This is a genomic window from Candidatus Termitispirillum reticulitermitis, from assembly GCF_054655775.1.
The window spans coordinates 1-49850 of the sequence record NZ_BAAIHG010000002.1 but is presented as its reverse complement, the minus strand read 5'-3'; the positions used below and the strand labels follow the sequence as shown (position 1 = coordinate 49850).

Here is a 49850-nt window from a genome sequence, read left to right as displayed (position 1 = left end):
ACAAGCCTATTTTGCGGTTTTTAATGGCTTTTGTAGGGCATTTTTCCAGACAAACACCGCATTTGACACATTTGGAATGGTCTATGACTGATAGGTTGTTCTCAACTTTAATCGCCCATTGCGGGCAAGCCTTTTCGCACATTTTGCAGCCGATGCAGCCACCGGAGCAAGATTTGCGAACTACCACCCCGCTGTCCTTTGACGAGCAGGCAACGTATAGGTCTTTATTCTTTTGCAGCAGTCTAATCAACCCTCGCGGGCAGATTTTAGCGCATAGCCCGCAACCGATGCATTTATCCTCATCTATCTGTGCTATGCCGTTATCGCCTACGCTGATTGCGCCGTAAATACAGGCAGTTGTGCATGTGCCACCACCAAGGCAACCGTATATGCAAGTTTTCCCGCCGCCAGCCACAACAGACATCAAGCGGCAATCCTTTATATCTTTATAATCAGCCACACGGGGACAAGCTTCTAAATCTCCATTGCAGATAAGTGTCGCTACGCGTCTCTCGGCGAGTGTGATTGTCACGCCCATTATTCTAGCAATTTCAACGATGACTTTACTGCTTGATGAGGCACACATATCGGGGCGGGCAGAGCCTGCTATGATAGCATCTGCCATAGCGGAACATCCGGGCTGCCCGCAAGCACCGCAGTTTATCCCTGGTAGTAGTTCTAAAATCTGTTCCCTCCTGACGTCCCGCTCCACATTAAACTTGCGCGAGGCAAAGCCCAAGCCTAAGCCAGCCAGCAAGCCGAACGCAGATGTTGTCAGAATGGCATATAACATAAACATTACTTCACCAGCCCTGCAAAGCCCATAAAAGCTATTGCGAGGATACCAGCAGAGATAAAAGCAATTGGCATCCCCTTAAACGCTTGCGGCACGTCCGAGAAGGAAACGCGCTCTCTAATGCCCGCAAACAGCACCTGTGCCACGCCCATACCAGCAGCTGAACCAATAGTAAAGACTAACATCTCTAAAAAACCGCGATTGTCCTGTGCATTTATTAGTGCAATACCCAGCACAGCGCAGTTTGTAGCAATGAGTGGCAGATATATACCTAGTGCGACATGCATCTGCGGGCTAGTTTTTTCTATAGCCATCTCTACAAACTGGACTAGCGAGGCGATTATCAGTATAAAAACAACCGTCTGCATGAATTGTATCCCCAGCGGGACTAGCACCAGCCTATACACAAGCCACGTAGCCGATGACGATGCCGTCATAACGAACATTATCGCTAGGCTAATGCTCACAGACACATTTATAGAGCGCGACACCCCCATAAAGGGGCATATACCCAAAAATCTGATGAGGATAAAGTTGTTGACAAGGGACGATGAGATAAAGAGCATTATGTATTCCATAGCTATTTACCCCCTATTTTCTTGTATATGTAGCCGTATCCCGCCACCAAAAAGCCGACTACGAGGAAACCACCCGGTGGCAACAAAAATATTAACGTTTTAGGCATAGTAGTCACAATAGGTGCACCAAGTAGTGTGCCATTGCCGACTATCTCGCGAATAGCCCCCATTAACACAAGTGCAAGGGTAAAGCCAAGCCCGTTGGCAAGTGCATCTACAAACGATATGAACACACCGTTCTTTAGCGCAAAACTCTCTGAACGGAATAACATTATGCAATTGATTACTATCAACGGGATAAATATGCCCAGCATTTTATAAAGCCCATGCCAGTAGGCGTTCATTAGTAGTTGAATGACAGTCACCAGTCCTGAAATCATTACCAAATATACCGGTAGCCTGATTTTGCGCGGAATAGAGTTCTTAAATATTGATACAGACGTGCAGCCCACAACCAGTGCCGCAGTGGTGGCTAGCCCCATGCCGAGCGCATTTGCTACAGATGTGCTGACGGCAAGCGCGGGACACATACCCAAGTATTGTTTTAAGGTGGGATTGTTGTCAAAAATCCCTTCCCGTAACGTCTTTAATGCCTGTTTCAACATATCTATTTTACACTAACCTTTTGTAATATCGTTGCCGCCACATTGACAGCATCACAGACGGCGCGCGGGCTGATAGTTGCACCACTAAACTGGTCAATATCGCCATTATCAGCTTTCACAGCAAATTTTTTAGAGAGTGCCCCCCCTACAAACTGCCCCGTCCAGCTAACCAGCGTAATCTTATCTCCAAGTCCGGGCGTCTCAGCGTGCTGCAACACGACAACGCCAGTTATAGTAGCCTTGATATCGGCACCTACCAGCACCGTGATTGCTCCGCCATAGCCTTTGTTCGTGGTTGTTGAAACACCGTAACCCACCAGCTTACCGCTGTTTTTAGCAATATATACCTTGTAGCCGTTAAGCTCAACGTTTTCTTCATCGGGGCTGTTGTCAAATGGCGGCAACACCGCCTGCAGACCGTGCAGAAACTCCTTGCGAATCTCCTCTGCTATAATATCCCTAGTCAGCATATTTGCTATGGACATCACGCAGGCAGCCACTAGCGAAACGACAAAAAGCACCAACGCATAGTATTTAACGGGGTTTTCTTTAATCCGATTGTTTGCCGTCATTTGCTTACATCCCTCTCAAATATAGATGCTTCGCCGTAGGCACGCGGTCTTAAATATCTATCTAACAGCGGAGTTGCCGCATTCATCACTAGTATAGAGAATGCTACCCCCTCAGGGTAGTTGCCGAATATGCGTATCATTATGGTTATAACGCCACAACCCGCTCCAAATATTAGTTTTCCCGCTGGATATAGCGGGGAGGTCACATAGTCAGTCGCCATAAAAAATGCACCTAGTATCAGTCCGCCACTGAATAGCTGGACAAGCGGTGGCAGTATCGCATCAGGATGTGCCCAATGGTGTGTGCAGACTAGCAAAGCCGCAGTGCATAAGAACGACACTGGTATATGCCACGTGATAACCCGCGCAAGCAGTAGAAACAGTCCGCCTATAAGCAGCGCAATAGCTGATGTCTCCCCAAGTGCCCCTGCCTGAAAGCCTAGAAAGCTCTGATATGCGCTAGGCAACACATATCCATCTAGTCCTCCGTGCGCCTGTGAATATACCTTAGCTGCACTCATCACGGTGGCTGCACTCACGGCATCAACACCACCCATAGACGGCGCAATGTAGGTAGTCATCTGCACGGGGAACGATATTAGCAAAAAGATTCGTGCAACAAGTGCAGGGTTGAATGGATTGCACCCCAGCCCACCAAAAACCATCTTCGCTATGACTATTGCCACAAAGCTACCTACAATGCACATCCACACTGGTGCAGTGGCGGGCAAGTTCATAGCTAGCAATATTGACGTTACAAATGCGCTGAAATCGCCTAGTGTATGCTCTTTGCCCATAATCTTACTACAAACCGCCTCAAAGAGTAGCGCACTTATTATAGTTGCCGCATATACTACGGCTGAGCGGTGGAATAGTAGCACGGACATCACTATTGCTGGGGTGAGAGCCACCACCACCATAAACATCATTCGGTTAGTGTTAGCCCCCGCATGTATATGCGGTGCGATAGATAGAACGAACCTGTTATTTACTTTATTATTGTTATCCATTTACACACTCAAGTTTTTAGCATAGCCCATAACTGCAGGTTTTGCTAGCTTAAATAGATTTTTCAGCGGTCTTTTTGACGGACATGCGTAGCTGCATGCACCGCATTCAATACAGCTTAATAGTCTGTGGGAGTGCAAATCTTCCAGCATAGAGTTTCTAGCATAGCTTTCCAACATCAGTGGCGACAGGTTCTGCGGACACGCCTCAATGCACCGCCCGCAACGCACACACGGCTGTGTTTTAGGCTCAAATAGTGGCTCACGCAGGGCAACTATGCCGTTCATACCTTTATAAGACGGGATATTCAAGCTCTGTGCCGTGCAACCTGTCATAGGACCGCCAATAATAATCTTGCGTCCTCTGCGGCTACTCTTAATGCCGCCACAGGCTTCTACCAGCCGTGATATAGGTGTGCCCAGTGGGACTAATATGTTTTTAGGCTCTCTAACCCCACCAGAAATAGTTATAACCCGTGATATAAGCGGTTTTCTATCAACAATAGCGTCTCGCAAGGCAAGCACGGTTGAAACGTTGTGGAGTATTATGTTTATGTCAGATGGAAGTTTCCCCTCTGGCACCTCTCTACCCGTCACGGTGAATATCTGTTGTTTCTCTCCGCCTTGCGGGTATATCTGGTGTAGTGGCTGGACGCGTGCCTTGTTGCCCGCCATGCTCTCAATAGAACGGATTGCGTCCCGTTTGTTGGTTTCAATGGCGAATATTACCTCTTTTAATTTTAGTGCATCTTTTATCAGTAGCGCGCCTTGCACTAAATCCCACGTCCGCTCTAACATCTGCCTATGGTCGCAGGTGAGGAATGGCTCACATTCAGCACCATTCACTATAAGTGTATCCAGCTGGTTTTTAGGTGATAGTTTTACGTGTGCGGGGAACATTGCCCCACCTAGCCCCACAATACCCGCAACCTTTGCTACGTCAGCAATGTTCGTTATCTCTCTATCTATGCGCATATATTCGCCTGATTGCTCTACAGCTTTAATAACTATGCACGGTGCTTTGCCTGATACTGGATGGTCGGCGGACAGGTCTATTGATTGGACAATTCCATCAACGGGAGAGTGAATGTTTGCACTGATAAAACCACTTGCAGTGGCTATGAGTTCACCAGCGAGAACTGATTGCCCCTTTTTCACTATACACTGGGCGGGTGCGCCTATGTGTTGAGACAGAAATAAGTAGAACTCATCGCCGTCTTTGGTCGTGAGGTGCTCCACAGGCTTGTAGCGGGTGGCTGACTTTTCGTCAGCAGGATGTATGCCATTAAATGGAGCTGCATTGAAAAACGCCATAGCATTTAGGATAGCACAAAATAAATAAGAAGTGAATAACCACCCCCCCCTACGGGAGGGGGTGGCTTAAAAGACTGTTATTACCTGTTTATCAGCTGTAGTGCCATTTGTGGCAGTTGGTTAGCTTGTGCTAGCATTGATGTGGCTGCGTTCATCATTATCTGGTTCTTCGTGAAGTCCGCACTCGCCTTTGCCATATCAATATCCCTTATCCTGCTTGACGCCGCCAGAACATTCTGCTGTCCGATAGATAACGATTTCAACGCATATTCCATCCTGTTGATACGAGAACCTATCTCCGCCCTCTGCTGCACTACATTTTTAATGGCAGCATCTATCTTAAAAAGTGCCCTCTGTGCATCAGGCAAGGTAGTGAGATATGCATCATCTATCTCTAACGCCACAGTATCAACCCTGCCTACGCTTATATCTATATACTGCCCCGCATTCGCACCTATCTGCGAACCCGTCTCCTTGTTCGCTATATGGATATACTGCGGGTTTAAGCCTGCGTCCTGCTCAAATGCTATATTGCCATTAGCATCCATCTTCGCACTGGTAGTTATATTCGGGTTGAGCTTTATATTAACACCCTTTATAACCCCCCTCATCATAAAGTCTATAGACAAATCACTATTGACATACTGCCCCGTATGCGCATCTGTTACTTTCATCTCTATAACATCATCCTTAGACTGCTGTATCTGCTCTATGCTTAACGCCCTAAGAATATCTTCATCCGCTACAAAACGTATCTCTGAACTCCGACCCGTCATCGCCCCCTGCATAACAATAGTGCCCTTAACAGCATCGTTGCCACTACCAGCAGCTGTTACTATGTGAGCCAGCTTGCTAATCTCAACATCGGGGTCGCCCATCTCTAGTGTTATAGCTATCGCATAGGCGAGCTTATCGTTAAACTCCTGCAATGTATCATACTTGCCCAGATATATCTCAGCAGTCCTGTTGTTGCCGAGCAATGTCAGCTTTCTAGTATTATCTAAGAGCATACGACCATCCGAATCTGTGAAATGCGATATGTCCTTTAACATGGTGCCAGGCAGAGGGTCTATCGTATTCCCGAACGTCACAGTGCCTGAAAAAGTTGGATTATTAAAATCTCTATACCAGTTAACAGTTGCTTTAACAAATTCACCATTAACTATATTAACAACCGTCAACGCGCCACTACTAGCATTAGGGTTAATAATTACACGGATACCTTTCTCTATTCTAACTGACGGATTTACAGTCAATGTAGAACTATTTCCTACAGGTTTAACATTAAGTATAAGGTGTTCGTTGGTATTAACATTAGGCTGCAGAGGTGCAACAATCGCTGAACCGAACAGTGCCTTGTTGCCGGCTGTAACATCACTAGTGACAGCACCCCATAACAATGATGCATTGAAATATAATGCATTACCAAGTGAAAGACCATCTGTATGAACTCTTATATTATTGGTGGATACACCGGTAACATATGTATACGTTGTTGTCGCACTAAAGGTTTCGCCCGTTATGGCATCTGTAGCGGTGAAGCCAATTGTGCCACTGTTACCAGCCACATTGGCAACGTCCTCGTTAAATTCCATTGTTATAGAACCATAAAAACCAGTAGCGCCCGTTGCTAAATTCAAACTCGACAAATGGTAATTATAACCAATCATACCTGTGCCATCGCTAGCTAAAAGCCTGGCCAAATAACTGGCCGACGAGCTGCTAGGTGAGCAATAATCTATAGTCGCATTGTTGACTGCGCGCGGATCGCCCGTGCCATTGAAGTTCATATACCCGCTGGTGTTAGAAACAATTGAGAACATATAACCAATATTTGCATCTGCTAATGGCATAATATTCGTCTTATAAACGGCATTCTGTCCCGGCTCTACACTAAACTCCAGCTTATAGTTGCCACCAGCAGGCGCACCTGTCAATATAACATCTATCCCAGCATTACTACTGCTCCATAGCCCTGACGCATCACCCGATAACAGCTTATGTGTATTAAAATCAGTCTCAACTGAAATCCTATCTATATCTGCCTTTAACTGTTCCAACTCCGCCTGCAATGCTCGCCTGTCATTAGCCGTAAACGTGGCATCCCCCGCCTCTACCGCTAACTCCCTCATCCGCTGCAGCATATCGCCTATAACACCCATACTGCTGTCCGCTACCTGCAGAAAACTAATGCCATTCTGCGCACTAGTAGCCGCCTTAGCCATACCCTTTAACTGTATCTGTAATTTCTCAAACACTGCCATCCCAGCTACATCATCACTAGAACGATTGATACGCAAACCGCTAGACAACCCCTCTACACTCTTCTCCAGCGCACGATTGGCAACATTAAGATGCCTGTTGGCAGTAAATGACAACGAATTAGTATAAATCTGCATGGCTCTCCCCTATTACAGCCATACAGCCATACAGCTATACAGCCTTAGTTTTAGCTCTTGCCTCCATGCAATACCCCGCACTATCGGCAGATTGTTAGGAAAAGTTTAATTAATTCTTGCACATTTCTAAAAAATAGCGTATAAATAACTCAACTAAACACGCTTGAGATAACAGCTGTTCGACGAGTGCCCTGTAAATCAATGTGAATCAATATTTTCACTGGTTTGCTGGGTGTCGGTAGCGTCAGGCGGAGGTATAACAAAGGAGATAATATGTCTTATATTTCAATGAAGAGCCTGCTTGAGGCAGGGGTGCACTTCGGTCACCAGACTAGACGCTGGAATCCGAAGATGAGTAAATACGTGTTCGGTGCCCGCAATGGCATCTACATACTAGACTTGCAGAAGACCGTCCAATGTTTCAACAACGCTTATGAATTTGTGCGCGATATGGCGAAAAAGGGTTCTACTTTTCTATTCGTAGGCACTAAAAAACAAGCGCAAGATGCCATTAAACAAGCAGCCGAAAAGAGCAATTGCTTTTACATCAACCACCGCTGGCTAGGTGGCATATTGACAAACTTTCAGACAATTAAGAGCCGTGTAGAACGGCTAAAAGAGCTTGAAACAATGCTCACGTCTGACTACGTGCAACGTTTCACCAAAAAAGAGGTGTCTCTGCTCCGTAAAGAATATGAAAAGCTAGAACGCAATATTGGCGGGATAAGGGAGATGCACAACATCCCCGATGTGCTGTTCATAATTGATATAAAGATGGAAGCAAACGCTATCCACGAGGCACAGCTATTGGAGCTACCGATAGTGGCTATTGTTGATACCAATTGCGACCCCGAACAGGTTGATTTCCCGATACCGGGCAACGACGATGCTATCCGCGCATGCCAGCTTATAGCTGGACGTATAGCCGATGCAATTGTTGAGGGCAGAGTTGGTCGCGATGAAGAACTATTAGGCGAAGTGCGCGCTGCAGCGGCTGATGACGATATCCCCGATGAAGAGATTATCCGTAGCGCAGAAACTGCTAAAGAAATAAAAGAAGACGTTGAGGTTTAACATGGCAGAAATCAGTGCAAGCATAGTAAAGGATTTAAGAGAAAAGACTGGCACCGGAATGATGGACTGCAAGAAAGCGCTGGTTGAAGTGGGTGGCGACTTTGACAAGGCAGTGGAATATCTGCGTAAGAAAGGACTGTCCGATGCTGCCAAAAAGTCATCTAGGGTGGCTGCAGACGGGCGTGTCCATGCATATATTCACGGAGACGGACGCATAGGCGTGCTGGTTGAGGTGAACTGTGAAACTGATTTCGTGGCTAAAACACCTGAGTTTCAAGAACTTTGCAATGATATAGCCCTGCAAATCTGTGGCAATAACCCTATCGCCATTAGTGAAGACGACATAACCCCCGCACTGCTTGTCAAAGAGCAAGAGATATACACTGCTAAAGCAAAGGAGAGCGGCAAACCTGATAATATAATCGCCAAAATTGTTGATGGGCAGATGAACAAATTTAAGGCTGAGTCTGCACTGCTGTCCCAGCCATTCTTGAAGAATCCTGACATAACGGTGAACGAACATCTTGTCAACAAAATCGCTAAGATTGGCGAAAAGATTAGCATCCGCCGTTTTGTCCGCTATCAGCTAGGCGAGGGGATAGAGAAGGTCGCTGGCGACTTTGTGTCAGAGGTTATGGCACAGGTAGGGCAGGCTAACCAAAGGTAGGACACTATGGTGTGTGCTTATGCGTAAAGAAATCAGGCTATCAGGCTCTGGCGGGCAGGGAGTTATCACTGCGGGGATAATTCTAGCCCGTGCAGCATCTATATACGACAATGTGAACTCCATTCAGTCGCAATCCTATGGTCCTGAGGCTCGTGGCGGAGCTAGCAAAGCAGAGGTTATCATCAGCGACTCAGAGATAAACTATCCAAAGGTGGAGTCCCCTAACCTGCTAATGGCTCTGACACAAGAGGCACTGGACAAATATGCAACTGATTTGCAGCCAGATGCCGTTATAATAGTTGACCCGCTCCTAGTACAAAACACACCCGACAAATATAAAGTCTATAATATACCGGTCATGGACTCGGCACAGAGTGTATTCGGCTCATCGCTTGGGGCTAATATCATATCGCTAGGCGCACTCAACCGCATATATAACGCTGTCTCTGATGATGCACTTAAACGTGCAGTAGCAGACAGCATACCAAAAGCAGTTGAAGCTAATATAAAAGCCCTTGAAGTGGGGCGTGAACTTGCAGAACGAGTCCTATAAACAGGCATATTATCACGCCGTTCGCCGCGCAATATTAGAAAATGAAACCATCCTAAAGGGTTTTATGGAGAATGTTGCGGTCAACTACAATAATACCGATATTACCCTGCTTGATGAACTCTTGGTTGCTATCACCGACAACGATTTGATGGATTTGCTGATAAAACGCACCCTGCCTAATAACTACGGGGAACAATACCGCAACGTGTTGGCTGATATATTAAACTACGCAGATATATGTCGTGCGGAGGGCGTGAAAATCTATGCCCGATAAGATTGCAATACCCAGAACGCTATACTGGGACGATAACGCCCTCACCATACTAGACCAAACGGCTCTGCCAGAACGAGTTTCTTATGAAAAACAAACTGGCATAAAACAGGTGTGGGAGTCCATACACGCATTAAAGGTGCGCGGAGCACCTGCAATAGGCGTTGCAGCGGCTTACGGCGCACTTACGGGGCTGTTTGCTAACCTCGCCCTGCCCGTAAATGAATTTAGAGAGTTATTTATAGAGCAGGCAAATTACATCAATACATCGCGCCCCACGGCAGTCAACCTATCGCGTTCAATCAATATAATGGCTACACTTGCGAAGTCCAGCAAAGCCACCAGCGCAAAACAGCTCTACGATGAGTTAGTCGCATGTGCAAAAACTATCCATAATGAAGATATTGAGATGTGCCGCAAGATTGGCGAGGTGGGTGCACCGCTAATAAAAGACAACTGCACTATACACACCCACTGCAATGCCGGTGCACTAGCAACATCGGGCATAGGCACGGCGTTAGCACCTATGTATGTGGCTCACGAAAACGGGATTAAGTTCAAGGTCTATGCTGATGAAACACGCCCACTGCTGCAGGGTGGCAGACTCACCGCATGGGAGCTACACCAGTCGGGCATAGATGTAGCACTTATATGCGACAATATGGTAGCTGATGTGTTCAGCAGGGGCAAAGTCAATCTATCTATTGTCGGCTGTGATAGAGTTGCTGCAAACGGCGACACTGCCAACAAGATAGGCACACTGGGAGTGGCTATCATAGCTAAACGTTATAATGTGCCGTTCTACGTGGCATGTCCGTCATCTACCATAGACTTTAACATCGCAAGCGGAGCAGAGATACCCATAGAAGAGCGAGACGGGCACGAAATTAGCAAGCTATTTAACACTTATAATCCCGCATTTGACGTGACGCCTAACGAGCTAATAACAGGCTTTATCACTGAAAAGGGGACTATAATGCCCCCTTTCGCTGTGAACTTGAAACTATTGAGACACTAGCCGATGAATGAGCTGTCTAGTGCAAAACGAATACTGGTGTTCAATCCATCCTTCATAGGGGATGCAATACTTACAACGCCACTGATAAAGGCAATACGTAAACTGGCACCAAATGCACAGATAGACCTTTGCATCCGCCCAGAGAGTGCACCACTCCTGAAAAAAATCTCTCTATTTAACGTGCTTACTTATGATAAATACGGGACAGATAAAGGGTTAAATGGTTTTATTCGCCTAGCCACGCGCTTGAAAGCTGCTGAATACGATATAGCATTTGTCTTGCATAAATCGTTCCGCTCTACGCTACTGATGAAACTTGCCAAAATACCACTACTAATTGGCTACAAGCAGGCGGCACTATCATTCTTACTAGATAAACGCACTAACCGCGATATGAGCCTACACGAGGTAGAACGCTGCCTGTCGCTACTTGTGCTAATGATGAAAAACTACACTTTATCTGATGCTAAGACGTTGGGGGGGCTACCGCTCACACACCTTGATGAAAGATACTATAACAACTTAAAAGATTATTATAAGGTGATATGCGGTGGCAAGCGGGTGGTAGGGCTATGTCCCGGCAGCACGTGGAACACCAAGATGTGGTGTGCAGACTCCTTTGTGCAGTTAGCGCAAAAGCTCCATACTATCGGGTTTGCTGTGGCTATTATCGGCGGTCCAAGCGATGTATTTGCTACTGACACAGTAAGGACTAAACTTGATTTTGAATATTTTGATTTTGCTAATAAAGTTCCCTTTGAGCTAATCCCTGCGGTAATCAAATCGCTTGACGTGCTTGTCTGCAACGATAGCGCACCGCTGCACATCGCAGTCAGCCAATCTGTGCCAGTCGTAGCAATATTCGGTGCAACCGTGCCTAGTCTCGGTTTTGCCCCCTACGGGAGTAGCAGATACGTCATAGTAGAGGACACTACACTTGACTGCCGCCCGTGCGGACCACACGGAAGCAAAAGCTGCCCACAGAAACACTTCAAATGTATGAATAATATCAGCCCTGAAAAGGTTGTGAACGCAATGCTATATTTACTTGAATAATCAAGTTTTTATTACATTATTTTTAGTGCTATGGTTTGCCGTTTTATACTCCCACGTGCTGGTGCCATCAGCAACTTCATTAGTTTTAGTGAACCCTAGTTCCCCATAAAACTCTTTAACCATAGTGTTTTTATCAGTAGGATAGTAATAGCCTATAATAGTCTCTACATTAGACTGCACCGCCAGCTGGACGAGTTTATCAAACATAGCATATTCTAGCCCGCGTTTCAGAACACGGCAGCTCATCAGCCACAGCTCTACCTCTAGCTTGCCACCGCCTTTGCGCCCAATTATAACCGATACTAGCCCATTGTCGCCAAACTTATCGGTGAGCTTGCCATACAGCGCGATGTAATCAGCAGAGCTTGCAATCGCCGTAATCTGGGCTTCAGTATAGCGTCTAGTGGTCAAGTTAAACTGGTTTGTCTTATTAGCTAGCTGGGCTATGCGGCTGATATAGAGCTGCTCAAATGGGGCGATGGTAGCAACCATACCAAGCGAGCATAAAAAATCATCGTAATTACTAAACTGCCCCTGCTGCTGCTGCCTTCTAGCATTATCAAGATACATCTGCCCCCTGCTTAAATCGTCAGCCGTAAGGGTGGTCACCTCAAAATACCCTGCACCATCTAGCACCTTAATATAATCGTTCGCACTGGCAAGCTCCGGCACGGCTACCGTAGTGACATTCTCCTTAACGAGCATACGCTCTGCAGGGTTATCATCTATAAACACAAGGCTGTCCAGCCCAATATTCAGAGTGCTGGCAATAGCGCGGACGTTAATATCTTTGCTGTCCCAGTTAGCCTTTATCACTGCAAAGTCGTCTGACTTTAACACGCCGTCAGGGTGATTCAAACCGAGCATAGCATTATTTTCATCATTTTTAGAGGCGATGTTTAGAAGTATCCCTAAATCTTTATGCGCCTTTATATACCGCTGGAACTCGCTGTAGCCCTCACCTGCGGCGTTATCTTCCCCCACCAGTATCCCATTCACACCATCATCGCCTATTACTCCACCCCATAAAGTGTCGTCAAGGTCTAAAACAAAGGCTTTCTTGTTTTTGCCATAGATTGATTTAATAATGTTTGCTACGCTGAACGCCAACTCTGGCATTGCAGAGACCGCCATAGCACACTTAAACATATACCAAGCGGAGTTGTCATGCCAGCTGGCAAGCCCAAATGAGGCTGACAAATAGTCTATATCGTTTATATAAAAGTTTTTACCGGCTTGAGCATACTTGTAAAAACACTGGTTTAGCCGCGATACAAAGTTTGATGCGCCGTGAACATCGCTGACATCACTATTGCCCATAAGACGCCAGATAGGACGCTCAAAATTATTCTGAATGATAGGGCAACGACAGGCATTCGCTAGCCTTTCCCACATAGTCTTAAAATGATTGAACTGCTTTTCAAGCTTATTATCAATATCCACACCAGAGTCGCCCATAGCGGGTAGCTCTGTTATGTTCCTAAACGTGGTATGAATAAATATAATATCAGGCTTAAATGCAGGTAAATCCTCGCTAAACATAGCCGTCTGCCAATATTGCGCATATTCTGATTCATAAAAAATCGGCAATATTCCGTTGGTCAGCAGAAAAATCTCAAGTAGCTCCTTGATGCTCGCCGTAGTGGAGCCACCTAGTATGGCAACCTTTTTCTCAATAAATATGCCCGCTCCCGCCTGAGAACGCAACCCCCGCAGGATAGATTTGCGTTTCTTTATAAGCTCGTCAGCGTCAAATGGATACTGCCCGTGAAACATACATACACTATAGCACAACAACTTTTTCCTTGCCAATCCCTTATGATTGATATTGATTATTTTTCCCCTTGCAAAATAGTTCGCTAGCCTGTATAATGGCGGGCATGAGCAAGAGAGCAAGGATAGCTTTATTTGTTGCTTTTGCGGCATGTATTGCCGCCATAGAGCCGCTGGATTTACAAGCACAGGAGGTGTTGCTCCGCAAGGACGCAATCAGCACCGAGTTGTTCCTGCGCATATCCACGCAGAGCGTATCATCTATAGAGCAAGACGGCACTAAAGTAATCGTTCACTTTAAGGATAACATAGAAAAACCATTCAATCAGCGTTTTGATGACAAATATATCCAGTCTATCACTGGTTCAGGCAAGCAACTCATTATAACATTAAAGGGGAATACCGATTTCGGCGCATTCTACGACCCGCATGGCTTGCGATTTATCGCCGCCCATCAACGTCAGCTTGATAACGTTCTGTTGAGCTATGGCGTAGGCGCGCCTATGTTGCGCAAAGACAATATACGTATAGAGGACCCCGCACTTGATGCACAACTTGCACTGGCTGACAACTATAAGCGGGACAAGCGTTTCCCTGAGGCTGTGGCGATACTTCGTGGGCTTATCTCATCTAATAATCCATTCTACGCTCAAGATGCCTCATTCAGACTGGGCAGCGTGTATATGGATATGGGAGCTACAATTCCTACGGCATTTTTAGAGGCGGGACTTGCCTACGATGAATTTGTAAAACGTTTCCCCGACAGCAATAGGGTGCTACAAGCTAAGATATTATCGGCACTGGCTAAAGAATCTAGCGGGGATATGAGTAGCGCAATATCTACCTATCGTGATATATACGCCTATTCATCAGATATGGAGACCCGCCGCCACGCCCTAATCCGCATAGCAGAACTGTATCAGGAACTACACGACAACCCGCATGCTATAGAGGCGTATGAGAACTACGTAAGCGTCTTTAAGGCTGAGGCTGACGATGTACGTAATATACTAGGCAAGCTCTATCTCAACGAAGAGCTGATTGATAAAGCGTATCGGCTATATGAGAATGCTTCTGTGGCAAGTGTCTCTGATATGCTAGACGATTCGCAGCTACTAGCCCTAGCCCGTGTATTTAAGGATAAAGGCGTTCCGCAGAAAGCCATTGATATATATCAGCAGCTCACCAGTAAAAGCTCACCAGAGGCGGTATCTGCTTGGGAAGATTTAGCCGAAACCTATCGCATGGTCGGCGATGTTCCGCGCCTGACAGAGGCACTAGTGAACCTAATGGCTGTGGCAGGCATCACAGAATCAGGTCTGCGCGCTAGAGTGGACTTTGCCGAGCTGAACGTTAATGCACGAACGGCTGATGAGTGGAAAGACTTCTTCGCCCCAATCTATACTGATGATGCTGAAAGCTACGGGCTACGTCCACGCACAGAGATGGTGCTCCTAAAAGCACTGCAAAACGATGGTGATGCTGTGCGCTTGGCAGCAAAGATTGATGAATACCTAGCGTTCTATGCCAATGACGAACAGAACGCAGAGCTATCTAAACTAAAAGAACAGATGTTGTTTGACAAGGGAGTCGCATTTCAAGAAGCTAAAGAATATGAAGGTGCTGTTGTGATGTATAGACAGATACTTGCGAGTTTCCCAGATTCTCCACACAAAGATGCTATTCAGAAAAATATAGACGATATTTATTATAGTATAGCACACGATAAATTTGATGCGGGCAACTTCTATCAAGCGATAACAGATGTTGAGGACTGGATGGTGAACCACACCGATAACAAAACTAACCGCTGGACTGCTCTGTGGGAAGACTCAATGTATCAATACGTCACTTCAACCGCTAGTCTATCTCCTAAAATGCTCCGCTATCGGGCACGAGTCTATCTGGCTTATGCTCCTCGTGGCAAATATGTGCGCGATATGAGGAGATTGTTAGAACAAAGTTTCTCAATGGATTTGAGCGATGCTTATGCCAGCGGAGGCAACGCAAAGCTATTAGACCTTTATCAAGAAAACTACCCATGGCTTGACCTGTGGCCTGACCAGTCATTTAACAACAGAGCAAAGATTTTCGTTGCCAAGACGCTACTAAACGTAGGTATGCCTAACGAGGCTGCCAGACTCTACGATGATATAGTGCCTACAACCGACCCGATATATGCTAATATCGGCTATACGCTCTGCCGCAATAATGTGGTGTATAATATCAACAACCTGACGGCAGAAGAGTTTAAGACTATAGTGCAGGAAACTGCAGGCTGTAAGAAACCTGAATATACAATTGCACTGCTTGATAAATACACCGCCAATAGACCACTCGCACTAAAGATGCGCTACGATATAGCCAAGCTCACCACTGACGATGTGAAACGTGAGGCAGAGTTTAGACATATATATCTACAACTTACTACCAATTCTGGTAATGTTTTTGACGGCTGCGAAGAGGTCTATTTAGAAACGGGGATGCTTGAATACAAGCGCAATAACTTCACCAGTGCCCTGTCCCCATTGCAATACTATGTTGATAATACTAAAGACGATGGGCAGGATAATCAGAAAAAAGCCCAAGCGTTGTATTATATCGCCCGTTCGCTCATAAACCTGAACGAACACGACCGTGCTGTAGATTATTTCCGCCAGATAGTGGCGATGCCGGGGGAGTCCACCTATAAGGTGATGGCTCAAAGCGAATTGGAGAATGAAAAGTGGCAAAAGGGAGACGCTCAACAGGGCTAAATAAGAAAAACTATGCAGTAGCCAACCTGTCGCAGCTTAAAGACGACTTTAATGCCTTTATCAACGCTAGCGGGCAGGTTGAGCAGACACATACAATGATTCAATCCGTCACTACGCTGTTAGGCTACGTTGACGGAGTAAAAAATGAACTTTCATACAAATCAACACTACTTGACAGCGTGCTGAATAGCGCACGCTCTGCCATTATAGTCTTTGATTCTAACGAAAATATTACCCTAGAAAATAACGCGGGCAGACGTATCAGGAAGAAGATTGGACAAGAACGGCTGAAAGAAATATTTAAGCTGGCACTCTCTAGTGGCGGTGCTGTGGAATCTGAGTATGAGAATGCGTTTTTTCGCGTAAGTGCTACACCGCTTATCTCAAAAGATGAGCTGGAACAGGGCACCGTGCTTGTTGTTGATGATATATCGGAAATCAAGGCACTTGAAATAGAGGCACAGCGCAATGAAAATCTGCAGACTATGGGAGAGATGGCAGCGCAGATAGCACACGACATAAGAAACCCTTTGGGATATATGGAAATCTCCGCCTCACTTTTAGAGCGGGAGCTTACGGACAATGGACATAAGAAACTAACGGCTGATATTATAAAAGCTATACACATCATAAACAACACTGTGGAAAACACTCTGCTATTTACAAAGGATATTCGCCCAAGGAAACAGACACACGTGTTAGCAGATATTGTAGATGATGTTGTGTTGTTTCTTCGGCATAAGCTGGAAGAGCGAAATATTTCTATTATCAACGAACTAGATGAAGAACATCTAGTTGAATGCGATAAAGACCTGCTCAGGCATATTGCTATGAACCTAATAAACAATTCTATAGAGGCTGTGCCACTGTGTGGCGAAATAACGCTACGCTCTACTGCTACTGATAAAGAAATTGCCTTTATAGTCCACGACAATGGTTGCGGTATTAAGAAAAATATGCGGCATAAGATATTCGTGCCCTTTCAGACTACTAAAGCAAAGGGAACCGGACTAGGACTATCTATAGTCTATAAACTGGCACGTGCACATGGTGGCAACGTAACGGTTGAGAGCGACAGCAACACGTGGACATCGTTCAAAGTAACACTCCCATATTCACTGAATAAACACAAAAAAGCCCGATGACTTCTGGGCATCTAGCAAGGCGGGCAGGGAGCTTGCTATTTTTAGCGTCTTTTTATGGTTGTTTCGGGCAATCCTAGTGCTTTTTTCTGTAGTTTTTCATACTCAATCTTGGCGTATTGTAGATTTTCAATGCGATGTTTCATAAGCTCTTTCTCGGGCTGATTGATTCCGGGCGTTGCCAAACTGTGCTGTAAGCACTTAATATTGTAGTTGCATGCATTATGGAAAGCATCTTTAGGGACACCACTCCTTACCCGATATGGTGTGCCAGTCGTAGGGTGCGTTGTTTCAGCCTTTACATAGTCTTGTGGATTTGTTTCTAATGTATTGAGTGAGCGTAGTGCATCATTAGATTTAACAAGCATATTGCTTAACCCACTCAATATTAGTAGATTTGCCATATCTTTGCCTTTTTCTCTGATAGTCTCTTCACAAATTTCTTTTTCATGTGCTAGATATGCTGCTTCAGCTCTCCATATCAGCTCTAAGTTGCAATTTGTTCTAGCCTCTTGATATGCTGATATTGCATTTTGTAAGCCATCGGTTAGAATAGAAAGTCCCGCTTCAGTCTTTCCTGACGTTGCTAAATTTTGTCTGCCAATATCTATATTAGCTACACTATCAAAGATTTTATCTATCAAACCATTCTTTACCATATACTGCCTCTACTTCTGATAAATTAAAACCACTATTCTTTACATAGTCGCCACCAAACGCCATTTTCATAGCTTTTGCAACAGATAGTGAGACAGGAATAGTTTTGGAAAGTGCCATTGCCTCGTCTTTCTTGCCTGCTTTTTTTAACTCAATACTGCGCAGAGCTATGTTAGTCTTTTCGTCTAATGTCATTGCATACATAGTTGCCCTCCAATAATTCTGTTTGCATGATTATAGCAGACCTGTCGGACTACTACAACCCTCCCCGCCGTCCATATATTTTAATAGCTTGACAACCCAACCCGCCATACACTAATATTGTGCAACTACAAAAAATGGTGGGAGATAGGGGGTGCATCATGACAGATTTATCATCTAAAACTATTGCGGTGTTCATTGAAAACTACTTTGACGACCGCGAATTTCTATACCCGACTATCAGGCTAGAAGAAGCTGGAGCAAAGGTTATCGTGGCAGGCACTGCCGCTAAAACTGAATACCATAGCAAAGCGGGCTACATCGCCATATCTGACGTTGCATTCAAAGCTCTTGATGCCGACAAGCTAGACGGAGTAATTATCCCAGGTGGATTCGCACCTGACTTCATCAGACGAGACACAGCAGCACTTGACATCGTCCGCAAACTAAATGAACAAAAGAAGATGGTCGCTTTCATCTGCCACGCTGGCTGGGTAGCAATATCAGCAAACATATTAAAAGGTGTTAAAGCTACATCGGTGCGCGCTATCAAGGACGATATGGTCAACGCTGGCACCGTCTGGCAAGACGTTCCCGCTATGAGAGACGAACATATAATATCGGCTATGAGCGCACCAAACGTGGCGCAGTTTATGAAAGAAGTTGTCGCTTACCTAGCAAGTAAGTAATTAAACAGTACACACAAATATGAACGAACTAGCTAAAGAAATTGAAAGAAGAATACTTGGCGCACCCTTTCACCAGTGGATGAACATAAACGTGATAGACGCAGGCGAAGGTTTCGTAGAGATGACAGCAACCTATCGCGATGAGTGGCTCGGCAACCCTGATAAACACTCATCTCATGGCGGGATTGTAGCAGGACTGATAGACTTAGCCGCTGACTTTTCGCTATACACCTATATAGGCAGAGGCGTACCAACCATAGACCTGCGCGTGGACTTCCTAGCCCCAGCTATCGGCAATCTGATGGCTGTAGGTAAGGCAATCAAATATGGCAAACGCATATCCACCGCAGAGGCGAACATTTATAACGCTGATGGCAAATTGGTCGCAAGTGGCAGAGGAACATTTCTCACCTGCTAATTTACCTGCCACAGGCAGATGCATTATAGCATTCAATTACATCTGATATTAGTTGGCGGGTGCCCTCATAGCGAACCCCAGTATATAACTTTTTAGGCATAAGATAGATTTCTAGTGCACTCGGCAGGTCGCCGCTAGTCTGCTCTAATAACGCCGCTAGATAGTATATGGCTGTCTTTATATTATTTTTCGCAATAAATGGGTCAACATCGCCCATAACCTCTGGTTGCAACGCCATTATCCCAACTGCGCCATTGTAGCTTATTGTGTATTGTCCCCTGCCAAGCATATTAGCTAAAGCAGTCACCAGAGCTGGTTCAAGCCCCACTTCTTTAGCACTTTCGTTTAGATAGCCCGTTATGTCATCAGGACTATCCCCCTTGAGGAAAAATCCAGATTCAAATAGTATATGTCCCACAAGCCGTTTAACAGAGCTTGCCCGAGCTGACATGTAAAATACGTTGAGAGTAGCACCAGCATTCATTAACGACAGGGCACAAACTACATTCACAAACACACAGAAACTTAAGAATGTGGCTAGCACACAAACATAAACCCTTTTCATAGGTCTAGCGGTCTGCCAAAGTTTCTAATAACGCTACGTTTTGACTGTGTTACAAAATCAGAAAAGACTTTAACCTCTCTAGTTTGTTCTAGCTCTGCAAATCTACTGGGCAGGTCTTTCACTAGAATATTCTTGTCTATAAATATTTCAAATGCTTTCTTCAACTCCGCACGAGCATGCTCATCCACCCCATGCCTGCGCAGCCCTATCGTATTCATAGAAACTATATTATTATGAAGCACAGTGCAATACGGTGGCACATCCTTGCTGATACGCGACAGAGCCGCCACCATAGCAAGCTCGCCTATATGAACAAACTGGTGAATACCTATAAGCCCCGATATTACCGCATCATCAGCCACATGCACGTGCCCTGCTAGCGTAGCACAGTTTGCCATTATAGTTCTGCTGCCTATCTTGCAATCATGAGATATACACACATACGCCATAAACAGATTATCATCGCCTACAACTGTTGTGCCGTCCTCTTTATTAGTGGCGCGGTGCATGGTGACAAATTCACGAATTTTATTACGTTTACCTATGATTAGCTTGCTAGGCTCGCCGCGATAGCTCACGTCCTGCGGGTCGCCACCGATATGTGCATTCGGATACACATAAGTGCCTTCGCCTACCTCAGTATCAACTTCAACGGTAGCTTTTGCACCGACTTTCACACCCGAGTGTATAATACAGCGCGGACCAACATAAGCCATCTGTCCTATCTCGGCATCCGCCGCTACCTCTGCCGTCTTATCTACATAAGCTGTTGAATGAATCATCTTACTATATACTAATCACAGCACTAAAGCTAGCTTCGCACACCACCTCGTCATCTACCGATGCGGTGCCACGCGTCCACCAGAAACGCCCCCTTTGCCGCTCAATATGTGCCTCAAGTATTAGCTGGTCGCCCGGAACAACTTTCTTGCGGAAACGCACACTCTCAATGCTGGCAAAAAATACCTGCGCATTGTCATTCCAGTTGTCTTTATGTGCATAATACGCTAAAAAACACGATGTTTGTGCTAACGCCTCTATTTGCAAAACACCGGGCATAACAGGGTCATTAGGGAAATGCCCGTTGAAGAAATCTTCGTTAAAAGTCACATTCTTTAACGCCTTAGAATAGCCTTCACGAATTTCAAGCACCCTATCAATCAATAAAAATGGGAATCTATGTGGCAAGACCTTTTTTATTAGATTTATGTCATATTGTATTTCCATAACTACTTCTCCCCTATGCTGTTTCTAATGGCAGACAGCTCTCGTTTCATATCGCCAAGCTGCCCTATCAGGGCAGTCTGTTTTAGCCATTCATTGATAGGACGCGCAGGCAAACCACCATACACACCCTTTGATAGATGTTTCATAACGCCCGTCTTTGCAGCCAACTGAGTGCCCGATTCAACATTCGCATGGTCGCCTACACCACACTGCCCGCCCATAGTAACAAAATCGCCTACTACAGTAGAGCCTGCAATACCTACCTGTGCACATAGGAGGCAGTTCTTGCCAATCTGCACATTGTGCCCTATGTGGACCATATTATCTATCTTTGTGCCAGCAGCAATAACTGTGCTGCCGATAACAGCCCTGTCTATAGCACTATTTGCACCTATTTCTACACCATTACCGATAACCACATTGCCTATATGGGTAATCTTCCTGTGATTTGCGCCTGTGAACTCAAAGCCGAAACCGTCCGCACCTATAACCGCACCAGCGTGGATAATAACACCATCGCCCATAACAGTATTGTCATATATAACCACATGAGGATATAGCTTGCAACCCTTGCCTATAACAACATTTGCACCCACAATAACCCCGCTACATATATGCGCCCCATCACCTACAACACTGCCCTCGCCCACTACGGCAAAATCATCTACCCTAGCACTAGCCGATACTTTGGCACTGTCCGCTACACTTGCCAGCTTAGATACGTCACCAATAAGCGGTTTAGCTGGATGCAATATATCAATAGCAAGTGTCATAGCAAGTCTAGGGTTCTTCGCCTTTAACAATGGTTTATCGGTAGCGGGAAAGTCCAGCGGCACAATATACGCCGCCGCTACACCCGCAGTTTGAGCTAACATTGAGACTTTATTCAGCGCACAAATGCTGTCAGACTTTTGCTCCTCAGGCAATGAAAGGGTTGCCACCTGCACTGCGCCCGCACTAGCGGGGACAAGCTCTGCACCTATACCAGCAGCAAGTGTATCAAGCCTAGTCATCTCTTATCTCTTCTTTCCAGATGCCTTATTATACCTGTCTATAACTTGTTGCGAAATATTAGGATAGCTGCCATCTGTGTAGACCATCGCTTGCACAGGCAACACTAACGTGTATTTCTGCTCCCTTGCGATAGCCTCTATATAGCTTTGCATCTCTTTCTGAATTTTAGCCGTAAGTTCCTGCTCTTTCTTCTGAACCTCAGCAGAATATTGACGGAAAGTAGCTTCAAGACCAGCTCTGCCCTTAGTAAGCTCATCTATGCGCGCTTTCCTAGCAACCTCTGATAGAGCACCCGCTGTTTTCTGAAAATCACCCTCTTTCTTTGCTTGTTCGTCTTGCAACTTCTTGAACTTAGTATTGCGCTCATTTTCATAAGCCTTTAGTTCGTCTTGCGCACGCTGAGCTGCAGTTGATTTAGACATACATAGCACTATATCAACGATGGCAATCCTATCCTCAGCAAAGGCGGAAACCGAAAGTATTAGCGCAAATACTAGCGCGAAAACTGTTACCCTTTTCATTGTATCTCCCATAAAAATATTTTTATGGAGAATATAACAGACTATTAACAATTTGTCAAACTAATGCCACCTTATGCCAACTACAAACTCAACTGTGCTGAAATCCTCTATCTTAAAGACTTTTTCATGGTGGTTAGTTACCCAAGCCCAAATTGTAGTATCATAATCCCTAGTAGTCCATTCAACTTTTATCTCTGGATTGTCCAGCGATTTATAATATTTATACCTAACACTAACAAAGCTACCCGCACTGTGGAAGTTAAGTCCCATGCCAAATATTCCATATCCGGAATCTTTGGTGGCAGAGGCGTGGTCTAAAATGCCATAATACTCAGCTTTCGTTGTGTTATAATGCCCATAGCCACCTGAGATAAAGAACTCGCTACCACCATCGCCAAACGGCTGTTTTAATAGTATGTTTGCATCGCCACCATAGCTCTCTGACTCAAATTTCGTAATACTATACCAATCGCTTATATACCTCGCAACAACTTCTAGTCCGAGGTATGCAGTCCAATAGTGCTCAAATCCTAAAGATTTTGGACCGCCCATATCTCCGCCCACGCCAACTCCTAAATACATATGCGTTCTGCCTACAGAATCACGGATACTTTCTTTGCCCCGTTGAGCGAACGCTTGCCTATCTATAAGCTCCCTCTGCCTCTCAGCATTCTCCCATTCCCATTGCCGCCGCATCCTATCATCAACCGCTTCCTTGTCGTATTCTTCAAAACCGTCAGCATTTTTGTCATATCCATCAGACCGGTAGCCATTGTCGCCCGTGCTCTGCGCAAAAATTAACGATGGATAAAATAACACTAGAAAACTAACAATAAGCAAATAACATAAACGTTGCATAAACACCCCCCTAGTGAACGAGCCATAAACTGCAACGGGAATTATAGTAGCACACGCGGGATAGGTTGTCAATAATCACTAGAATAGCCAATCTCAAAAGAAGTAGCTGTAGGTCAGCCCCGCTGACGTGTCGTCCTCGTGCGTGTCTTTGAATTTGCGATTGGTGTAGTTTGCATCAAATACTAGTGCATGGTTTATAGCGGGGTAGATTGCCAGCTTTGCGGTGATATTGCTCTCGGAATGTTCCGAACTATCGGTATATGTCAAGTGCCTGCCATCTATCATCAGCTTGAAGTTGTCTGTTATTGGAGCTATAACGCCAAGCCGTCCGCCACTGCCAAATAAGACACCGCTAGAACTATTGTCGCTTGCCAGCTCAGCATAAGCAAACGCCCAGATTATAGCATTAGATAGTTGAATGCTGAACCCGCCACCCAAGTTCCAATAAGCTGCATATTCACTCTCCTCCGCCTTTATAGAGCTATCGCGCACCCCCGCCGATAGCCCCCATGAGAATCCACGCTGAAAATGTTTCAGTGGATATAGGTTCAGAACATCTAACACGGCGAATTTATTAAGACTAAAATGCTCTTTCTCCGTATAGTAGCGTAGCGATAACTCTCCCAACGTTATATATACCCCTAGTCGGTAGCCCGCTTCATTATCATCTGGTGAATGATAAGAAGCTCTAAAATTTGTTGATATGTATGGACTGTCCCCACCATAACCTGCACCGATAGACACTCGCTTGCTGTCGTGCCCCATATCAGGCGACACTTCTAGCTGCGAGACATTCCAAGCAGTGCCCCTGACGGGTAGCCTTGCTATGGCACTTGATATGGCAAACAACTTATTTTGGTATTGCCGCAACTCCTCTGGGCTAAGTCCGCCACTATGTGAGTTATACATTACCAATTCATAAGCTAGGTTCAATATATCGGCACGTTCAATATCGCTGCAGTTATCATTAAACATATCATTTATAGTAGCAGAGGTGTCCTTGTTAGCAATTTTCTCTGCCAGAGCCACAGATGAGGCGGGGATAGCTCCAGCTATAGCTTGAATAGTCGTTATCCGTGAGGGGCGCAGTTGAGTGGAATCAATCAACCCCGCCCGCCTAATATCCTTGACCGTATCAATCGGCACTACTGTTATATAGCCGTCTGTCAGGTGGATGCCCTCTCTGGCAGCTTCTGCCAGAAATAATAGGTTGTAAGAGCAATTCTCATCAAAGAAATAATAGTCCGATTTGACGAGACTCATCTCCCATATATGGGCATACATCTGCTGAACCTCTGCAGGACTTAGTTTCAGGCGATATTCCCACACATCGCGCAACTCAATGGCGGAGTATTCGGTTAATTTAGCTGAGTATGGCTTGACAGAATACACCCCATCAAAGCCGCCAAACAACCCATACACAATATATTTAGCAACACCAGCGTCAGTTGCATCAGCAGCATAAGTAATCGCATAGCCCAACAACGGCGATGTATTATCCCGCTCAAGCCGTAACATAGTATGCCCGAACATTGATGCTGGTCCAGACATATTGGTAGAGGGGAACACTAACGATGCAACTGTTGGTGATATTACTTTATAGGCTTCATCGTATTTAGGACAACTGACCTTTGGTAGTTTAGTCTTTAGTTCAGGCATTTTGTCCGTGAGCCAGCGCGTTCTAGCAGGGAACCTGCACTGAGCATGGTCATCCCCCTTAGCAACATCAGGGTCTAATATAGCCGCTATTGTAGCTTCAAGCTCCGCATGTCTATCACGTTGACCATTTTTAGCTAAAAAGAATGCGGAGTCGTCTATCAAACTGCGGTAGCCCGTGAACCAACCTCGCTTATAGTGCAAGAGAGTCTCCCAGTATGGGTCGCCAGACAACGTTAGTAATGTTTGGTTCTGACTATATGCTAGACTAGGAAATAGCAACAGTAGGGCGAAAATACAGACAAGAGGCACACACGCAACTTTAACTTTCAACTGCTGAGCTACGTGTGTACCCATTGATTACTTAATACTAGCTGTTGCTTATAATAAATATCGTATCAGCAACATACGCATACTCTACATCAGAAGATGGGAATATAACGCTAAAGTTCTTTTGCAGCTTACCACCCAGTGCAACGCCGTCCTTAACATTTAACAGCTTAGCCATTGCGTCAATAGTCTCGCCATGACCAACAGCCACATCGCGCATTATGCCGTCCATATTAGTTTGAACGAATTGCGACATCTCATTAGATACAACACGAGGGGTGTAAGAGCAACCAAAAGCACGAACATCAAGCGTAATCCCCGTTGATTGGTTAGTAGATGTGGCATTAGTAGATGTAGCAAGTAGTTGCTTGAGTTTGCTATTAGGAGAGTCAGCCCATAGCATATACCCAAGCCCGCACCCAGTGTTGCCTTTATCTATAGCGAGTGCCACACTACAGAATGTTGCCAAAATAGTCACAACTAGAAGTTTTTTCATAGCCAGTCCTCCATAAAAATATTATATGCTAATACTATAACCTCACAGCGATAAAAGCAACAAAAAATAGTAGTGGTTGACGCTAAAGTAGAAAATAGCGGATAAATTTTGCCTTATCGTAAAAAATGGGTTATAATACCGACTTATATTTATGTTAGGGGTGTTATGAAGTCAGTCAACGCAACGGGTGTCAAATTCAAACGCGCTGGAAAGGTTTATGACTTTCTAGCTGGCGAGCTTAATGAAAAGGCGAATGATTGGGTGGTTATAGAGGCAGAGAAGGGGGAAGACCTTGCACAGGTTGTATATCCCGCTCGTCAGATAGAGGTGGAAGACACACGGGATATGAAACGTCTCTTGAGGCTAGCCACCCCTGATGACATTGCTAAGAAAAAGTCTTACCGTGAAGAGGAACTTAAAGCGATGGGCGTGTGCCACGAATATGCCGAAAGCTACGGATTATCTCTAAAATTAGTGCTCTCCGAATATTCGCTTGATAAAAGCAAACTCACGTTTTATTACACTGCAGATGGGCGGGTTGACTTCCGCCAGCTAGTCCGCGACCTTGCCAGAGTCTATCGCACGCGTATAGAAATGCGCCAGATAGGTGTTAGAGATGCTACCAAGATACTCGGCGGTTTCGGCATCTGTGGCAGGGAGCTTTGCTGTGCTGCATTTTTACGCAAGTTTGATAATATCTCAATAAAAACCGCCAAAGGGCAGAAAGCCAGCACCAACCCAACCAAAATTTCCGGTATATGCGGCAGGCTGATGTGCTGTCTAGTATATGAAAAAGGTTGCGAGGGTTGCGGTGGCAGTATGCTAGAGGGTGATGACGGCGATTTAATCAGCATTGAAAACATAGCGGTTGAAAACAGTGCGGAGGGAGACCTATGAGTGAAAGAAATTTTTACATCACAACACCTATCTACTACGTGAACGATGTCCCCCATATAGGGCATACCTACACATCCATAGCTGTTGATACGCTTGCACGCTATAAAAAGATGTGTGGCTACGATGCCTTTATGCTGACAGGCACGGATGAGCATGGGCAAAAGATTGCCAACGCAGCTGAAACAACGGGGCTAAAACCCATAGAACTAGCAGATAAGGTTAACGTGCATTTCAGAAACCTTATCAAAACAATAAACGCCGATATAAAGGGCTTTGTTCGCACGACTGATGAGCGACATGCTGATGTAGTGCAGGCGGTGTTTAAGAAGATGCAAGATGCTGGCGATATATATCTAGGCGAATACGAGGGCTGGTATTGCACACCCTGCGAGGCGTTCTGGACGGAGACACAGCTTGGCGAAGAGCACCTATGCCCCGACTGCGGTGGCAAAACTATTATGGCAAAGGAACCAACATATTTCTTTAAGATGTCAAAATACCAAGATAGATTATTAAAACATATTGAGGACAATCCGCGCTTTATTATGCCTGAATATCGCAAAAACGAGGTAGTGTCGTTTATAAAAGAGGGGCTGAAAGATTTATCTGTCAGCAGAACTAGCCTTACATGGGGTGTGCCTGTGCCAGGGAACGAAAAACACGTAATATATGTATGGATAGACGCACTTATCAGCTATATATCGGGGCTGGGATATTCAATGGCTGACGATAAAGATTTTAACAAATATTGGTCATCGGCGTTCCACATGGTAGGTAAAGATATTGTGCGATTCCACACGGTCTATTGGCCTACTATGCTGATGTCTATAGGGATTGAACCGCCCAAAACAGTATTCGCACACGGCTGGTGGACTGTTGAAGGCAAGAAGATGTCTAAACGGCTTGGTAATGTTGTAGAACCTTTTAAGTTAATAGAGGACTATGGCGTAGATGCCGTTCGCTACTTTCTGCTACGCGAGGTTAGCTTTGGATTAGACGGCGATTTCTCATTTAAGGCGTTAAAGGGGCGTATCAACAGCGATTTGGCAAACGATTTAGGCAATTTACTTTCTCGTTCGCTTGGCATGGTGAACCGCTATTTCGGCGGTATCCTGCCAGATGCGGGCGAGGCGACCGCACCTGAACGTGAAATTCAAAAGCTGATAGCAGACACCGCAAGGGAATATCACGAGCATTTCAACGAAGTGGCTTTTAACAAGGTATTGACTAGCGTGTGGGCACTCATCGGCAGGCTGAATAAATACGTTGATGAGATGCAGCCGTGGGTGCTAGCTAAAGATGAGTCAAAACATGCAAGATTAGGCACCGTGCTATACACGCTAGCCGATAGTCTGCGAGTGTTGTCGCACATGGTATCTCCGTTTATGCCTGATAGTGCAGTTAAAATGCGCCGTCAGCTGAATATCAGCGAAAACGTGGCGCTGGCAGATGAACAAGCACTGGCAGAGACAGGTTTGTTAAAGTCTGGGGTAAAGATTGGCGAACTAGTCGCGCTGTTCCCGCGCATTGAGGATAAATAGGAGAACGTAATGAACAAATTTACTGAGCTGATAAAGGCTAATAAACCGTTCGTAGCGGGTGCTGTGGTTGCGATAATAGCTATAATTGCCGTTTTGACGTCTAGCAACGGCAGTGTCTATACGCCAGATGCCACCGTCAACGACTTTTTTAGCACATTAAAAAAGGGAAATGTTGACAAGACAGTTAAATATACCGACAAACCACTATTTGATGTGTCTGACGAAGATAAGAAGTTGTTTAGCAAATACTTTGCCACCCTCATTGCAGATAACATAACGGTAAGGCAAGAGGAGGGCAATGTCGCTATCGCAACAGCTGATGTGTCCGCTGTAGATATGTTTGTTATTGTCAATAAGTTTTTAGAAGATTTAATGAACCGCATTCAAACTGAAGGGCTTGATATAAAATCTGTGCCACAAGACCAGCTAAATAACGATATGCTAAAAGCAATCTCTGCTAGTGATGCTCCACGAAAATCAATACATATTACATTCCCGCTTGTTAAGCTTGATGATAAAGCTGGCAAGCGTTGGGTGATACAGGCGAGCGAATCGTTGCGTTCAGACCTACTGATGATGAGCCTTGACACCGCTGAAGATATGTCTGGTTTTGAAACGACTGAAACAAAGACTGCAAATGCCACGTATTTGAGCGAAGATACTATGAGGTCTGGACTATGCGCTTTTAACGTGAAGGCTGAAACGCTTTATATGTATTGCCCTGATAGCGATATTGATTTACTTGAAAAGCAAGTTAAGACAGGCAAGACAACATTTTCAGTAGTGTATGATATACTGGAAAACCCCAGCGAACCGGGTGTGAAGGTGTATCAGCTAAATAGCTTTAAGTAGGAGTTCTCTGTGTTTGCAAAGGTGGCTAGTGCCCACCTGCACGGAATAGAGGCTATAGGTGTATCAGTAGAAGCTGATATGGGTGGCAGCGGCTTCCCCTCGTTTGCTGTGGTGGGGCTTGCTGAGGCTGCCGTCAAGGAAGGCAAGGAACGCGTCCGCTCCGCTCTAAAAAATATCGGCTTAAATGTCTTTGACCGCCCTATTGTAGTCAACCTTGCACCCGCTGATATAAAGAAAGAAGGGAGTCATTTTGACTTGCCAATTGCAATAGGACTACTAGCCGCCCTTGAGCCTGAGAAATACAACCTTGAATCAACGCTCATAGTGGGCGAACTATCACTTGACGGTGCATTGCGCGGGGTAGCAGGGGTGCTATGTATCTGCTCATGGGCTAAAGATAATGGTTTTAAGCGTGTTATATTGCCACTTGATAATGCAGATGAGGCGGTATTAACGCCAGAACTTAACGTTTACCCATTCAAACACCTGACGGGAGTTGTGCAGTTTTTGCAAGGTGAGCTGAAGTGCGAACCACACAAGCGAACTAGCAATGACAGCTTATTTGACACTTTGGGTAGTCGCTATAGTGCAGACTTTTCCGAGATTAAGGGACAATATGCTGCGCGCAGGGCGGCGGAAATCGCATCAGCCGGTATGCATAATATAATAATGATGGGCACGCCCGGTAGTGGCAAGACAATGCTTGCAAGCAGGATACCTACAATATTGCCCCCCATGACACTAGATGAAGCACTGCTCACTACAAAGGTGCACTCTATAGCGGGGCTGTTGCGTGTGAAGGGTAGCCTTGTGCATGAACGTCCGTTTATAGCTCCGCACCATACGGCTAGCAATGTAGCTATCATCGGAGGCGGAGCTAAGGCTATGCCCGGACATGTAAGTATCGCCACCAATGGTGTCTTATTTTTAGATGAGATGTTGGAGTTTAATAGGAGCGTGTTAGAGGTGCTGCGCCAACCGCTAGAGGACGGCAAAGTGACGATAGCTAGGGCGGGTAGAACTGTTTCATATCCTGCGCAGTTTATGCTGGTTGCCGCTTGCAACCCGTGTCCGTGCGGTTATTATGGTGATGCTAAGAAGAAGTGCGTCTGTAGCGAGCAGTCAATAGAACGCTACCGCGCAAGACTGTCAGGACCATTGCTAGATAGGATAGATTTGCAGGTGCATGTAGCAAGCGTGGAAGTGTCAGCACTTGATGACGATAAATGCGGAGAAAGCTCACAAGATATACTGAAGCGTGTGGTGCGAGCACATAAAATACAATCAAATCGCTTTGCTGGTATGGACATACACTTTAACTCACAGATGAGTGAACGAGTGATGCAAGAATGCTTGAACATTGACGATGGGGCTAAAAAGCTTGCGATAAATGCAGCGGCGAAGTTTAACCTGTCAGCTAGAGCATATAACAAGGTATTAAAAATAAGCAGAACGATAGCTGACTTGGCGGACAGTGCCAGCGTTGAACCTGCACACGTGAGCGAATCGTTGCAGTATAGAATGCTAGATAAACAATAAAGGAAACACAGAGGGAGAATATTATGGCTGATAAGAATGAAAAAGGAACGCAAAAAGAGAATATAATCTATAAGATATTTATAACGGGCTGCTTAGCCGTATTGCCATTGTTGCTAACGCTGTATATATTGGATTTTCTATATGGGCTTGTTACGTCTAATCTATTACCACTATTCAGCAGCATAGCTAGCAAATTCGGGGCGCAACTATCCGAAAGGGTGCTTGGAGTATTCACTCTCTTGTTTGTTGTAATATTTATATTCCTAGTGGGCTTGTTTATGCGGGTCTATATAGGCAAGCGGTTAGCAAAACTAATAGATGTAGTTATTACACGAATTCCATTAGTTAAAACTATTTATAGCAGCATAAAGCAGATGTTTGATTCTTTTGGTTCATCTAATAACTTTGAAAAGGTGGTGCTAGTCAAGTTCCCCTCTAGCAACCTAAACAGCATTGGTTTTGTGGTGCGCTCGTCTCAGCGGCTATTCAACGAGGCACTCGGCAAGGAATCTTATAACGTGTTTGTGCCGACTGCACCTAACCCTACATCAGGCTTTGTGGTTATAGTTCCGGTGGCTGAATGTATTGAGCTAGATGTTGGCACTAACGAAGCGTTCAGGTTTGTGCTGTCGGTGGGGCTACTAGATGCCCCAAAACTAGCGGCTAGTTTCCAGCCGAAAAAGAATAATGGCTGATATGGATATACTATTTAAGCTAGCTGATATTGCGCGTGAGGCAGGGGACATCACTATGCAGTATTTTAGCCATAATGCAGCTGTAGAACGCAAAAAGGATGGCACACCCGTAACTGAAGCTGACAAGGCGGCTGAGCGTTGCATATTTGAACGGTTAGCTCAGCTTGACCCCATAACGCCGTGCATCGGTGAAGAGGATGACAATAGCAGATTTGATATGACTAATCTGCCTAAATATTGGTGCATAGACCCACTTGACGGCACAAAAGAGTTCATAAAAGATTCGCCTGAGTTCAGCGTCAACATTGCACTGGTTGAGGCTGGCAAGCCCACTCTGGGCGTTATCTATGCCCCTGCACTAGATTTATTGTATATCGGAGGCGAAAAGATAGGTTCTTACAAGGTAGCCAGTGATAACAGCTTTGAACGGTTGCCGTTGGCGTATTATAACAGCACAGACATTACAATCGTGACAAGTCATTTATATAGTGGGGGCGGTTCGCCTGATAAATTGAGAACAGCGTTAATGGAGCAAACGGATGCACGCATAGGGTTCAAGCGGATGGGTAGCTCAATAAAATTTTGTATGGTAGCTGAGGGAAGTGCAGACGCATATATTCGTGCTGGCAGGACAATGTTCTGGGACACCGCCGCTGGGCATATCATAGCTAAGGGGGCAGGGGCAAAAGTCCTCGCTTGGAATAGCAGACAGGAGCTAGCCTACAACACTAACGGGCTGGAAAACCCGCACTTTATAGTCTATAATACACGCAGACTGGGTAAGTTTAAGTTTTAAGGTCTTGTAACGTTTACAGCTTGCGGTCCCTTCTCCCCTTGAATGACGTCAAACTTCACAGGGTCACCTTGTTGCAAACTCTTATAGCCATCCATTGATATGGCTGAATAGTGAACAAACACATCCTTACCCGCATCATCAGTTAAAAATCCATACCCTTTCGTGTTGTTAAACCACTTTACAGAACCTACACTACTCATAAAAAACTCCTTAAAAATTAATAACAATAGCATAAACATCATTCACAACTTACAATGCGATAATAATCAAACTATATTATAATATAGAACTTACCACGTTCTGAACATGCAGTCAAACACAATTTAATATAATTTTATTTGAAACTATAATAAGACACAGGGTAGAGATGCAAGTCTCTACCCTGCAATATACTGTCGGTTGAAACGATTGCAGAAATCTTTGTTTATCTAGGGTCAACTAGTATCTGTTTATCGTCAAATTTGCGTATATGATAGCCGCCATTCTTACTGATAATGGTTGCTAAATACATCGTCTTTTCTGGATAATCTACTATAAGCGTGTCTGCGCCCGTCTCTCTGATGTTAGTCACCCAGCTGGTGCTTTGCAACACAGAGCGAAACTCTTGAAAAGCCACCATATCTTTATTGCCGACTAGTACCACTTGCACGCTCTTTTTTGTAGCTCCGGCAACGGTCGTTGCTACCTCGCTGGCAAGTATTGACGCATTTTTCTTTGCCATATTGTTAGACAGCGAGACAACGGCAGTGTCATTGTTAGAGCCTTGTCCGCGCCCTTGCATAGAGCCGCTCTTTAGTATAGCTTTAGCACCCGAAGCGTTAGCACCGATTACCCTATATGATAGATTGCCATCAACTATGGTGAAATTTACCTTTTGATAGCCTATATCTTTGCCTTTATCCACTGCTTCCACCTTGCCGATAAGTGCTGAACCTGCGGCATATTGCGATACTAAACGGCGGACGGTGCCCATATCGTTGCTCTGAACTGCCTTTAATAGTTGCTTTGCAACATTGCCATCCCCAAGCGACACTGGGTCTGTCACGCTAAAGCCACTAGCGATTAGTTCATTTATAACTTCTTCGCTGAATGGATGTGTTTCCTCTACCTGTCCGCCCAGCTTCACTAGAGGCAAATACACCACTATGGACATATTTTTAGTAAGCATTGCATTAGCCTTTTCAGGCTCTACGGTTGCCTTTGCAGTGAGCCAATAGACACCTTTGTCTGTGCCCTCATCGGTTATCTTAAAATCAGTAACGGTCGCACTGATAGCTGATTTAACGCTTTCATCCAGCATTTCGCCGTCGTGGACAATGGTATCAACTGATACCTTTACCTTAGAACCTTTTTCAATAGCCATCCACTTAGCGCGCGCTTCAGCCTCTATCTTGGCAGATGCTGTGTCGCCGTTCTTGATTTGCGCCTCGCCAGTCACGTCTAGCGTCACTGCATGTGCAAAAACCGCAAATAATAAAAGACTAATCAATGAAAGACTAAACTTTTTCATTATGTTCTCCAATGTTCTTAAATATCTACACGACTATTATAACAGACGATGCCAATTTTAGCAAGTTATGCTACCTCTGTATTGCTAGCCTTTAATGTGTCAATGAGCAACAGCCCCACTGCTATTGTAATGTAGGCATCTGCCAGATTGAATGCGAACCAGTGCAAGTTGCCATGGTAAAAGTCTAGGAAATCAACCACGCTACCGAGTGTTATCCTATCCGTAATATTGCCTAATGCACCCGCCAGTGCCAACGTGTATGCTATAGAGCGCAGTTTATACGTTTTATATTCTTTTTTCAGCATTAGCAATAGCACTGCCGCCACTAATATCGCCACAACTATATAGATATACCTTATCACCCCAGAGCCGTCAGCACCTATGCCAAAGACCACCCCGCTATTCAGCACATAAGTGATATTGAATAGCCCCGATATTACCTCAAAGCTATCACCCACATGCATATTAGCCCGCACTAGGGACTTACTGAGCACATCTGCGACTATAGCAATAGCAAATATGAATACTAACAACTTGCGCCCGTAATTAAACATCATTAAAAACTCCCATCATCTAAATAAAGCAAGCGAATTCAGATTTATTCCCATAGCCACTTCAGCAAATCACCAGCTCCACAGAACGGGTCTTGCACGTCCTTATCTCTAGTGTATTTTTCAAAGCCGGATAGGATATAGTCAACGTTGGTAGTGAAAAACTGCCCCAGTTGTTGTTTCGCGCGGGGCATTAGAACGCTCCGAATGATTTTAGAAGTTCTATTATATCGCGGAGCTGTTCACCCTCTGCAACCATTAGTGGACTTATACCTTTATAGTTGCGAATGTTCGGGTCGGCATTCGCAGATAGCAAATCACGCACCATAACAGGGCGTTGCAGTTTAATCGCCCAAATTAGCGCAGTATCACCATTCTTATTGCGGATATTCACCCCCGCCTTGCCATCTATCAGCAGTTTCGCTACTCTATTGTCTCCTGCATTTACTGCCACGAGTAGCGGAGTATTGCCGTTGTTGTTCTGCCAGCTTGGGTTCGCTCCGTGTTTCAACAGCAGTGCCACCATATCGCGGTGTCCCGCCGTTACAGCTGTAAATATCGGCGTGTTGCCTGTTTCGGGACTAGAAAAGTTCAGTCGCGCCCCCTCGTCAATTAACCTAGTCACCCCTGCTATATCATTTGCTGATATTAGGTTTAATAGCCCGCCCGATGCCTCACCTGAACGGCGTATAGCGGTTTCCATCGTTGTTTTAACCGTCCCACCGCGCTCAACCGCTAAATCGTAAGCTGTCATAGAAGAATTATTAGTCAGATATAAATCAGGCTTCTTGGTAAGGAGTTTCACTAGGATAGCGTTATTGCCCTGTTTAGAGGCAAGCATTACAGGTGTAAATCCATCCTTATTTTTAGCATCTACATCAGCTGCCCTAGCGAGTAGCAGTTCGCTAATCTTATTATTATTAGTTAATATAGACGCATGCAGTGGAGTATTGCCTAAATCGTCAGCTACGTTTATCTCAAAGCCAGAATTGCTTGTCAGTTGGACTACACACTGGGCGTTGCCACCCTTGACCGCCTGCATTAACGCTGTATTGCGTTGCCCATCAAGGGATGAAAGGCTTGCTCCGCGCCCCATTAGTAGTTCTACACTCTTGTTGTTGCCAGAATAAGCGGCTAGCATTAGCGGTGTGCTACCGTTTTTATTCTTAATATTTACAGATGCTCCGCGCTGGAGTAGCAAGCTCACAAGCCTTTCGCTAGGTCCCTGTGCAGCATACATCAGCACAGTATTGCCGGCATTGTCAGCGTCGTTGCCCTTTAAGCCTTTGGACAATAACAACAGTGAAACATCGTAATATCCGCCTGCGGCGGCGATGTGCAACGCATTTTGCCCATATCTATTCTTATGTTTTATATTTATGCCCATGTTGACTAGTTCTATAGCCGCTTCATCGTGTCCCGCTATCAGTGCTTTAAGCAGTGCATTATCGCCCGTCTCGGTTTCGGTTTCATTTATATTTGCTCTGCTGGCAACCAGCTTTTTTAGTTGGTCTACCTGCCCGTTTGCAGCGGCGTTTATGACAGGCTTGCCGCTCACCACTACCCCGCCCCTAGTGCCAGCAGTATTAGTCACAATCTTTGGACTGGTAGGTGCATAATCAACCTGCACATCAGCACCATCGCCAGTATTGTCACCGCTTGTCTTTGCAACGCGTCCAAATTTATCAAGCTGTTGTCTGCGCAGAACCGATGCGTCTACTAAAATTATTCTAACACCCTGTTTTTCTGGTATGCCAGTGGAGATGCCCTTTAAGTCAAGTCTATTTTTAGGGGTGAGGCTATCCTCAATACGTTTCCGCACATCATCGGACAGGTAGTAGACCGCACCTGTGGCGAAATCAAACGCTAGCCCGAATGTATCGCTGGTAAATCCGAGTGCATCTCCATTCAAGAACCAACCATCAACTGTCTGATTAAAATCTAACGTAATCACAGGTCTGCCATACCTAGAGACGTGCAGTTCAAACGAAGTTACATCTTTACTTACACGGAATGCCGCGGGCAACGTCACACGCTGTTCATTGTTGATGCGATAGACGTTAGCAGGCTTGCCGTCCAGCTGCACGCTGTATTGCGCATAAGACGGGATACATACAAAAAACACCGCTAATACTGATAAGAGAAAACGTTTCATTTGCCAAATCTTACCACAATTAGGAGCATCATTGCAACAAACATCACTGCTAGCGAGGTAACAATTATCTTCACGGCACTGCGCTCGGAGTAGTAGACGGTGTCTGAGCGGAATGTAGCTATCTGCATCCCAATTCTATCAATGTTTTCCAACAACTCCTCTATCATCGCACGGTTATCTCTCAAACTATCTTCAGACTCATAGTTGATAAAATTGCCTATATATATTATGCAAAGCTCTATCAGACGGAACAACAAGTTTTTTACGTGTCCTATCTGTCGGTGAAACACAAAGTTTGGTGTGCGCATCATCTCAGGCAACAGGTCAAATTGCATGTGTTTGAGCGTTTCCATCGTGGCACTGGGCACATCGTATATGTCGGAGACACTGTCAACCTGCTCTATTACCGCAAGTATCATCTTACGATATTGCTCCACTATAGGCATAGTGGCACTCATTCGCACATTTATAGGGTTTCTACTAAATGTGTTTTGCTTAAAGAAATTTTTGATTACCACAAGCCCGCTAGCTATACGAACGTTGTTCCTTTTGCGGACTACAGTTGTCAATGCTTTATTGTTTTCTATTGACAACAACGTTTCAATTATTTCATCTTTGGAGAGTATATAGTGGTTTGGACCTTCCAGTATCTCCTTAACGTCGTCTCCAATGGAACTATTTGCGAAGAAGAACAGCTCTGTCACACCTTCATCATACAGCACACGCATAACGTCTGATGCGGTTATTTCGTTCATCGCTTCGGTTTCGCCGACTGCCTCTATCCATACAAGAGAGCGTAATGGTGATTGGCTTTTCTTCTGCGACCACAGCTCTATGCGACGTTTATCGGCTACTTCTTTGACCGATTTGTAGATAGAGTAGCCGAAGTCTGTCATTATATCTACAACGCTCGCATACAATTCCGCAAGGGTTGCTTTGGCTATCAGATTGCGCTTACGCTCCAGTCTTGTGTCCATAAATCACTACCCGCCTATTTTTAGGCGTTCCTCCTAAAGAGTTTGCATTGGGAACTTCAGGATACAATGCCCCCAGCCCAACAATGTGTATGTTAGCAGGATTTATGCCACTTTTTACCATAAGTGATTTTACAGAATTACCCCTTTGAACTGATAACTGATAATTATCCCGATATTTCTTATTCTTAGGGATTACACTGACATTATCAGTATTGGCAAATAAGAAATATGCACCTGTCTTATCCAGCTTTTCAATCGCCACTTTTACCTCATCTGTAATAATAGGCGTATTAAGCGCAAAGTCAAAATAGATAGTCAGCCTATATTCTAAATCTTCTGGTCTAGGCACATTGCTTGTAGCGGCAACGTTTGGCGAGCTTTGTAGGGGTTCTGTAGATGGAGGAGTTGCAGCTACTGGTGGCACGCTAACTTGCGGTGTTCCCATAATGCTATTGATAAGCTCTTCGTTGGTGAGTGCAGGGTCTGTTATGACAAGTGGTTCGTTTAGCCCTAGCGAACTGTTGTCCGTGTCGCCGTCAAAATTGCCTAAATCAATGGAATCTACGACCTTATATGAAACTTGTCTGATATGGATTATGCGCCAACCATTAGCTACTACGTTTTCTCTGGCAGCTCTCTCGTCAGCGGCAAAGATGTGCATTACGGTTGAAACGTTAGATTTATTATTGACTGCTGTTATTTCGTATATATAGCGGTCGTGCGTTTGTGCATGCGCCTTTGTCGGCAGACTAGCGCCACCAATGGTCAGGCACATGCCTAGGGTGAGGCTTATCATCAGGGTCTTTAGGTTTAAGGCGACGATAGCCACCCCTGTCAATTCTATAGTCTTTAATAGCCTTATCATACTGTTCATCTGGATACTGCCTCAATATTTTTAAGTCATATATGACATCAAAACCGCCGTTATACGCCCAATACGCATCAGGACGGAGCTTTGAAACCACTATATACGTGTATAGTCTCGTATAAACTTGATATACAAAAACCACCGCCTCTGCCCTAGTCGGCACTGCTACCAATAAAACCAACACCAAAAGGAATGTTATCAATACTCTACGCCAAAATTTCATCTTTATCTTTTCTAGTGGCTCGTCGCCCGTGTGTAAGCCCCTTGGCAATCTCAATCACGTTTGCTACGTCAACTATTAGACAAACTCTGCCATCCCCCATAATGGTGGCTCCGGCGATACCCTCACAGTGACTCATATATTTCCCTAACATCTTGATAACAATCTCTTCCCGACCTACCAGTTTGTCAACGAGCAACCCCACCTTCATATCAGCTAATGCGACTATTACTACATATACGTCTTCTTTCAGCTCATGCGGTAGCTTAAATACCTCATATAGTCTTAAAAGTGCGAGCGTAGAGTCGCGAAGGTTTAAGACCTCCATTCCGTCAATATTGTGAATTTCTCGCATGTTCACACGCAACGTTTCCGCAACGGAAACTAATGGTATGGCAAAACTTTCCCCTGCAGTCTCAACAAAGAGTGCTTGGATAATGGCGAGGGTCAGTGGCAGCCGTAGTGTAAATGTAGTGCCTACGCCTAGTTTAGAGTCAATGCGTATCGTTCCTTGTAGTTTCTCAATGCCATAACGAACTACATCCATACCGACACCGCGCCCAGAAACATTAGTTACCTCTTTAGCGGTAGAAAAGCCAGCGACAAATATCAGCTTGTATGCTTCCTCATCGGTCATTTCATTAGCCTGCGCAGACGTTATCAGCCCTGTGGCTATCGCTCTCGCTTTAAGAACATTAGTGTCCATACCCGCGCCATCATCTTTAATATTTATAACAACGTGGCTCCCTTCGCGATATGCTGCCAACTCTATCTTACCGCTACGGCGTTTGCCTATTCTAATGCGCTCATCGGGCATTTCTATACCATGGTCAACCGCATTTCGCACCATGTGCATTAGCGGGTCACCGACCACATCGGCAACTGATTTATCTATATCGGTATCTTCGCCATTCACTACTAGTTCTATCTCTTTATCAACGTTGCGTGACAGGTCGCGCACTAGACGTGGGAATTTGCTGAACACTTTGCCGATAGGCATAAGGCGCGTTTTCATAACAGCCATTTGCAAATCTGCTGTGATGTTCCCTATATTTGAAATGGTCTCCGTCAACTGTGATACGTAAGGTTCATTTTCATAGCGACTTTCAAGTGCCGCGCCAATACTAGCCAACCTATTGCGCCCAAGAACAAGCTCGCCTACAAGGTTCATTAAATCGTCCAATCGTAACGTTTCTACACGTATAGCACCGATATCTTGTTTTTCTAGTGTAGCTTGTTTCGGCTGTGCGCATATCTGTTCAGCCTGCTGTTGCACTTGTGGCTGTTCCAATACAACAGATACAATAGGTTGCTCAGCTACAGGAGGCTGTTCTAATAAACCTTTTAATTTAGCGGATATTGCCCCCGTATCAGTTACATCAGTATCGTTTTTTACGTCTTTTATCGCGTTCTTCAGCACGTCCACGAACTCTAGCAACACGTCCATAACGCCAGCAGAAACGGACATCGCCCCTTTGCGCAGCTTATCAAACACACTCTCTGCACAGTGGGCTAGCTCCGATACTTTTGGTATCCCTAAAAACGAGGAAGAACCTTTTATAGTATGCGCCCCTCTGAATATTTTGTTAAGCAGTTCAAGGTCATTTTGGTTGGTTTCAAGCGTCACAAGGTCACTACCAAGTGTGGCGATTATCTCATCCGCCTCTAGCAAAAAGTCCCCTAACATGTCCTGCATTTCAGGGTTCATTCTGCACCAGCATCAACCACTGTATTCGTCATGCCAGCTGTGTTGTTTATACTAACACTAGCTGTATTATTTACATCACCCTGTGTGCCAAATATGTTCTGCACCACGTCTTTCCTAGCCAGCACCTCGCGCCTATTGACTAGCGAGTCTATATATTCATCTGATAATAGTCCGCGTTTCAGCCCAATAGTTATCACCAGTTCTGCAAGTTGCTCTTCTAGTCCGTCTAGCAAGCTTAATAGCTTGTGCAAGTTGCCATCGGTTGTCTGTTTCTTCTCAAGTGCCTCTGCTAGCTTAGCGCACTGCTCACCGCCAGCTATTGTCTCAGTCAAGACTTGGCGCAACTGCTCTTCATTAGCACTATCTATATTATCCAGAGCATTCTTTGTTGCCTGTCCGCTCATAACTATTTGTCTTGTGAGTGCATAAGCTATGTCTTGTGCTAATTTAGAGCTGTCAGCAAACGAACTTACATTTGCCGTGAAATCTTTGCTGTCTGCGGAGGCAAGCTCCCTGACAGATTCAGTAAAGTCTTTAGCTATTGTGAAAAAGTCGCTGTTCGGGTTGATAGCCGCATTTATAAGTGAGTATTTCCCTTCGTTTATCTGTCTTGCAACAGTGTTGACCTCATTCACATCTTTGTTTAAGTCCTCATACATTGCGGCTATCCTTCTGGAACCTCTACAATACCAAGTAGCCTGAACAGCCTTTCTTTTAATATATCGGCGCTGAACGGCTTAATAACATAGTTGTTGACACCATTGCGCAGTGCTGTGAGGATATCTTCCTTAGCCGCTTCAGTGGTTATCATAAGAATAGGCACTCCATTAAATTTAGGGTTAGCGCGCAATAGCCTAGTAAAAGCAAGCCCGTCCATCTCAGGCATATTCCAGTCGGTGATAATAGCATCTACTTTATTTTGCCCCATAATGTCCATAGCCGATACTCCATTCGCAGCCTCCAGCACGTTGGCAAAACCAAACTTTTTGACCAGATTGGTAACGATTCGGCGCATAGCGACAGAATCTTCAATCACCAGAACAGTTTGTGAATAGGACACCATAAGCACTCTCCTAATCTATATAGCAACTCTGTATCATATTTGCACGACAACGTCAAGTCAACGTTTAATCTCTCAGTTTCCTAATACGCTCAGCCTTGCTGATTATCTCCTTTATGCGCAGACCGAAATAGCCATCTATGATTACAACTTCCCCCACAGCAATCACCTTGCCGTTGATTGTCAGCTCTATAGGGTCATCAGCCCCTTGATTCAGCTCTATTATATCACCAGGACCTAAGTTTAATATATCTTTCAGGAATAATTTAGCAACTCCCATCCTAATGCTGACTGGAATTTCCACATCCAACAGCATATCTATATTACCACCAACCTCGCTGGCTACGGTTGACCAGCTGTCATTAGAATTGCTACTGGTTAGGTCAAACGATTCATCACCAATACCGCCCGCAGAGAGTGCGTTGTCGCTATCAAACAGAGATATATAACCGCTATCTAAAAATTGACGGAATTGAAACGGGTTGCCCTTTATATCCCCGTTCATATTAAATACCTTGTAGTCCGCCCCTTTTAATGCGCCTATACTGTTAGTGGCGGCTACTTGCGATATTTTGAAATGAACTTTTCTGCCCAGCTGCGTTTGGATAGAACTGGCAATGCCACCTAGCATTTGGTTTGCCATCTCGGTAGCGGCGTCTTTGTGATTGTCATCTAGGGTCTCTGATGCTATCCCGTCCCCCATAAGCATCAGGTCTGCCAAGCGCACAATATCTGCCGTCTTATATAAAAAACCTATTTCAAGTCCAGACCCGTCATCAGTTGCCAGCACCATTGTGCCGTTTGCAAAACCTTCTGTCAACTCATTAGCGTTAGCTGACGTAGTGTCAACTATTTTAATATCCGGTTTAGCCGAAAATGCCCTAATCGTGGTGTCAAGGGTGCTAACTAGCAGTTCGCCATAAGTTTTGACGATAGCTTCACTCTGTATATCAATAGAACTGCTCATATCAAGTCCTCCAACACGTGGCTCACTACCTTAACCGCCTTTTTACGTCCCATAATCCCAAGTGTTCCATTAAATTTATGCCTATCCTGCACACGCAAGTCAAGCGGTCTTGATGCCTTTTTGTCTAATACTATCGCATCACCTGCTTTCAGCTCCAATAGTTCCCTCACTGTCATAGACGTATGTCCTAGCTCTAGGGTAATATCTGTAAGCAACGTTTCCAATATCTCTAATATGCGCAGTTCATACTCGCCACCCTTGCCTTTTTTGGCACCAACCAGCCACTCCTGCGAACTAATCTTACTTAGGATAGGCTCCAGCACCAGTGCGGGCAGACACATATTTACCATACCCGTAGTAGAGCCAAAACGAACCTCAAAAACTATAAGGACAACAACTTCATTTTGTGCAACTATTTGTATTACGTGCGGACTATTTTCGCTCAACTCTTTCATCAGACGTATATTAGGCACTACCTGTTTCCACATATCTTCTAAATCTTTCAGAATAAGTTGGATTATACCATCCATTATGGTAATTTCAAGCGGGGTAAGCTCGCGCATCTTTGATATCGGCTGCCCTACGCCCCCTAAAAGCTTATCAATAATAGGGAACACCAGAGACGGGTTTATTTCTAGCACCGAATTACCTTGCAAGGGTGTCATACTTATGATGTTAAAACTGGTAGGGTCTGGCAACGACATTAAAAATTCGCCGTAAGTCATCTGGTCCACGCTGACCAGACTAATATCAGTAATAATACGTAAAAAGCTTGATAGGTCTGAGCTAAAGTTGCGGGCAAATTTATCGTGCAGGTTTCTTATAGAGCGTAACTGTTCCTTAGACACGCGGTCGGGACGGCGGAAGTCATATATTGAAATCTTTCTCGAGATAAACTCGCTAGCGTCTGTGCCGCCACCTAGCGCGACAGGAACAGACGCACCGTCATCTATAACGGTGCTGAGCAGAGCATCTATTTCGTCCTGAGAGAGTATATCTGGCACTTACGCCTCCTATTGCCTTTTGTTATCTCTTGTGCCATTTATATGGAAATCTATCCTTGCCGCTAAATCAGTCAAAGAGACTATCTCATCTGCAAGTCCTGCCGATATTACAACATTAGGCATACCGAAAACTATGCTAGACTTTTCGTCCTGCGATATAACGAACCCGCCAGCGGCTTTTATCTTTTCGCAACCTAGTGCGCCGTCTTTCCCCATACCTGTCATAACAACACCGAGCGTATCCCCGCCATAGATATCCACAACCGATGAAAAAGTATCATCCACACTAGGATTATACAAAAGACCAGCAAGCGGAGGCACTATTGCCAGCACCTTGTCGTTACCTTTCTTATTAACTAGCGTCCTATAGCCACTCTTAGCTATATATACTACGTTAGGCTCTAAAACGTCCCCATCTTTTGCCTCAACAACCTTTATACTGCTGATAGAATTAAGCCTCTCAGCTAAAAACAATGTGAAGTTCACAGGTATATGCTGCACTAATATGATAGGCACGCCAATATCGTTTGGTATAAATGGAATAACGCTTTGCAACGATTGGGGACCGCCTGTTGATACGCCAATAAGCACAATCTTCTTCATAGCTGGGATAGCGGTATGCCTAGCAGCAGTCGTTGTATATTCTGCACTACTTGTCGGCAACTGTGCGACAGACACGACAGGTTTTGCCAGCTCTGTCGCTTTTCCTCTGCCACGCTCAATAGCCGCTGTTGTAGTTACAAGTCTCTTTGTGATATCAGGTTCACTCATTAACGCCCGTATCTTCCCTTTAATCTCACTTACAAGGTTCTTCATACCAGCTGAGCCATACGATATATCTTTAGAGATGAAGTCAACTGCACCGAGTTCTAGTGCTTTTATAGTGGTAGCCGCCCCATCGCTGGTAAGTGAGCTTACCATAATAACGGGCATAGGTGCTTGTTTCATAATATTTTCTAGTGCGACAAGCCCGTCCATACGGGGCATCTGGACATCTAACAACAGAATATCGGGCTTTTTCTTGATAGCTACTTCAACGGCTTCCTCGCCGTTAGAGACCAGAGCGACAACTTCAAAATCATCATCTTCAGCAAACATCCGCTCCAATGCTTTGCGCATGAAAGCGGAGTCGTCAGCAAGAGCAATTCTGATTTTGGACATTACATTACATCCTTTTCCTTTAGGCGTTTCCTCGCCCTAACCAGTGCTGAAGAGTGCAACTGCGAAACCCTAGACTCTGTCACACCAAGCACTTCAGCGATTTCTTTCATATTAAGGTCTTCAAAGTAGCGCAACGACACGACAGTTCGCTCATTACTGGGTAGCGAATCTATCACCACCGTAAGTGCGTTTATAAGGCTGTTCCGTATGGCTTCATCTTCAGGGCTAGCGGTTGTCCCTGCTACAGTGTCAGCCAGAGACGGTCCGCCTTCATCAATCGGATTATCCAACCTAACAACGTGTTGTCCACCCAGCATCATAATACCATGTACACTTTCTTCGTCAACCCCTAATCGTTCAGCAACCTCAAGTATGCTTGGTTGACGACCCAGCTTAACTTTTAGCTTATTTACCATCTCTTCAACTTCACGAACCTTGCGTCTATCGGTGCGCGATAAGAAATCTTGTTCCCGCAAATGGTCTTTCAATGCACCACGCAAACGGTGCTCCAGATATGTTTTGAATGTGGTATCTTTAGTCTTGTCAAACTTACTTATGCAGTCTATCAACCCTCTGGCGCATATAGAGCAAACTTCATCAACGTCTATGCTGGCTGGCAGAAAACGGCATTCCTTGACCGCCCAGTCGTGGACGAATGGATAATACTCCTGCACCATCTTGTTACGTTCTTCCTCGCTCAGGGTAACCTGAAGTGCCATGCTGTTAGAATAAGTAATCATCTCAATTTCCAGCCGTTCCTTATTATTTTATATATCTCTCCGCACACCAGCCAAACCACATAATAAACTACAAAAAACACAACAAAGTCCCTTACGAGCAAGCTTAAATGCAAAGTATCAGACTTCAATACCTTGTAAAGGACACTACAGACGGTAGCTGTAGAAGCCAACAATATCGGCAGATATTTTATAGCAGTTATCATCAGCACCCTCCAAAATCGCTGGTTTAGCCTTTATTCGCCTCCCACATAGATGGAAGGTCATTCAGTAGTTTTTTAGCAATTTTCGTGCCAATCGGTATCTCGTAGTCGCTAGGCACGTTCTGCCCGACAGATAACATCAAAATAGGTGTGTTTTTCTTTATAGGCAGGTTTGCCAGTGCCCCAAAGGACATAGTCTCGTCTAGCTTAGTGAACAGCAGGTAGTCGGGGCTTAACGGTGCGTATTTTTCATAGATATTTCCGAGTTCATCTTGATTGCCCGCCATTGACAGCACTAGCACTGTCATAGCACCATTAGATGCTTCTAGCATTGCTGATAGGTCAGATACTGCACTATCGTTATATGGGCTATGCCCCGCTGTATCTAAAAATATGTAATCGTATTCGCTCTCTATCTCATTTAACAGCGAGGTTAGCTCGCTAGGTTCTGATACCAGATAAACGGGAGCTTTCACCATATCAGCGTAAGTTTTCAGCTGTTCCAGCGCACCTATGCGCGAATTGTCTGACGTGATTAGTGCTATGCGTTGCTGAGAGTATTTGGTTACGATATGTGCCAGCAGTTTTACGATTGTTGAAGTTTTGCCCACGCCTGTAGGTCCCACAAAGGCTACAACTTTCCTGTATAGCGAGGATGCCATATCTTGCTCTATGGGTATTCTTTTTGTCAACTCATCAGTCACAAGGCTCTTTAGGTAAGCCTGTCCGACTGCTTCGGGCACTGTCATCTCAAGCCCCTTTAACATACGGTAGCTGACAATCTCATCTACACCATTGTTCACCATAGCGGAGTGGAGTGCTTTTAAGCTGTCGTCTAGGTCAACGTGCAAGAGCGATAGGTCACCCAGCGCATTCTGAATATTTGTCAGCTGCTGTTTAATCTCGTTCATATCGTTAGATAGGGCTGCCATCTTGTCTAGCCCCATAGCCTTTATCACTGTTGCCAGTTTATCAGAATCTACATCTGATGTTGCACCAGCACTCGGCGTGATAATCTGCGGTGTTTGTGGCATTTGTTCAACCTGTGCCTTTTGTGCCTCAGCCTTTAGGTTGTTTGCAAGCACCACATCGCCTTTGTTAGTGCTCTCTAGCAGTGCATTTATATAGTCGGAATCTGCCCCTGTGCTCTCAGCCTGCTGCTGTGCTTTTATTATCGTCCCTGCTTGATGTTCCCGTCCATAGCCGAAACGCGGCATATTAGCTATAGGAACGTTTATCTGCTCCGCAGGCTTAGGAACAGCACCGTCGTAATCAAGTGCCGCTGTAACCTCTAATACCGTGCGCGGCAGTAGACCGAAACTTGCCGGTTTAGTCACCTTGCGGGTAGATAGGATGACCGCATCGGGACCTAAATCGTCCTTTACAATGCGAATCGCCTCTTTCATATCAGCTACTTCATATTTCTTAAATTGCATAATCTTATACTACCATATTTAGCCGCTTATGTAGTCGCGGGGTTCGGGTTTAGCGGATTTATGGGCATACCTCCCCCGCTTTGCGGTGCTGCTGGTCTTACCTGTCCTGCCGTCTGGACGGGTTGCGGTTGTGCTGGACGAGGTTGCTGTCCTTGCGGTCTGCCGTTCTGCGGGTAGGCGGTGGCTTGCTGTCCATTCTTGGCAGGTGCGGCTGCCTTCTGCTGGCTAACCATTAAATCAACCTCGCCCAAATCTTCAATATTAGCATCTTCTATCTCGTCAAATGCAACAACAGACACATCCAGCCCCTTTATGCGTTTAGCAGCCTGTTCTATCATCTTGCGCAGAGGTGCCCTTAGTGGAGCGCGTAGAACGGCGAGTATTGACGGTAGCCCGCGTTCCCTGATGATGTGCGATTTTGTAGCAATTGCCTCTACGATAGTAGCTATGGTGTTCGGGTCTAGGTTTATAGAAACCTCGCCATCCTCAGGGTTTTGCGCCAATCGCTGCACCATAGCCTCCTCTATCGCGCTAGGCAGTGAGAATATATGTAAGACCCCCATAGTGTCTGATAGGTTAGCCACAATCTGACGGCGCAATGCACGGCGCACCTTCTCAATAAGGAACGGAACCGACCTGTCGGGCGGGAACGACATTATAGTTTCCACTATCGTCCGCAGGTTTATCACAGACATACGCTCTGCCAACAACCCGTGTAGCACTTTATTCAGCACCCCAAGTCCTGGGTCTTTGTAGAACGGGTGCTCTTTGCCAAGTGCTTTGTCGTTTTCAAGCAGAGCCATCGTTTCTGTTCTGCCTACAAGCTCTGCAGAGTTGCGTCTGATTAGCTCTTGAATGTGAGTCACTATCACAGACTCAGGTTTTACAATAGTATATCCCTTTGTGCTGGCAGCGTCCCGCTGTTGCTCAACATCATCTATCCACTTAGCGGGGAATGAGAATGCAGGCTCTAACGTTTCAAACCCTTCTACGCCTTCTATCGCTCCGCCAGACGGGTTCAGAACCAGCAATTTATCAGCATACGCTGTAGCCTGTGCCACTTTTACGCCATTTAGCAGGAATTGGTAAGTGTTCTGTTCTAGCTGCTGATTGTCGCGCACCTTGATAGGCGGCACTACAAAGCCCATCTCCGTAGCCATACTGCGGCGCATGGTTTTCATATTTTGTATAATACCAGAGCCTTCCCCTTTCTGAGCCAGCGGCACTAAATTCAAACCCAGCACTAGTTCTAGCGGGGACATCGCCAGTAGCCCATAGACATCTTCAGATTCAGATTTAGGCTTATCTTTTGCCTTTTTAGCCTCTTCTTCAGCTTTTAATGCGTCTTCGTCAATATAGTTTTCAGGGTGTGCGTTCCTGCGATACATCAGATAGCCTAGCCCACCCAATACGAATGATATGATAAAGAAAGGCACTCTAGGCATACCCGGTATTGTCGCAAATATCAGCAACACTACAGAGACTATAAACATTACTTTAGGGTTTGAAAATAACTGTTCGCCTATCTGTTTGAATATCGTTTTATTTTTATCGCTACGTGATACTAATAAGCCTGTTGATGCTGATACTATCAGTGCAGGTATCTGGCTCACAAGCCCATCGCCCACTGTCAACAGCGTGAATACGTGTGCAGCATCCACTATATCCATACCGCCTTGAATAACGCCGATGACTAGCCCGCCGATAATGTTAATGCAGGTCATTATTAGCCCAACTATAGCATCGCCCTTTACGAACTTAGACGCACCATCCATAGCCATATAGAAGTCTGTTGACTGGTCTAGGTCTGCGCGTTTTGTGGCAGCTTCTTCTTGTGTGATTGCCTGTGCGTTCAAATCGGCATCTATAGCCATACGTTTAGCCGCCATACCATCTAGTGAGAAACGTGCCGATACCTCAGCAATACGGGTAGCACCTTCAGTAATAACCTTAAAGTTGATTAACACCAGTATGGCGAATATTATCAGCCCGACCACGTAGTTGCCGCCCACCACGAATGCCCCGAACGAGCGGACTACTTCACCTGCGGCATCTGGTCCCTTATATCCGTTTAGGAGGATTGCACGTGTGGTAGCCACATTCATTGATAGTCTGAATATCGTTGTGACTAGTAGCACGAACGGGAACGATGAAAAATCTGTAGGTTTTGGCACGTATATTGACATCATAACTATTACGAGGCTGGCACTGATGCTGATAGTAAGGAATATGTCTATGACTATTGGTGGCAGGGGGATGATAAGCAACATAAGTATGGCTATCACCACCAGCCCCAGCGAGGCGTCTGTGTGACGCCGTGCTGATTTCATCCCTGAAAGCATAGGGGTAGGAACCTCTATGCCAAAAATCCTTTTTGGCTCTGCCATAAGGCTATATTATAACACTATTTTTGCGATGTTCAAGTGAAATTTTGTTTTACAAGACGTCACAAATGTGACATACCAGCTTACGAACAGAGAAACTTGTGTAGTATGTGCTGGAAAGTATTTTGCTGTTGAATGGCGTTACGATAAGAACGGGAACATTTTTTTATCACCAGTTTTAGTGCTACAAGCATTCTATATACCTCCTCCCGTAAGGAGGAGGAGGAGTCTGCCCCCTTACGGGGGCTATCTGCTTTATTATACGACAATATTATTCTGTAGTTCTTTTAACTCGGCAAGCGAAAGCCCTGTGCCCTTTGATACAAAATCAATAGGCATACCAAGTGCTAAAAAATTTCTGGCAGTTTCAATGGCT

General features: G+C 45.2%; 52 protein-coding genes. 16 read left to right on the top strand and 36 right to left on the bottom strand.

Going from position 1 to position 49850, the window contains the following annotated elements:
* The 7 genes from AC1MDJ_RS00790 to AC1MDJ_RS00760 all read right to left on the bottom strand — a co-directional run.
* The coding region (locus AC1MDJ_RS00790; protein WP_479689048.1) for an RnfABCDGE type electron transport complex subunit B at positions 1-799 on the bottom strand (799 nt) is incomplete at its 3' end.
* Positions 799-1374, bottom strand: coding sequence for an electron transport complex subunit RsxA (gene rsxA, locus AC1MDJ_RS00785; protein ID WP_479689047.1), 576 nt, complete (start codon positions 1372-1374; stop codon positions 799-801). The genes AC1MDJ_RS00790 and rsxA, both read right to left, overlap by 1 nt.
* Positions 1375-1376: 2 nt before the next feature.
* A complete protein-coding gene (gene rsxE / locus AC1MDJ_RS00780; protein ID WP_479689046.1) occupies positions 1377-1979 on the bottom strand; it encodes an electron transport complex subunit RsxE in 603 nt (200 codons plus the stop codon).
* 2 nt (positions 1980-1981) lie between these two features.
* Positions 1982-2551, bottom strand: coding sequence for an RnfABCDGE type electron transport complex subunit G (locus AC1MDJ_RS00775; protein ID WP_479689045.1), 570 nt, complete (start codon positions 2549-2551; stop codon positions 1982-1984).
* Positions 2548-3561 (bottom strand): RnfABCDGE type electron transport complex subunit D, encoded by a 1014-nt coding sequence (locus tag AC1MDJ_RS00770; protein WP_479689044.1) that lies wholly within the window; start codon positions 3559-3561, stop codon positions 2548-2550. The genes AC1MDJ_RS00775 and AC1MDJ_RS00770 overlap by 4 nt, the downstream gene beginning before the upstream one ends.
* Entirely contained in the window at positions 3562-4872 is a 1311-nt protein-coding gene (gene rsxC / locus AC1MDJ_RS00765) for an electron transport complex subunit RsxC (protein ID WP_479689043.1), read from the bottom strand.
* Positions 4873-4952: 80 nt separating this feature from the next.
* Positions 4953-7271, bottom strand: coding sequence for a flagellin N-terminal helical domain-containing protein (locus AC1MDJ_RS00760; protein ID WP_479689042.1), 2319 nt, complete (start codon positions 7269-7271; stop codon positions 4953-4955).
* Between the two features lie 273 nt (positions 7272-7544).
* Between AC1MDJ_RS00760 and rpsB the strand changes: the two genes are divergently transcribed.
* The 6 genes from rpsB to waaF are packed head-to-tail and all read left to right on the top strand — an operon-like array spanning position 7545 to position 11910.
* Positions 7545-8345: a 30S ribosomal protein S2 gene (rpsB, locus tag AC1MDJ_RS00755; protein ID WP_479689041.1), complete on the top strand. Its 801-nt coding sequence runs from the start codon at positions 7545-7547 to the stop codon at positions 8343-8345.
* 1 nt (position 8346) lies between these two features.
* Entirely contained in the window at positions 8347-9012 is a 666-nt protein-coding gene (tsf, locus tag AC1MDJ_RS00750; RefSeq protein ID WP_479689040.1) for a translation elongation factor Ts, read from the top strand.
* A gap of 19 nt (positions 9013-9031) precedes the next feature.
* Entirely contained in the window at positions 9032-9565 is a 534-nt protein-coding gene (locus AC1MDJ_RS00745) for a 2-oxoacid:acceptor oxidoreductase family protein (RefSeq protein ID WP_479689039.1), read from the top strand.
* A complete protein-coding gene (locus tag AC1MDJ_RS00740) occupies positions 9546-9839 on the top strand; it encodes a succinate dehydrogenase assembly factor 2 (RefSeq protein ID WP_479689038.1) in 294 nt (97 codons plus the stop codon). Before AC1MDJ_RS00745 ends, AC1MDJ_RS00740 begins: the two co-directional genes overlap by 20 nt.
* The gene (gene mtnA / locus AC1MDJ_RS00735) at positions 9829-10854 is read left to right on the top strand and encodes an S-methyl-5-thioribose-1-phosphate isomerase (protein ID WP_479689037.1); all 1026 of its coding nucleotides are present in this window, start codon (positions 9829-9831) and stop codon (positions 10852-10854) included. The genes AC1MDJ_RS00740 and mtnA overlap by 11 nt, the downstream gene beginning before the upstream one ends.
* A 3-nt stretch (positions 10855-10857) precedes the next feature.
* Positions 10858-11910, top strand: a complete 1053-nt coding sequence (gene waaF / locus AC1MDJ_RS00730; RefSeq protein ID WP_479689036.1) for a lipopolysaccharide heptosyltransferase II — start codon at positions 10858-10860, stop codon at positions 11908-11910.
* Here the strand turns inward: waaF and AC1MDJ_RS00725 are convergent, their stop codons facing one another.
* Positions 11911-13686 (bottom strand): HAD-IIIC family phosphatase, encoded by a 1776-nt coding sequence (locus tag AC1MDJ_RS00725; RefSeq protein WP_479689035.1) that lies wholly within the window; start codon positions 13684-13686, stop codon positions 11911-11913.
* A 68-nt stretch (positions 13687-13754) separates the two neighbouring features.
* Between AC1MDJ_RS00725 and AC1MDJ_RS00720 the strand changes: the two genes are divergently transcribed.
* Together AC1MDJ_RS00720 and AC1MDJ_RS00715 are read left to right on the top strand one after the other, a co-directional pair.
* On the top strand, positions 13755-16439 hold the full coding sequence (locus AC1MDJ_RS00720; RefSeq protein WP_479689034.1) for a tetratricopeptide repeat protein: 2685 nt from the start codon (positions 13755-13757) through the stop codon (positions 16437-16439).
* A complete protein-coding gene (locus AC1MDJ_RS00715) occupies positions 16409-17584 on the top strand; it encodes a sensor histidine kinase (protein ID WP_479689033.1) in 1176 nt (391 codons plus the stop codon). The genes AC1MDJ_RS00720 and AC1MDJ_RS00715 overlap by 31 nt, the downstream gene beginning before the upstream one ends.
* A 41-nt stretch (positions 17585-17625) precedes the next feature.
* Here AC1MDJ_RS00715 and AC1MDJ_RS00710 read toward each other — a convergent pair whose 3' ends face one another.
* Both AC1MDJ_RS00710 and AC1MDJ_RS00705 read right to left on the bottom strand, forming a co-directional pair.
* Entirely contained in the window at positions 17626-18240 is a 615-nt protein-coding gene (locus tag AC1MDJ_RS00710; protein ID WP_479689032.1) for a hypothetical protein, read from the bottom strand.
* Positions 18215-18442 (bottom strand): hypothetical protein, encoded by a 228-nt coding sequence (locus AC1MDJ_RS00705; RefSeq protein ID WP_479689031.1) that lies wholly within the window; start codon positions 18440-18442, stop codon positions 18215-18217. Before AC1MDJ_RS00705 ends, AC1MDJ_RS00710 begins: the two co-directional genes overlap by 26 nt.
* A 158-nt stretch (positions 18443-18600) precedes the next feature.
* Between AC1MDJ_RS00705 and AC1MDJ_RS00700 the strand changes: the two genes are divergently transcribed.
* Positions 18601-19128 (top strand): DJ-1/PfpI/YhbO family deglycase/protease, encoded by a 528-nt coding sequence (locus AC1MDJ_RS00700; protein ID WP_479689030.1) that lies wholly within the window; start codon positions 18601-18603, stop codon positions 19126-19128.
* Between the two features lie 19 nt (positions 19129-19147).
* The gene (locus tag AC1MDJ_RS00695) at positions 19148-19546 is read left to right on the top strand and encodes a PaaI family thioesterase (protein WP_479689029.1); all 399 of its coding nucleotides are present in this window, start codon (positions 19148-19150) and stop codon (positions 19544-19546) included.
* Between the two features lies 1 nt (position 19547).
* Here the strand turns inward: AC1MDJ_RS00695 and AC1MDJ_RS00690 are convergent, their stop codons facing one another.
* From AC1MDJ_RS00690 to AC1MDJ_RS00655, 8 genes are all read right to left on the bottom strand, one after another.
* Complete coding sequence (locus AC1MDJ_RS00690) at positions 19548-20111, bottom strand: lysozyme family protein (RefSeq protein WP_479689028.1); 564 nt, start codon at positions 20109-20111, stop codon at positions 19548-19550.
* On the bottom strand, positions 20108-20893 hold the full coding sequence (gene lpxA / locus AC1MDJ_RS00685; RefSeq protein WP_479689027.1) for an acyl-ACP--UDP-N-acetylglucosamine O-acyltransferase: 786 nt from the start codon (positions 20891-20893) through the stop codon (positions 20108-20110). Before lpxA ends, AC1MDJ_RS00690 begins: the two co-directional genes overlap by 4 nt.
* Before the next feature lie 4 nt (positions 20894-20897).
* Complete coding sequence (gene fabZ / locus AC1MDJ_RS00680; RefSeq protein ID WP_479689026.1) at positions 20898-21338, bottom strand: 3-hydroxyacyl-ACP dehydratase FabZ; 441 nt, start codon at positions 21336-21338, stop codon at positions 20898-20900.
* A 2-nt stretch (positions 21339-21340) separates the two neighbouring features.
* On the bottom strand, positions 21341-22351 hold the full coding sequence (lpxD, locus tag AC1MDJ_RS00675; protein ID WP_479689025.1) for a UDP-3-O-(3-hydroxymyristoyl)glucosamine N-acyltransferase: 1011 nt from the start codon (positions 22349-22351) through the stop codon (positions 21341-21343).
* A 3-nt stretch (positions 22352-22354) separates the two neighbouring features.
* Positions 22355-22873, bottom strand: a complete 519-nt coding sequence (locus AC1MDJ_RS00670; RefSeq protein WP_479689024.1) for an OmpH/Skp family outer membrane protein — start codon at positions 22871-22873, stop codon at positions 22355-22357.
* Positions 22874-22933: 60 nt separating this feature from the next.
* The gene (locus AC1MDJ_RS00665; protein ID WP_479689023.1) at positions 22934-23731 is read right to left on the bottom strand and encodes a hypothetical protein; all 798 of its coding nucleotides are present in this window, start codon (positions 23729-23731) and stop codon (positions 22934-22936) included.
* Positions 23732-23824: 93 nt separating this feature from the next.
* A complete protein-coding gene (locus AC1MDJ_RS00660) occupies positions 23825-25669 on the bottom strand; it encodes an Lnb N-terminal periplasmic domain-containing protein (RefSeq protein WP_479689022.1) in 1845 nt (614 codons plus the stop codon).
* A gap of 88 nt (positions 25670-25757) precedes the next feature.
* Entirely contained in the window at positions 25758-26213 is a 456-nt protein-coding gene (locus AC1MDJ_RS00655) for a DUF3015 family protein (RefSeq protein ID WP_479689021.1), read from the bottom strand.
* Between the two features lie 165 nt (positions 26214-26378).
* On the opposite strand from AC1MDJ_RS00655, the gene AC1MDJ_RS00650 reads away from it, so the two are divergent.
* Genes AC1MDJ_RS00650 through cysQ form a run of 6 tightly spaced genes read left to right on the top strand, consistent with a single transcriptional unit; the run spans position 26379 to position 32533 of the window.
* The gene (locus AC1MDJ_RS00650) at positions 26379-27110 is read left to right on the top strand and encodes a PSP1 domain-containing protein (protein WP_479689020.1); all 732 of its coding nucleotides are present in this window, start codon (positions 26379-26381) and stop codon (positions 27108-27110) included.
* Positions 27107-28651 (top strand): methionine--tRNA ligase, encoded by a 1545-nt coding sequence (gene metG, locus AC1MDJ_RS00645; protein WP_479689019.1) that lies wholly within the window; start codon positions 27107-27109, stop codon positions 28649-28651. The genes AC1MDJ_RS00650 and metG overlap by 4 nt, the downstream gene beginning before the upstream one ends.
* A 9-nt stretch (positions 28652-28660) precedes the next feature.
* Positions 28661-29503: a hypothetical protein gene (locus tag AC1MDJ_RS00640; RefSeq protein WP_479689018.1), complete on the top strand. Its 843-nt coding sequence runs from the start codon at positions 28661-28663 to the stop codon at positions 29501-29503.
* 9 nt (positions 29504-29512) lie between these two features.
* The gene (locus AC1MDJ_RS00635; RefSeq protein ID WP_479689017.1) at positions 29513-31042 is read left to right on the top strand and encodes a YifB family Mg chelatase-like AAA ATPase; all 1530 of its coding nucleotides are present in this window, start codon (positions 29513-29515) and stop codon (positions 31040-31042) included.
* A 23-nt stretch (positions 31043-31065) separates the two neighbouring features.
* The gene (locus tag AC1MDJ_RS00630; protein WP_479689016.1) at positions 31066-31737 is read left to right on the top strand and encodes a DUF502 domain-containing protein; all 672 of its coding nucleotides are present in this window, start codon (positions 31066-31068) and stop codon (positions 31735-31737) included.
* The gene (cysQ, locus tag AC1MDJ_RS00625; protein ID WP_479689015.1) at positions 31730-32533 is read left to right on the top strand and encodes a 3'(2'),5'-bisphosphate nucleotidase CysQ; all 804 of its coding nucleotides are present in this window, start codon (positions 31730-31732) and stop codon (positions 32531-32533) included. The genes AC1MDJ_RS00630 and cysQ overlap by 8 nt, the downstream gene beginning before the upstream one ends.
* Here the strand turns inward: cysQ and AC1MDJ_RS00620 are convergent.
* From AC1MDJ_RS00620 to AC1MDJ_RS00535, 18 genes are all read right to left on the bottom strand, one after another.
* Positions 32530-32733, bottom strand: coding sequence for a cold-shock protein (locus tag AC1MDJ_RS00620; RefSeq protein ID WP_479689014.1), 204 nt, complete (start codon positions 32731-32733; stop codon positions 32530-32532). The genes cysQ and AC1MDJ_RS00620 overlap by 4 nt on opposite strands.
* 224 nt (positions 32734-32957) lie before the next feature.
* Complete coding sequence (locus AC1MDJ_RS00615; protein WP_479689013.1) at positions 32958-34043, bottom strand: hypothetical protein; 1086 nt, start codon at positions 34041-34043, stop codon at positions 32958-32960.
* Between the two features lie 65 nt (positions 34044-34108).
* On the bottom strand, positions 34109-34600 hold the full coding sequence (gene lspA / locus AC1MDJ_RS00610; RefSeq protein ID WP_479689012.1) for a signal peptidase II: 492 nt from the start codon (positions 34598-34600) through the stop codon (positions 34109-34111).
* Positions 34601-34641: 41 nt separating this feature from the next.
* Entirely contained in the window at positions 34642-34788 is a 147-nt protein-coding gene (locus AC1MDJ_RS00605) for a hypothetical protein (protein WP_479689011.1), read from the bottom strand.
* Positions 34788-36749: an ankyrin repeat domain-containing protein gene (locus AC1MDJ_RS00600; protein ID WP_479689010.1), complete on the bottom strand. Its 1962-nt coding sequence runs from the start codon at positions 36747-36749 to the stop codon at positions 34788-34790. Before AC1MDJ_RS00600 ends, AC1MDJ_RS00605 begins: the two co-directional genes overlap by 1 nt.
* Positions 36746-37726 (bottom strand): hypothetical protein, encoded by a 981-nt coding sequence (locus tag AC1MDJ_RS00595; protein ID WP_479689009.1) that lies wholly within the window; start codon positions 37724-37726, stop codon positions 36746-36748. The genes AC1MDJ_RS00600 and AC1MDJ_RS00595 overlap by 4 nt, the downstream gene beginning before the upstream one ends.
* Positions 37704-38522: an OmpA family protein gene (locus tag AC1MDJ_RS00590; protein WP_479689008.1), complete on the bottom strand. Its 819-nt coding sequence runs from the start codon at positions 38520-38522 to the stop codon at positions 37704-37706. The genes AC1MDJ_RS00595 and AC1MDJ_RS00590 overlap by 23 nt, the downstream gene beginning before the upstream one ends.
* A complete protein-coding gene (locus tag AC1MDJ_RS00585; protein WP_479689007.1) occupies positions 38476-38796 on the bottom strand; it encodes a hypothetical protein in 321 nt (106 codons plus the stop codon). The genes AC1MDJ_RS00590 and AC1MDJ_RS00585 overlap by 47 nt, the downstream gene beginning before the upstream one ends.
* Positions 38797-38800: 4 nt before the next feature.
* Positions 38801-40522, bottom strand: coding sequence for a chemotaxis protein CheA (locus AC1MDJ_RS00580; RefSeq protein ID WP_479689006.1), 1722 nt, complete (start codon positions 40520-40522; stop codon positions 38801-38803).
* Positions 40519-41181, bottom strand: a complete 663-nt coding sequence (locus AC1MDJ_RS00575; protein ID WP_479689005.1) for a hypothetical protein — start codon at positions 41179-41181, stop codon at positions 40519-40521. The genes AC1MDJ_RS00580 and AC1MDJ_RS00575 overlap by 4 nt, the downstream gene beginning before the upstream one ends.
* 5 nt (positions 41182-41186) lie before the next feature.
* A complete protein-coding gene (locus AC1MDJ_RS00570; protein WP_479689004.1) occupies positions 41187-41585 on the bottom strand; it encodes a response regulator in 399 nt (132 codons plus the stop codon).
* A gap of 64 nt (positions 41586-41649) precedes the next feature.
* The gene (locus tag AC1MDJ_RS00565) at positions 41650-42549 is read right to left on the bottom strand and encodes a FliM/FliN family flagellar motor switch protein (protein ID WP_479689003.1); all 900 of its coding nucleotides are present in this window, start codon (positions 42547-42549) and stop codon (positions 41650-41652) included.
* Complete coding sequence (gene fliM / locus AC1MDJ_RS00560; protein ID WP_479689002.1) at positions 42546-43553, bottom strand: flagellar motor switch protein FliM; 1008 nt, start codon at positions 43551-43553, stop codon at positions 42546-42548. Before fliM ends, AC1MDJ_RS00565 begins: the two co-directional genes overlap by 4 nt.
* Before the next feature lie 9 nt (positions 43554-43562).
* The gene (locus tag AC1MDJ_RS00555) at positions 43563-44714 is read right to left on the bottom strand and encodes a protein-glutamate methylesterase/protein-glutamine glutaminase (RefSeq protein ID WP_479689001.1); all 1152 of its coding nucleotides are present in this window, start codon (positions 44712-44714) and stop codon (positions 43563-43565) included.
* Complete coding sequence (locus AC1MDJ_RS00550) at positions 44714-45454, bottom strand: sigma-70 family RNA polymerase sigma factor (RefSeq protein ID WP_479689000.1); 741 nt, start codon at positions 45452-45454, stop codon at positions 44714-44716. Before AC1MDJ_RS00550 ends, AC1MDJ_RS00555 begins: the two co-directional genes overlap by 1 nt.
* Positions 45451-45657, bottom strand: a complete 207-nt coding sequence (locus tag AC1MDJ_RS00545) for a hypothetical protein (protein ID WP_479688999.1) — start codon at positions 45655-45657, stop codon at positions 45451-45453. The genes AC1MDJ_RS00550 and AC1MDJ_RS00545 overlap by 4 nt, the downstream gene beginning before the upstream one ends.
* A 23-nt stretch (positions 45658-45680) precedes the next feature.
* Positions 45681-47090, bottom strand: a complete 1410-nt coding sequence (gene flhF / locus AC1MDJ_RS00540; protein WP_479688998.1) for a flagellar biosynthesis GTPase FlhF — start codon at positions 47088-47090, stop codon at positions 45681-45683.
* A 26-nt stretch (positions 47091-47116) separates the two neighbouring features.
* The gene (locus tag AC1MDJ_RS00535; RefSeq protein ID WP_479688997.1) at positions 47117-49477 is read right to left on the bottom strand and encodes a flagellar biosynthesis protein FlhA; all 2361 of its coding nucleotides are present in this window, start codon (positions 49475-49477) and stop codon (positions 47117-47119) included.
* Positions 49478-49850: the final 373 nt, after the last annotated feature.

Coding starts and splice junctions, on each gene's coding strand:
- rsxA (WP_479689047.1), bottom strand. CDS start 1,374: ATGGAATACATAATGCTCTTTATCTCATCGTCCCTTGTCAACAACTTT.
- rsxE (WP_479689046.1), bottom strand. CDS start 1,979: ATGTTGAAACAGGCATTAAAGACGTTACGGGAAGGGATTTTTGACAAC.
- AC1MDJ_RS00775 (WP_479689045.1), bottom strand. CDS start 2,551: ATGACGGCAAACAATCGGATTAAAGAAAACCCCGTTAAATACTATGCG.
- AC1MDJ_RS00770 (WP_479689044.1), bottom strand. CDS start 3,561: ATGGATAACAATAATAAAGTAAATAACAGGTTCGTTCTATCTATCGCA.
- rsxC (WP_479689043.1), bottom strand. CDS start 4,872: ATGGCGTTTTTCAATGCAGCTCCATTTAATGGCATACATCCTGCTGAC.
- AC1MDJ_RS00760 (WP_479689042.1), bottom strand. CDS start 7,271: ATGCAGATTTATACTAATTCGTTGTCATTTACTGCCAACAGGCATCTT.
- rpsB (WP_479689041.1), top strand. CDS start 7,545: ATGTCTTATATTTCAATGAAGAGCCTGCTTGAGGCAGGGGTGCACTTC.
- tsf (WP_479689040.1), top strand. CDS start 8,347: ATGGCAGAAATCAGTGCAAGCATAGTAAAGGATTTAAGAGAAAAGACT.
- AC1MDJ_RS00745 (WP_479689039.1), top strand. CDS start 9,032: ATGCGTAAAGAAATCAGGCTATCAGGCTCTGGCGGGCAGGGAGTTATC.
- mtnA (WP_479689037.1), top strand. CDS start 9,829: ATGCCCGATAAGATTGCAATACCCAGAACGCTATACTGGGACGATAAC.
- waaF (WP_479689036.1), top strand. CDS start 10,858: ATGAATGAGCTGTCTAGTGCAAAACGAATACTGGTGTTCAATCCATCC.
- AC1MDJ_RS00725 (WP_479689035.1), bottom strand. CDS start 13,686: ATGTTTCACGGGCAGTATCCATTTGACGCTGACGAGCTTATAAAGAAA.
- AC1MDJ_RS00710 (WP_479689032.1), bottom strand. CDS start 18,240: ATGGTAAAGAATGGTTTGATAGATAAAATCTTTGATAGTGTAGCTAAT.
- AC1MDJ_RS00705 (WP_479689031.1), bottom strand. CDS start 18,442: ATGTATGCAATGACATTAGACGAAAAGACTAACATAGCTCTGCGCAGT.
- AC1MDJ_RS00700 (WP_479689030.1), top strand. CDS start 18,601: ATGACAGATTTATCATCTAAAACTATTGCGGTGTTCATTGAAAACTAC.
- AC1MDJ_RS00695 (WP_479689029.1), top strand. CDS start 19,148: ATGAACGAACTAGCTAAAGAAATTGAAAGAAGAATACTTGGCGCACCC.
- AC1MDJ_RS00690 (WP_479689028.1), bottom strand. CDS start 20,111: ATGAAAAGGGTTTATGTTTGTGTGCTAGCCACATTCTTAAGTTTCTGT.
- lpxA (WP_479689027.1), bottom strand. CDS start 20,893: ATGATTCATTCAACAGCTTATGTAGATAAGACGGCAGAGGTAGCGGCG.
- fabZ (WP_479689026.1), bottom strand. CDS start 21,338: ATGGAAATACAATATGACATAAATCTAATAAAAAAGGTCTTGCCACAT.
- lpxD (WP_479689025.1), bottom strand. CDS start 22,351: ATGACTAGGCTTGATACACTTGCTGCTGGTATAGGTGCAGAGCTTGTC.
- AC1MDJ_RS00670 (WP_479689024.1), bottom strand. CDS start 22,873: ATGAAAAGGGTAACAGTTTTCGCGCTAGTATTTGCGCTAATACTTTCG.
- AC1MDJ_RS00665 (WP_479689023.1), bottom strand. CDS start 23,731: ATGCAACGTTTATGTTATTTGCTTATTGTTAGTTTTCTAGTGTTATTT.
- AC1MDJ_RS00655 (WP_479689021.1), bottom strand. CDS start 26,213: ATGAAAAAACTTCTAGTTGTGACTATTTTGGCAACATTCTGTAGTGTG.
- AC1MDJ_RS00650 (WP_479689020.1), top strand. CDS start 26,379: ATGAAGTCAGTCAACGCAACGGGTGTCAAATTCAAACGCGCTGGAAAG.
- metG (WP_479689019.1), top strand. CDS start 27,107: ATGAGTGAAAGAAATTTTTACATCACAACACCTATCTACTACGTGAAC.
- AC1MDJ_RS00640 (WP_479689018.1), top strand. CDS start 28,661: ATGAACAAATTTACTGAGCTGATAAAGGCTAATAAACCGTTCGTAGCG.
- AC1MDJ_RS00630 (WP_479689016.1), top strand. CDS start 31,066: ATGGCTGATAAGAATGAAAAAGGAACGCAAAAAGAGAATATAATCTAT.
- cysQ (WP_479689015.1), top strand. CDS start 31,730: ATGGCTGATATGGATATACTATTTAAGCTAGCTGATATTGCGCGTGAG.
- AC1MDJ_RS00620 (WP_479689014.1), bottom strand. CDS start 32,733: ATGAGTAGTGTAGGTTCTGTAAAGTGGTTTAACAACACGAAAGGGTAT.
- AC1MDJ_RS00615 (WP_479689013.1), bottom strand. CDS start 34,043: ATGAAAAAGTTTAGTCTTTCATTGATTAGTCTTTTATTATTTGCGGTT.
- lspA (WP_479689012.1), bottom strand. CDS start 34,600: ATGATGTTTAATTACGGGCGCAAGTTGTTAGTATTCATATTTGCTATT.
- AC1MDJ_RS00605 (WP_479689011.1), bottom strand. CDS start 34,788: ATGCCCCGCGCGAAACAACAACTGGGGCAGTTTTTCACTACCAACGTT.
- AC1MDJ_RS00600 (WP_479689010.1), bottom strand. CDS start 36,749: ATGAAACGTTTTCTCTTATCAGTATTAGCGGTGTTTTTTGTATGTATC.
- AC1MDJ_RS00595 (WP_479689009.1), bottom strand. CDS start 37,726: ATGGACACAAGACTGGAGCGTAAGCGCAATCTGATAGCCAAAGCAACC.
- AC1MDJ_RS00590 (WP_479689008.1), bottom strand. CDS start 38,522: ATGATAAGCCTCACCCTAGGCATGTGCCTGACCATTGGTGGCGCTAGT.
- AC1MDJ_RS00580 (WP_479689006.1), bottom strand. CDS start 40,522: ATGAACCCTGAAATGCAGGACATGTTAGGGGACTTTTTGCTAGAGGCG.
- AC1MDJ_RS00575 (WP_479689005.1), bottom strand. CDS start 41,181: ATGTATGAGGACTTAAACAAAGATGTGAATGAGGTCAACACTGTTGCA.
- AC1MDJ_RS00570 (WP_479689004.1), bottom strand. CDS start 41,585: ATGGTGTCCTATTCACAAACTGTTCTGGTGATTGAAGATTCTGTCGCT.
- AC1MDJ_RS00565 (WP_479689003.1), bottom strand. CDS start 42,549: ATGAGCAGTTCTATTGATATACAGAGTGAAGCTATCGTCAAAACTTAT.
- AC1MDJ_RS00555 (WP_479689001.1), bottom strand. CDS start 44,714: ATGTCCAAAATCAGAATTGCTCTTGCTGACGACTCCGCTTTCATGCGC.
- AC1MDJ_RS00550 (WP_479689000.1), bottom strand. CDS start 45,454: ATGATTACTTATTCTAACAGCATGGCACTTCAGGTTACCCTGAGCGAG.
- AC1MDJ_RS00545 (WP_479688999.1), bottom strand. CDS start 45,657: ATGATAACTGCTATAAAATATCTGCCGATATTGTTGGCTTCTACAGCT.
- flhF (WP_479688998.1), bottom strand. CDS start 47,090: ATGCAATTTAAGAAATATGAAGTAGCTGATATGAAAGAGGCGATTCGC.
- AC1MDJ_RS00535 (WP_479688997.1), bottom strand. CDS start 49,477: ATGGCAGAGCCAAAAAGGATTTTTGGCATAGAGGTTCCTACCCCTATG.